The organism is Glutamicibacter sp. BW77 (assembly GCF_002332285.1).
Taxonomy (GTDB): domain Bacteria; phylum Actinomycetota; class Actinomycetes; order Actinomycetales; family Micrococcaceae; genus Glutamicibacter; species Glutamicibacter bergerei.
Map to the genome: position 1 here is coordinate 54,004 of NZ_NRGT01000060.1, position 45,615 is coordinate 99,618.

Sequence of the window (45,615 nt, forward strand, 5' to 3'; positions counted from 1 at the left end):
GCGGGGTGCCCATGAAGCGGGCGAACTTCTCCGTCGCGGAACCAAACATGTCTGGATCCGGATTGAACTTCGGCCAGAAACGACTCCGTGCCGAAAGAGGAGTATCCAGTCCGTTGCTCTTGCGCTGTTCGGCCATGGGGTGAACTCCTTTACTACCGATCGAAAATGCTGAAGATGAGTGGCTTAGTCCGCTGAGCGCCAGTCATCGGGAAGAATGTGGTCCAACACGTCATCGACGGTGATGGCACCAACGAGACGACCTTCATTATTGACCACACCCACCGAGGTGAGGTTATATGTGGCCAAATGGCGGACCACATCGGTGATGCTAGATAAATCAGACATTGGCTCAAGTTCTTTATCAAGAATATCGCCCAGCGGTTCCGGGGGAGCCGCACGCAACAGTGCCTGAATGTGAACTTGGCCTAAGTAACGTCCGGTGGGAGTCTCCAATGGCGGGCGCACCACATACACGGTGGATGCCAACGCGGGGCTCAGTTCTTCCATGCGTACCGAGGCCAGAGCCTCGGCTACCGAGGACTCAGGGGTGAGGATCACCGGAACCGGGGTCATCACCGAGCCGGCGGTACCTTCCGGATAGGCCAGCAGACGACGCACGTCTTCGGCTTCTTCCTCATTCATCAATTCCAACAGTTGGTGTTTGGTATCTTCGGAAACCTCTGCCAACAGGTCGGCCGCGTCATCCGGGTCCATTTCTTCGAGCACATCTGCGGCGCGTTCAAGGCTCAGCGCGGAGAGGATTTCAACCTGTTCACGGTCCGGAAGTTCCTGCAACACATCGGCGAGTCGATCATCTTGCAGGTGGGCTGCGACCTCAAGGCGACGTTTACCGGTCATCTCATGCAGGGCGTCAGCGAAGTCAGCTGCCTTCATTTCATCGTGAGTGGCTACGAAATTATCCGCCGATTGCGGTTCGCTTTGCGCACCGTGACGCACACCTTCCCAAGAAACCAGCACCTTATTGCGTCGTCGGTTACGCAACCCCAACAGTGTGTTGGTGGCTTCGATCCGCTGCACGTAGTACTCGTTGATTTCCCAGTCGCCGCGTCGTGTCTGAGTCAGTCCGACGTCTTCAATGAGTCCTCGGCCCGAGGCGTCCACGAAGGTCACCGTACGGTCGAATATTTCGGCCACGACGAGCATTTCCTGCCCGCGCTGCTGGAAGCGACGCATGTTGACCAGGCCGGAACAGATGATCTGTGTGGATTCCATGGATTGGATTCGTGTCATGGGTACAAAAACGCGACGTTTGCCGGGCACCTCGACGACGACACCAACACAAGCTGGGGCTTTCTGCGGGCCGCGCGAAACGACGACGACGTCACGTAACCTACCTAGACGGTCGCCTAAGGGGTCGAAGACATCCAGCCCGAGTAGCCGGGCGACAAAGATTTTAGACACTTGTGCGCTCACCGTTCTAGCCTAGCGTGCTAAAGGCCGGTTAGTGGTGTGCTGAGCCACGTGAAGGAGACCCAATCTTTCACCCTCAGCGATAGTTAGTGCGCAACTAGGCCCTCTCACAGTAAGAGCGTGCACAATATAGGTATGACCTCGCCGCATGGAGTAAATTCAATCAGCCCCAACGGTTTGCCCCGTGGCGAACTACTTGGGCGCTACACCAGCTACCTGGATGCCCAGAAACTAGTCGATTATCTTGCAGATAATAACTTCCCAGTATCTGCGGTGACCATCGTCGGTAACGACGTGCGCACCGTAGAGCGGGTGACCGCAAAACTGTCCTACCCTAAGGTGGCGTTGGCCGGTGCCGCCCAGGGCGGCATGATGGGTTTGTTTGTGGGATTGTTGCTCTCACTCTTTGGCGGCACAGGAAACGGTTTGTACCAGATCCTCTCAGCTATCGGCCTAGGCATGGCGATCTGGATGATTGCCGGTGTGGTCTCGTACTCCACCCGTCGCGGCAAGCGTGACTTCGCGTCTTCAAGCAAGTTTGTCGCCACGAGCTTCGACGTAGTTGTCGACTTTGAGCACGCTCAGGCCGCACGTCAGATGGCCTCCCAGTTGCCAATGCGCCCACAACAGGCTTCCGCAGCGCAGCAGCCGGTACAACCGGTTCAGCCACCGGTAGCCCCGGCGCAACCGCAGCCTCCGGTCTCTACCGATGGTGTGCAGGCACCGGGCCAAACTCCTGCCGCGCAGCCCGTGCCAACCAGCGTGTTTAATGATCTTCCCGATGGCCGCCCACGTTATGGTGTTCGTGTTGACGAACCAAAGCCGGCAGCCCCGGAGCAGCCGCAGAACGCCGATGTTGCAGCCGCCGAGCCGACGGTAGCGCAGCCTGCGGTGAAGCCTGAAGCGGCCGAGCCACACGCCGAGGCGCCAGCCGAGCCGGAAGGTGAAGCCAAGTCTTCGGAAGAAGAATCAAAACAGCAGTAAACTTCAGCAATGTAAAAGCCCGTCATGAGTGATTTCATGGCGGGCTTTTACGTTGCCAGAATGACTTTGTCCCCGGCGCATGAGCTAAAGAACAACAAAACGATGGGCGGTTCAGNNCTGAACCGCCCATCGTTTTGCTACGTTGCTACGTGCGATTAGCTACGAAGTTTTGCCATCCAAGCTTCAACTTCTTCAGGCTTGCGTGGAAGCGCTGCTGAAAGGTTCACCGCACCGTCGGCGGTAACCAAGATGTCGTCTTCGATGCGTACGCCAAGCCCGCGGTACTCCTCCGGGATCGCGAGGTCTTCGTTCTTGAAGTACAGCCCCGGCTCGATGGTGAAGACCATGCCCTCGACAAGTTCCGCGTCAAGGTAGAGATCCGCGCGTGCCTGAGCACAGTCGTGAACATCCAAGCCAAGGTGGTGGCTGGTGCCGTGTGGCATCCAGCGACGGTGGTGCTGGCCCTCGGGGGACAGTGCCTCCTCCAAGGAAACGGGTAACAGGCCCCAGTCCTGCAGACGTTCGGCCAACACCGTGGTGGCAATGACGTGCAGGTCGCGGAATTTTAGTCCCGGGCGGACCGCTGCGTAGGCGGCATCAGCCGCGTCGAGTACCGCCTGGTAGACCTTGCGCTGCACCTCGGTGTACTTGCCGGAGACCGGCAAGGAACGGGTGATGTCCGCGGTGTACAAGGACTCTGCTTCGACTCCGGCGTCTAACAAGAGTACTTCGCCTTCGCTGACCGAACCGGTGTTGCGGATCCAGTGCAAGATCGTCGCGTTGTTGCCCGAAGCGGCGATGGTGTCGTAGCCCAGTTCATTGCCCTCTAGACGGGCGCGGGCGAAGAAGGTGCCCTCAATGATGCGTTCGCCACGCTGGTGGGCGATGGCCGCGTCTAGGTTGCGAACTACATCTTCGAATCCGGCGATTGTGGCGTCAACCGACTTTTGCAGTTCGGCTACCTCGTACTCGTCCTTGACCAGGCGCAGCTCGGAAACGAATTCGGAGAGTTCGTTATCAAGTGCGTCGCTGGCCTCAAGATCTTGTCCGGTGTTGATCCGGGAGGTATCGACTAACGCTTCCACGTTGAGGTCGACTTCGCGCATCAGACGCAGACGAATGCCGCCTAGCGCCTGTGGACCAGAGTTTTTAGTGAGCGCATTTTCCAGCATGTCCAAGGACTCGGTAGGCATTCCGGTCCGTGCAGACATGGTGGAAAGGGTTGGACGTGGGCCCACCCAGAATTCACCGGCTCGGGAGTCGAGGTAGAAGTCCGAGGAGTCACGGCCTGCCATCGGGGCGAAGTACAGCGTCGCGGCGTGGTTGCCACCCTGATCTCCGGCACCGTCATCGGTAGGCTCCAAAACCAGTACGGCGTCTGGTTCGTGGTCAACGCCCAACCCGGTCAGGTGTGCAAAGGCCGAGTGCGGGCGGAAACGGTAATCCGTGTCATTGGAACGAACCTTGGCTGGGCCTGCAGGAACGATGAGGCGCTCGCCCGGGAACTGTGCGGAAAGCGCGGCACGGCGGGTGGCCGCGAAGCTTGCTGCAGGATCTTCTGCTGGAAGCGGTGAGGTGTCTGGCGCCCAAGCCGAAGCCATGAAAGTTTTGAAAACATCCGAGGTGGGACGCTGGGAACGATTGTTGACACGATCTTCGAGCGGCTGGTCATTGCCCGAAGGCGAAGAAACTTGATTAGTCATACTTCTTAGTGTGTCACCGATTCGGGCCTCCGGGCAAAGTGCCACCGGTCGCGCTAATCTAGTCATATGCGAATTGACCTGCACACCCACTCAAATGTTTCCGATGGGACCCAACGCCCCGAAGAGCTGATCGAGGCTGCGGCGCAGGCGGGCTTGGATGTGGTGGCCCTGACAGACCATGATCAAACCGCCGGTTGGGCCCCAGCACGGGCGACGGCGCAAAAGCTTGGCGTGGGTTTTATCCCTGGCATGGAGATCACCTGTCAGGATCATCAGGGGATCAGCGTGCACCTGCTGTGCTATCTGCAAGACCCGGAATACCTGCCGTTGCTCAACGAACTTGAAATTTCGCGTAATTCACGGGTGATTCGCGCCCAACGTATTGTCGAGCGACTTGCCGAAGATTACCCGGTGAGTTGGGATTTGGTCTCCGCTCATTGCCAGCCGGGTGCCACGGTGGGCCGACCACATATTGCCGACGCCTTGGTCACCGCCGGGGTAGTGGAAAGCCGCAATGATGCTTTTGCAAATATCTTGTCTTCGCGTTCACGCTATTACGTCTCTCACCCGGCCATTGATCCACGCGACGCGGTGCGTTTAGTTCTTGAAGCCGGGGGAGTGCCGATTTTTGCCCACCCCATGGCGAACCTGCGCGGTCGTGTGGTGCCAGAAGAAACTTTCCACGACATGATCGACGCCGGCCTAGCCGGAGTGGAGATTCAGCACCGGGACAACAGCGAAGAAGGAAAGAAATTCCTGACCTCTCTGGCCAAGAAAAATGACCTGATTATCACCGGTTCCTCGGACTATCACGGGGCCGGAAAACTGAACCGGCTCGGTGAGAATCTCACCGAGCCGGACATGTTACAACGAATTCTTGATGCAGGAAGCGGATCTCAGGCTTCGCTGTAGGTGGTGGTTTCCGGTAGTCGGGAACGCATCACCTCGATGGCTTCCGGGTTCTGATCGATCAACACGAAGCGTCGATCCAACTTAGCTGCCACCGCTCCGGTGGTGCCGGAACCTGCAAAGAAGTCCAACACCCAGTCTCCGGGACGGGAGGATGCGGCGATAATCCGACGCAGAATCCCTTCGGGTTTCTGCGTGGGGTAACCGGTCTTCTCCTTGCCCGTGGGCGAAACAATGGTGTGCCACCACACATCGGTGGGAAGTTTGCCCAAGGCGCGCTTCTCGGGGGTGACTAGACCGGGAGCCATATATGGTTCACGGTCCACCTCCGCCGAATCGAAGTGGTACTTTTTCACATTTTTCACGTAGACCAAGATGGTGTCGTGTTTAGCCGGCCACCTGCTCTTAGCCCGTGCACCGTAATCGTAGGCCCAGATCAATTCGTTCAAGAAGTTCTCTCGACCAAAAATCTGGTCCAGCAACACCTTAACGTAGTGCACCTCGCGGTAATCCAAATGCACATACAGCGTGCCGTCTTCGGCAAGCAATCGATACGCCTGCAAAAGCCTGGGCTCGATGAAGCTGAGGTAGTCATCAAAGCTGTCGTGGTACGAGCGGGCAGAACCCAGCTCGGTGTTGTAGGACAAGCCTTTAAAACCTACCCGGTCACCTTCGCCCTCGGCGGCGCGCACCATGGTGCGCTGTGCTCGGGTCTGTTTCCTACCGGTGTTAAACGGCGGGTCAACATAGATCAGGGTGAAAGATTCGTCAGGTAACCCCGACAAAGCCTTCATATTGTCACCATGCAACACGGTGTTCTCCTGAGCCGGCATGCCAGCATTTACTGCTGGCGCACCGGTTTCAGGCAAAGCGGGATTGTGCGGTTGTGCGTGCACCGTTGGTACGCGATCCTTTCGGAAGAAGAAGAGAAACTAAGAACCTATTAGTCCTGCGTTCCACCTTCGGTGCTGCGCGTGCGGCGGCGTGGTCGACGACGTTCGTTAGCCGACTGCTCGGAGCCTGCACCATCGGTCGACGGGCTCTCAGGCTGATTGGTGTGGCGGTGGCGTTCGCCTTCACGAGCCGGGCGGTCTTGCTTGCCCTTGGAATGGCCGTGACGGTTAGCGCCATCTTCTGCCGGCTGCTGACCTTCTACGGTGCGCGTACGGCTGCGGTTACCACTGCTACGACGACGCGGGCTGCGCTCGCTGCTGCGCTCGCTGCTGCGCTCGCCACGGTCACTGCGTTCGCGACGTGGTGAGCCGTCACCCTCTGCTGGTGCGGTCTTCTTGGCACGCTGCAAACGGCCCTTGGTTCCCTTAGGAATATCCAGGTCGGCAAAGAAGTGTGGCGAAGAGGAGTAGGTCTCCACTGGTTCTGGGACGTTCAGGCCCAGCGCCTTGTTGATCAACGACCAGCGAGGTACCGAATCCCAGTCCACGAAGGTGACGGCGATGCCGTCGTTACCGGCACGGCCGGTACGTCCCACGCGGTGCAGGTAGGTCTTCTCATCATCAGGGCACTGCAGGTTGACCACGTGGGTGACGTCATCCACGTCGATGCCGCGGGCTGCGACGTCGGTGGCGACAAGGATTTCTACCTTGCCTGCGCGGAAAGCCTTCAGCGACTGCTCGCGGGCTCCCTGGCCCAGGTCGCCGTGCAATGCACCCGCGTTAAAGCAGCGATCGATCAGTTCGTCGGTGAGCTTCGCAGCCGAACGCTTGGTCTGCGTGAAAATGATCGTCTTGCCGCGGCCTTCGGCCTGCAGCATACGGGCGACCATCTCATCCTTGTCCAGATTGTGTGCGCGGTAGACCAGCTGGCGGATGTTGCGCTTGGTCAGCGAATCATCATCCCCGGGATCGGTGGCACGAATGTGGGTGGGACGCGACATGTAACGCCGTGCCATGGTGATGACGGCGCCGGGCATGGTGGCGGAGAACAGCATTGCCTGGCGTACCGGTGGCAAGGCGGCCAAGATGCGTTCCACATCTGGCAGGAAGCCTAGATCTAGCATCTCGTCGGCCTCGTCGAGGACCACGGTCTTAATCTGCTTGAGGTTCAGCACACGCTGGCGGTTCAGGTCGATGAGCCGACCCGGGGTACCGACGATCACGTCGGTGCCGGCCTTGAGCGCGTTGATCTGCTCTTCATAGGGGCGGCCACCGTAAATGGTGGTGATCGAAATGTTCGAGTGCTTCGAAGCCTGAGCCAAATCGGCGCCGACCTGGATGGCCAACTCGCGGGTTGGAGCAACGATCAGTGCCTGTGGTGCACCGGGGAATGGCAGGTCGGCATAACCCTTGTCGCCTTCGCGGATGACACGCTGCAAAGCTGGAATACCAAAGCCGAGGGTTTTACCGGTACCGGTCTTAGCCTGGCCGATAATGTCGTTGCCGCCGAGGGCTACCGGAAGGGTGAGCGCCTGGATCGGGAATGGATACTCAATACCGGCTTCGAGCAGCGAAGCGACGATGTCGTCGCGGACCTTGAGCTCGGAGAAGGTCTGCTTAGGTAATTCAACCTCGGCGGTATCGATTGGTTCGGGGAGTTCGACCTGTTCGGTCGATAGCGTCGTGTCGGTCACGATGTGTGTGTTCTCGTTTCATTTGTGGCACCGGCATGTGTGTTGCCAGCCCTGAACGTTCAGGGGGCGCTCACCTTACCGGTGCGGTTCCAGCGGAGCCGATCGCGTCATACACGTCATCTGCCATCAAGGGCGGATGTCGGAATGGTGACCGCTGGGAAGTCACCACGAAACTGTTCTCGTCGTTCAGCACGGTGCGACCGGGCATCCTAAATAGTGATAGCCCAAGCATAGCCGGTATACACCGGTTTCCCGTAGGTTGGCGGGTCTAGGGCAGAATGTCGAACATGATCTTGCGTGTGGCCGGATCGGCAAGGCGCAGCACCACGGTCACTAAGGTGCCTGGCTTGGCGCTGCCGGTGAACTGTCCGGTGATCGGTTCGCTGACCAGCTGCAAATTGCCCGGGCGGCTTTTTGCCTCGCCCTGCTCGGGATCGCCATTGTGTGTGCCGGTGGCTTCGCGAAGAACAATTGCCTCAAATTTTTCCCCGATACGGTGCTGCAGTACATACGCTTCGATCAGATCGATGGCCGCGTTGGAGACTCTGTTTGCCGCGATGGAGCTTTCACGCATCAATCCTGGCAGCTGTTCCAAGGCTTCGTTGAGCTCCTCGGGAATTGGGTGATCATTTGCCTGTAAATCACAACACAGCAAGACGAAGCGATCCACTAATCGGCGCAATGGCGCGGTGGTGTGTGCGTAGGGTGCTGCAATTGCTGCCTGCTCCAAGTCCGCTTCGGCTTGGCCGTTGATCACGTCGTAGTCGGCTCCGCGAAATAGTGATGCTGCCCGGTGCATAATGACCAGCTGCCGCGGATCGTTAACGTCTAGGGTGCGCAGGTACTCGCCGTAGCTGAGTTTTTGGTCCCAAGGGCAGCCAAGTAGGCGGGTCTGCTCGGTAAACTCGGCAAGATCTTTTTCATCTGGAGCGGGCATGGTGCGCAAGATTCCGGTGCCGTGATCAAGCATGATGCGTGCGGCGGCAATTCCGGTGAGCAAGGAAATTTGCGCGTTGTAATCTTCCAGCGGCAAGGGGTGACCGCTGACGAGTTTGTAACCGTTGGTCTCCGGTTCGACTTCTTGATCTGGAAGGTTCAATGACGCACCGCCACGCAGGCGTTCCTGTTCGATGCGCAGTGCGCCAATTTCTGCCAGCAGTTCTAACTGCTCGCCGCCCTGGGAATCGTCTAGCTTTTGTTGGGCCGTGTGGTAATCGAGTTGTTCGCGGGATTTGATCATGGTGCGGGTTAGCTGCACGTCGGTTATCGCGCCGCTGCGATCCAAGGTGATGCGCCACAAGAAGGCTCGGCGTACCTGTCCGGCAAGCAACGAACCTTGACCTTCAGAGATCAACGGTGGATGCAGGCTGATCTTGCGGTGCGGTAGGTAAAAAGTCTGGCCGCGTGATCTGGTGACTTCATCGAGTTTGCTGCCCAATTGCACAAACGCCGGAACATCGGCGATAGCGTAGTTCACCACGTAACCTTCGCTGGCGCGTTCAAGGTACATCGCTTGATCCAGATCGGTGGCGCCCTCAGGATCAATGGTGAAAAATGGGAGTGCCGAATCGTCATTAGGCGCAGGAGCTAAGTTGGCCACCGCTTCCTCGGCGGCGGCTAACGCGGCTTGGTCAAAGTGCGCGGGAACTTCGAGTTCCTTTTCCAGTGCGAGCAGTAGCTCGTCCAGGTTAGCGGCGGCATGTTTGCGAGGGCTATGAATCCGTGGATTAGTCACATATCTAGGATTATCACAGATCTGTGATGTGAAGCACGCTTAAACGCCTCGTGGCCGTCCCAAAATATTGGAACGACCACGAAGGGTGAAGCTAAAGATTATCTAGTGGGCGAAACCCACGCGACGGGTCTCTTCGGGACCAACCTCGACATAGGCGATTCCGGCTGCTGGAACTAGCACCTCACGGCCCTTAGGATCCTTCATCGAGAGCACGCTGCCCTCGGAGATCGCCTTGGAGACGAGCTCATTCACTTCGGCGTTGCTCAGCTCGGATTCGAGTACGACTTCACGGGCTACATTCTGAATGCCAATCCGGATTTCCATGATTGTCAATGATCCTCTCGAAAGAATTACGAGTCCCGTCTGGGGGCCTCTAAAACAAATCTAACTAGTTTTCCTTCGGGAACCGTGAAATTCCGCGCCAAGCTAAACGTGAGATCAGATCCACCGCGGTTTCTTGATCAACCGGTTCGTCGCTGGTGGCCCAGTAACGTGCGGAAACCTGTGACAGTCCGGCTAGCGCGCGACCAATCAATAATCCTTCATCTTCATTCAGGTCGGTGTCTTTAACGACGACCTTCGAAATGGAAACAGCCAGAGCGTTATTGAACTCTTCGATACGTGCCGAAATGAGCGGATCTGAAAGTACGTCTGATTCAAAAATGAGCCGATATGCCTGGGACTCACGCTTGATGTACTGGTAATAGGTATTAATAGTCTCGAAGACACGTTGCCGGTTATCGTCGGTTGAGGCGATGGCATCGTCGAGCATCTTCGTGAAATCTGCCAGATGCGAATCCAGGAGGGCTAGGTACAGTTCGCGCTTACCGGGGAAATGCTGGTAAAGAACTGGTTTGGAAACCAGTGCAACTTCGGCAATCTCATCCATTGAGGCTCCATGATAACCATGGGCTACGAAGACTTGATGAGCTGCTTGGAGTAACTGGCGACGGCGCGCTTCGCGTGGCATTCGTTGCGTGCGTGGACTTTTGATTTCCCCAAGTTCCGCCATAATTTTGACCTTTCAACCTGCCGTGTGCCAAAGCCACATGCGAGTTTTCCGCACGTAAAACCAGCTCCTACTAGCAAGTAGTATTCCACGTTGCGAGGAAAAAAGCGCCGGTAAACGCAGGGTGTCTATTGCGCTTATGCGCTTTGTGCGACAGGTACTGCAGGACAGCTGACATCTTCAGCCGCAGGGGATTGCGGTGTAGTGGTGCTGAGCGGGGCGGTATTGCCTAGCGGCTCGCTCAGGTCAAGGCCGTAGAGAGTCTCTAGAGCAGCAACATATTCGTCGGTACGGCCTTGGGCCGCCAACTCCCGTGCACGCATGGTGGGGACATGGAGCAGCTGGCGCATCATCCGACGCATAGCCAATTCAACTTCTTCGGCAGCGGCGGTACAACCGTGCTGGGCACGTACCTTAGCTACCTCGGAGTCGAGAACGGTTTTAGTGTGTGCACGCAAAGCGACGATTGCATGATCGGCTTCGCGTTCGCGCTGGGAGACGGAGAACTCCCTGGCAGCCTGGGTCACAATCCTGGTCGCGTCATGCACGGCCAGTGCCTGTTCGGTCGGCGCGGCCATGCGCACCGATTCGAGGGTGATCAGATCCACGCCGTCGAGCTGAGCCAAGGCCGGGTCAAAGTCGTTGGTGAGCGCCATATCGATGGCGATCAGCGAATGGCCCTTAACGCGCAGTTCGGTCAGTGCCGCACTATCCAAGCGATTTCCGCCACCGGAACAACCGATGATGACATCTGATTCACGCAGGGCCTGTGGCAACTGTTCGTTGCTCAACGGGAAACCGCCACGCTTGTCGGTGAAATCGGCGGCGCGTCCCGAGTGCGAGTAGACGCTAATGCGCTTCACTCCACGTTCCTTGAGCAATGCGATCGTTGCGCCGGCGTAGGAGCCGGTACCGAACAAGACAATGTCTTGGTCTTCCCAGCTACGGTTTTCGTTCATCAATTCTTCGGCTAGGTCTAAAGCGACAGAAACGACCGACTTGCCTTGTGAACCAAGTTGCGTCCGACTTCCAACATCCTTCGCAGCGCGCGTGGCGTTCTGGAATAGTCGGGTGAGGCTGCTGGTGGTGGTTTTTTCTTGCTGCGCCTGGGTCAGGGCACGGCGGACCTGGCCGGCGATTTCGCGTTCTCCGACTACAGCACTATCAAGTCCGGCTCCCACCGAGAAGAGATGGTTGATCACCGGTTCGCCTTCTAGCGCGGTCAGCCGTCGAGTGAGGAAAACTGCGGAGAGTTCGGTATTCGCAGCCAATTCGTTGACTAACTGCTCGGTTGCTTCTTCGACGTTTTCCACGTCGGCGTAAACCTCAAAACGGTTGCACGTCGCCAAGACGACGGCTCCATTAATCACCGCCGACCCATTGGTAGAGGCGGCGGCTAGCCCGTTGGCCGAGGCGCTAAGTTGTGCCACGGTCTCCAAATCGAGCTGTGAATGCGATGCAACAAGAGATAAGAAAACCACAATGTCCCCAGAGTAGGCCGAAATAGGGGCCCAAACAACGCAGGCGAACCTAAGATCACGTATTTTCACGCAGTTATGTTGCTCACCTTCATCTGTCGGTGAACGGAGTAAATGGCCTTTTGCGCTCCAGAGTTGGCATGATTGACACATGACTCTGTCGCAGAACCATCCCTTCGTTGATGGACGTACCTCCGATTCCGCTTTGATCCAGGCTTTGACTGGGCGCACCCCGAGCCACCACCCGGTGTGGTTCATGCGCCAAGCAGGGCGTTCACTGCCTGAATACCTCAAGCTCCGCGAAGGTGTGAGCATGCTCGATTCCTGCCTAGACCCGGCGATGGCCAGCGAAATTACGCTGCAGCCAGTACGCCGCCACAAGGTCGACGCGGGCATCTTCTTCTCCGACATTGTGATTCCCTTGCGCCTTGCAGGCGTTGGCGTGGATATCGTGCCCGGTGTTGGCCCGGTCTTGGACAAGGCAATCCGCACCCCCGAGGACGTAGATAACCTGCCAGAACTCACCGATGAGTCGTTAGACCCAATCCGTGAAGCGGTGGCCTTGACCGTCGCAGAACTGGGCAACACCCCGCTGATCGGCTTCGCCGGCGCCCCATTCACCGTGGCCGCCTACATGGTTGAGGGCAAGCCAAGCCGCGACCACCTAGGTCCACGCACCATGATGCATTCCGAACCAGAAGTCTGGGACAAGCTGATGAACTGGGCCGCAGACGCTTCAGGCAAGTTCCTCCGTGCGCAGGTTGAAGCCGGCGCTTCAGCCGCACAGCTCTTTGACTCGTGGGCCGGTTCCCTGTCCCTGCCTGATTACCAGAAGTTTGTCGCCCCATACTCCTCGCGTGCGTTGGACTTCGTGCGTGACACCGGGGTGCCATTGATTCACTTTGGTACCGGAACCGGTGAATTGCTCACGGCAATGCGTGATTCGGGCGTTGATACCGTCGGTGTGGACTACCGGATTCCTTTGGAAACCGCCATTGAACGCCTAGGCCAGAGCGTCTCGGTTCAGGGAAATATTGACCCTGCGTTGCTCTCTGCTCCTTGGGACGTGCTTGAAGCGCATGTTCGTCAGGTGGTCGCCAGCGGTGCGAAGGCACGTGGCCATGTGGTCAACCTTGGTCACGGTGTGCCGCCGACCACCGACCCGACGGTACTCACTCGTGTGGTTGAACTCATTCATTCGCTCTAACCACGCAGGACTAAGCTAGATGTTATAGACAGATCTCCCTGTTTTCTGACTGCGCCGGTAAACTCGGCGCAGTCAGAAACAAGGCGAACATCGAGGTGAATGTGGAAGGTGCAGCGTATATGACCAGGAATCAGCGCAACTCCCCGGCGTCAGAAAAACCAAGCGAGCGTTCAGCAACTAAGGCACGGCGCGACCTCGCCTCAGACACGGCGGCCCATGCACTGCGGCTACTGGAAAAGGTACGTTCCGCGGCCGAATCCCGCACAGCAAAAGATCGAGTCACCGATCCACAAACACCACACGCCATCGTGGTCGGTGGCGGCATCGCCGGTCTAGTTGCCGCCCGCGAACTACGCCAGACCGGATACCGGGTCACCGTCCTTGAAGCCGCTTCAAGCTTTGGTGGATGTGTGCGCCGAGTAGACGTTGCCGGTTTGGAGATAGATGCAGGCGCCGAGTCCTTCGCGGTGCGCGGTGGCACGGTGGTCTCCTACCTCGACGAGCTAGACCTCGGCGAGAAGATCACGCCAACTACCGGTGTCGGTGCCTGGCTGATTCAGGGCGAAGGTGAGAACCTAGTAGCTAATCCCTTGCCTGCCACTTCATTGATGGGGATCCCAGCACAGGTGCGCAACGACGACGTGCGACGCATCATCGGCCGCGCCGCCACCGTGCGCGCCGCGGCAGATCTAGTCACTCCCATGCCCAAAAAATGGGCCACAGAAAAACTCTCACTGGCCGAGGTCGTCCGCAACCGGATGGGGCAGGGTGTCCTTGATGCCTTAGTCGCCCCAGTGGTCAACGGCGTGTACTCCACGGATCCAGCGCGCATCGACATCGACGCTGCCGCACCTGGGCTCCGCGCCGCCATGCAAGAGACCGGCTCGTTGGCTAAAGCGGTAGCCAAACTCCAAGGTGATGCACCGGCAGGTTCGCGAGTAGCTGGCCTAGACGGTGGCATGTACACGCTGGTCACCACGCTCACCGAACAGCTGACCGCAGCATCAGTGGCGCTGGTAGCGAATTCTCCGGTCACCAAAATCGATCATGATCCCCAAGCACAGCACCCCTACACGGTCCACAGCCTAGGCCAAGAACTAACCGCAGACCGGGTGGTCATCGCTACCGAAGCGCAAGCGGCGCTGAATCTGCTCAACCCGATGTTTGAAGACTCCAAGCGCATCAGCTCCGAGGCAGTGTCGAACTCCGTCGCCTTGGTAGTGCTGGTGGTCGATAAGCCAGAACTTGATGAGGCACCGCGAGGGTCAGGCGCGTTAGTAGCGCAGAACGCGCCTGTTGTCGCCAAGGCGCTGACTCACGCCAGCGCCAAATGGCCTTGGCTCGCCGAACAGTCAGGGCCAGGAACTCATGTGGTTCGCCTGTCCTTTGGGCGTATCGGACAACATGAGCCAATCGTTGAATCAGGCGATACACAAGCATTGCTTGAGCAGGCCATCAAAGATGCTTCAAAGATTTTAGGTGTTCAATTAAACCAGGATGATGTGGTGGGTAGCGCTATTTCGCGTTTCAACGACATGGTCCCGTTGCAGGGCGAGGAAGCTAGCGCACGCCGTGCTCAGCTCCAGGACGCAGTACAAGATTTTGATGGGTTGGATGTGGTGGGCGCATGGCTTGCCGGCACCGGGTTGGCCAGAGTCATCGGCCACACACGCCGCAGCGTTGCCATTAGCGCCCGATAATTTTCGAGATAACCGTTTAAGTTAGATCAGATGATCAAGGAGAAAACCTCAGTGAGCTACGTACCACAGCATAATTCGCCGGTCATGCGAGACCGTGAGGCCGCCGGGGAAAACCCGACCATGTTCTACACCCTGTGGACCGTGTTCAAGCGTTCCGCCAAGGTGGAACTGGGCGCGGCTGAGGCCACCGGGTTTGACTCGCTCATCGCGGAACTCGCCGAGGCCGGTGCGGTCGTTCGCGGCATCTACGATGTATCGATGATGCGCGAAGAAGCCGACATTATGGTCTGGATGCATGGTCCGGCAGCTGAACTGTTGCAGGCATCGATGCGCAAGGTCCGTCGCAGTGCGTTACTTGCTGGCACAGAAATTGTGTACTCCACGATGGCCGTGCACCGTGAAGCCGAATTCTCCAAGGACCACTCGCCGGCCTTCTCCCGCGGTGTGGATCCGAAGGGGTGGATGACCGTTTACCCATTCGTCCGCTCCCACGACTGGTACACCATGGACCCTGCGGCACGCGGCAAGATGCTGCGCGATCACGGCATGCTTGGACGCGAATTCCCTAACGTGCTGGCTAATACCGTGGCAGCGTTCTCCTTCAGCGACTTCGAGTGGCAGATCTGCTTGGAAGCCGATGACATGATCGACCTGGTCGATATGATGCGTCACTTGCGTTACACCGAAGCGCGCCACCACGTCAGCGAAGAGACGCCGTTCTACACCGGACGCCGGATCTCGGCCGCCGAGGCCATCGAGGTCTTGAAGTGACCCAGGATTTCGATCCACGCACCGGCTACGACGCCAACGGTCAAATGGTCCCTAAAGCCTATGACGCGATCCTGCTGTCCTCTTTTGGAGGTCCCGAAGGCCAAGACGATGTGATCCCGTTCCTGCGCAACGTCACCGCAGGCCGTGGGATCCCCGACGAACGCCTGGAAGAAGTCGCGGTGCACTATCGCAAAAACGGTGGGGTTTCGCCGATCAACGGCCAGAACCGTGCATTACTTGCCGCGTTGGAAGCCGAGCTGGCGGCGCGTGATATCAATATTCCGGTGTACTGGGGCAACCGCAACTGGCACCCGTTCGTCAATGACACGCTGAAGAATATAGCAGCCGACGGGCATCGCAAGGTGCTACTGATGGGCACCGGTGCCTATACCGGGTATTCGGCGTGCCGCCAGTACCGCGAAGATTTGGGTATGGGCTTACGCGAGACCGGCCTGGAAGGTGTGCTCGAAGTTGATAAGTTGCGTCAGTTCTTTGATACGCCCGCCTTCGTGCAGCCGTTTATCGAGGGACTAAGCACTTCGTTAGCCGAGGTTCGTGCGCAACTGAGCGCAAAGAACCAAAACGACGCCAAGATCAAGATCGTCTTTGTGACTCACTCGATCCCGATGTCGGACGCTAACGCGGCTGGCCCGGCGCAGTTACGTGCCACGGCGAGCGAGAATCTTTACACCGCGCAGCACCGTGCAGTAGCAGAACATATTTTGGCCAACGTACCCGAAGCACAGGGCCTGGAACACAGCCTGGTGTACCAGTCGCGTTCCGGTGCACCACACGTGCCTTGGCTAGAACCAGACATTAATGATGCACTTCAAGCCGATGCGGACGCCGGAGTAGCAGGCGTTGTGGTGGTGCCCATTGGGTTCATTTCCGATCACATGGAAGTGCTCTGGGACTTAGACACTGAAGCGAAGGACAGCTGTGCACAGCTTGGCCTTGCCTTTAGTCGGGCTGCGACTCCTGGCACGCACCATGCCTTCGTTTCTGGGCTGGTGGATCTGGTCGAGGAGCGTTTGGCCGATGCCAACGGCGAAGCTTTGCGCGACGGACGGATTAGCGTGGTGGCGGGCGGACCATGGTTTGATGTGTGCCGTCCGAATTGTTGTGAAAAGCGCGCGCTGGATGGAGCCTTGCGTCCTACCATCGCAGGTGTCGATTCAGAAGTGGGGGTGCCTGCGCCATGAGCGAGACATTTCGTGTAGGAACGCGCGGAAGCGCGCTTGCGACTACACAAACCGGTTGGGCAGCTAAACGATTGGCACAGTCTTCCGGGCTAGAGGTTGAAACCATTTTGGTGAAGACCGAAGGAGACGTGATCACTGGCCCACTGTCACAACTGGGCGGAACCGGAGTCTTCGCTGCCGCACTGCGTCAGCATCTGCTAGATTCCGGATGCGATTTGGCAGTGCATTCCTTGAAGGATCTGCCCACCAAGCAGCCTGAAGGATTGGTGTTGGCGGCCATTCCAGAACGTGAAGACGTGCGTGACGCACTATGCGCCCGTGATGGTCTGAAACTTTCCGAGCTGCCCGAAGGGGCAAAAATCGGTACTGGGTCACCACGCCGTGCGGCCCAGCTCTTGGCTTTCCGTCAAGACTTCCAAATCGTTGATATTCGTGGCAACGTCCCCACCCGACTTGGGCGGGTCAAGGGGATCGGAGATACCCATGATGATGGCAGTGTAGGGCGAAGTGTGCAGGGCGATCTGGACGCGGTGATTTTGGCTGCGGCCGGGATGCGCCGGTTGGGTTTGGACAAGCACATCACCGAATATCTGGACCCGCAGATCATGTTGCCAGCCCCGGGGCAAGGTGCGCTCGCCTTAGAAGTGCGCAGCACCGGTTCGGACCATCCAGCCTTGGATCAGGCACTGGCGGATTTGGACCACCTGCCAACACGTATGCAGGTCGAAGCCGAACGCGCACTGTTGGCTGCCTTGGAGGCAGGGTGCGCAGCGCCGATTGGTGCACTGGCTCGGGTGGAGGGACAGACACTGATCTTGGAAGCTGTCGCCTGTAACCCGGACGGTTCCGAAACCATGCGCCGTAGCGCTCAAAGCAACGGGCTTTCAGTGCAAGCCGCCCAAGAACTTGGACGTAGCCTCGCCGAATCGATGATCGCCGACGGCGCCGCGGTTGTCGCGGGTTTGGTCTAAGCGGTCACATGAGCCACCAGGCACTCATCTTGCGCGAGGCGGCGCGAGCCGCCGCCACCGTGCGGGAATTCGAGAAGCTGGGCATTGAATGTTTCTCTGCCCAGCTGATCGAAACCGTCTGGCCGCAGGATCTGAGCGAATTGCGTCGCTCGATTCAATCGTTAGTCGCCGGGGAGTATCAGTGGCTGGTGCTCACTTCGGTGAATACTGTTGAAGTCATCGCTACGATCCTCGACGGAGAAGCACTTCCAGACGGGCTGAAGGTTGCGTCGGTTGGAACAAAAACCGCTGCGGTAGCCAAAGAGCGTATGGGCGTTGTCTCCGATTTTGTGCCCACGGATCAATCTGCGGCCGGCATGGTGGAGCAATGGCACTTGGACCCAGGACAGAAAATCTTCTATCCACATGGAGATCTTGCCAGCTCAACTCTTGCGACAGGGCTGACCGGCCATCGGCTCGATGAGGTTGTGGCCTACCAGACCGTTGACGCACCGAGTGGAGCAGTCCCATTACGCAGCAGCGAGGTGCCAGCCGCAGCGCAAGTGCTTGCACCATGGGAGATCGCCGGGAATCTCGACCGATTTGACCTAGTGGTTTTCAGCGCACCAAGTATCGTGCGGCGTTTTGTTGAACTGACCGGTGACACGCTGGTCGAACGGGTGCAAAACATTGCCATTGGCCAGCCAACCGCGCAGGCCCTGCGACAAGCAGGGTTACCAGTGGACGCGATTGCTAGTGAACCAACACCCACGGGTCTGGCCTTAGCGGCCCAAGAACTAATCAAAAAGTGAATCATCAATTCTAGAAAGAAGTGACATGGGTTTCCCTCAGCACCGACCTCGCCGACTCCGGCAGAATCCTGCAGTTCGTCGACTCGTGGCAGAATTTGAGCTCTCCTCGCGACAGCTGATCCTGCCTGCCTTTGTCCGTGAGGGACTCACCGAGCCGAACCCGATCACCTCCATGCCTGGCGTCATGCAACACACCATGGATTCGCTCAAGGCTACCGCGGCGGATGCAGCGCAGCGTGGCTTGGGCGGCATAATGCTCTTTGGTATCCCAGAGCATCGGGACGAGACCGGCAGCGCCGGGATCGATCCGAAAGGAATTTTGAATAGGGGCATCGCCGCTGTTCGCGAAGAAGTTGGCGACGAATTAGTGATCATGTCTGATGTCTGTTTGGACGAATTTACCTCTCATGGACACTGCGGCGTGCTTGATGAGAAGGGCGCAGTGGACAATGACCGCACCCTAGAAATCTATGCCGAAATGGCAGTGATGCAGGCTGAAGCCGGCGCGCATATCCTCGGCCCATCGGGAATGATGGACGGGCAGATCGCCGTCATCCGCGAGGCTCTAGACCAGGCCGGCAAACAAGATGTTGCGGTACTCGCTTACGCGGCAAAATACGCTAGCGCCTTCTACGGACCGTTCCGTGAAGCCGTCGATTCGCAGTTGCAAGGCGATCGCCGTACCTACCAGATGGACGCATCGAACCGCCGCGAGGCACTGCTGGAGGTCGAGCTGGACCTCGCCGAAGGCGCAGATATGGTCATGGTGAAACCAGCCATGAGCTACCTAGATATCGTCTCTGACATCGCACAGATGTCGCCGGTACCGGTCTCCGCTTACCAGATCTCCGGGGAATACGCGATGATCGAAGCTGCCGCGGCCAATGGTTGGATTGACCGCAAGGCCTCCGTGATGGAGTCGTTGCTGTCGATTCGTCGTGCGGGCGCCGAACAGATCTTGACCTATTACGCAGCCGAAGTTGCCGGCTGGTTGAACGAAGGAAAGAAATAAATGTCGAATTCCGAGAGGCTTTTCGCCGAGGCCCAAGAAGTAATGCCCGGTGGCGTGAACTCGCCAGTTCGCGCCTTCGGCTCCGTTGGCGGCGTACCACCATTTATGGTCGGCGCTAAGGGTGCTTACCTGACCGACGCAGACGGCAAGGAATATGTTGACCTAGTCTGCTCCTGGGGTCCAGCGTTGTTGGGTCACGCTCACCCCGAGATTCAGTCGGCGGTTCACGCAGCCGTTGACCGCGGGCTGTCCTTTGGCGCATCAACCCCGGATGAGGCGAAGCTTGGCAAGCTGATCAAGGATCGAGTGGGAGGTGTAGACCGGGTACGTATGGTCTCCACCGGTACCGAAGCGACCATGACCGCGGTGCGTTTGGCACGCGGCTTCACCGGCCGCGAACTGATCATCAAGTTTGCTGGTTGCTACCACGGCCACCTCGATAGCCTGTTGGCCGATGCCGGCTCAGGCGTTGCAACCTTGGCGCTGCCAGGTTCCGCCGGAGTCACCGCGGCCACCGCTGCCGAAACCCTCGTGTTGCCATACAACGACCGCGCAGCGGTTGAAGCCGCATTCGCCGAGCACGGGGCAAATATTGCCGCCGTGATCACCGAATCAGCACCGTGCAACATGGGCGTCGTCACTCCGGACGCGGGTTATAACAAGTTCCTCAAGGAAACTACCGCCAAGTACGGCGCACTGCTGATCCTTGACGAAGTCCTCACCGGCTTCCGCGCATCATCCTCCGGTTACTGGGGTCTGAGCGGCAAGGACGAAGGCTGGAATGCGGACCTATACACCTTCGGTAAAGTCATCGGCGGCGGCCTTCCGACCGCTGCCTTAGGTGGTCGCTCCGACGTCATGGATTATCTAGCCCCGTTGGGCCCGGTATATCAGGCTGGCACGCTCTCGGGTAACCCGGTAGCAATGGCTGCCGGCATCGCTCAGCTAACCCACGCCACCGATGAGGTCTACGCTCACATTCTTAAGCAGTCCACCGCTCTGCAGGCGAAGCTCAGCGAAGCTTTCAACGAGGCAGGGGTGGATCACTCGATCCAGCGCGCAGGTTCGTTGTTCTCGGTAGCGTTTGGCACCTCGGCCAAGGGCGTACATAACTACGCAGATGCACAGGCTCAGGAAGCGTTCCGCTACGCACCGTTCTTCCACTCGATGCTTGACTCAGGTGTTTACCTGCCACCAAGTGTGTTCGAAGCTTGGTTCCTCTCAGCAGCGCATGATGATGAGGCAATGGAGAAGGTCTTCGCAGCACTTCCAGCGGCTGCGCGGGCCGCCGCTGCTGCCAAGGCATAACCCCCTAATTACCGAGGTACTAGCTCTCCACAATGTGGAAGCTGGTATCTCGGTTTTATGCCCTGGAGAATTCACGGAGGACTTGTAGAGCCGAACTTGATAGCTTGGCTAGAACATCAATGGTTGCAAGAAACATGAGGAACGGTTTATGACGGACGCGGTCTCGGAGCATCTGGTGCCAAAAACGGATCAACAGATCCCCGAATTTTTGGATTATCTCGGTATTCCAGGCCTCGCCGATATCCACGTGCATTTCCTCCCAGAACCAATGTTGCAAAAAGTCTGGGCGTACTTTGATCAGGCAGAACAAAGTTATGGCCGCCCGTGGCCCATTACGTATCGAATGGACGAAGAGTCGCGCATTAAGCGGCTTCGCGAGATCGGGGTAGTAGCTATTCCCGCGTTGTCCTACGCGCATAAGGCAGGCATGGCGAGGTGGCTCAATGAATGGGCACAAGACTTCAGCAGTCGCGTCTCCGGGGCCTTGCACTGTGCGACTTTCTACCCGGAACCCGGAGTTGGCAACTACGTCCAAGAAGCCATCGACGCTGGTGCACAACTATTTAAGCTCCACATTCAGGTCGGCGGCTTCACACCGAATGATGTGCAACTGGATGAAGCGTGGAGAGCGCTTGAACACGAGCAAATCCCGGTCGTAATCCACGCCGGCTCTGCACCGCTCGACGGTAGTTTCACCGGACCGCAACATGTCCGCCGGCTCTTGGAGAAATTCCCCGAATTGGTGCTGGTGATTGCGCATATGGGCATGCCCGAGTATCACGAGTTTGCGGATTTAGCCGAGGAATTTGTGGGCGTACATTTAGATACCACCATGGTGGGTACCGACTTCACAAATGGATTTGCGCCGATGCCAGATAGCTATATCAACCGTTTACCGGCCTTGCAGGACAAGATCATTCTCGGCTCAGACTACCCGAATATTCCGTATGCCTATGCCCACCAAATCGAGGCTCTAGCCCGACTAGGGCTTGGGCGAACCTGGCTCAGAGCGGTGCTTTGGGAGAACGGAGCCAGACTCCTTGGTTTGTCTGGGGAGGCAGCTTCTTCAACAGATTCTTGAGATTAAACGACGTAGCGCTCCTCTGCCCGCTGGGCAAAGGAGCGCTACGTTAGGTCTTTGGAGTCCTTATGAAGCTGGGATAACGCTTCCGTCGGTCCAGGTCTTCTTGATGAATGCGGCTACTTCTTCGGAGTGCAGCAGCTCGTCAAGCTTGGCAATGGCTGGAGTTTCCTCGCCTGCACGCCAGGTCAGGAAGTTCGAGTTCGGGTTGTCCTGTGATGATTCTTGCGCAAGTACTTCATCCAGATTCAGCTTCGCCTGAACGATGTAGTTTCCGTTGATCACTGCCAGTCCGATGTTGTCATCTTCGGCGTAGAACTTTGGAACCTGTTCCGAGTTCACTTCATTGAAAGTTAGCTTCTTCGGGTTCTTGGTATCGTCGCCGTCAAGCGTCAGGGCTGAATCATCGTCGGTAAGTCCCGAAAGCAGTCCCGCGCTTTCCAGCACGCGCAGCCCGCGAAGCTGGTTCACCGGGTCGTTATTCAACAGCACCAATGAGCCGTCGGCGACGTCTTCAGGCTTATCGAACTTCTTCGAGAAAATGGTCAGTGGCTCCAAGTGGACGCCCTTACCGTGTTCGAATTCGTAACCCTTGTCAGCAACCTGCTGTGCTAGGTACGCCTCGGTCTGGAAGTAGTTAGCATCGATGGTGCCATCGGCCAGAGCAATATTTGGTGTCTGGTAGTCATCAATTTCCTGAATTTCCAGGTCGATACCGGCGTCCTTAGCCAAGTTCTCATCAATGAATTCGAGAATCTGGGAGTGCGGGACCGGGCTAGCGCCGACCTTGACGACGACAGGGTTTGCTGGGTCGAGGCTTGGTGCCGCCGAGGGTTCGGTGGATCCGGTGCTACCGCAGGCGGTCACCGCAAAGAGAGTAGCGACACCAGTGATGGCAAGTGCGAGCTTTGTACGCATTGTGAGTGTTTTCCTTTGAGTACGAACCGTTGCCGGTAACGAAAGGGGAGGTTAGGTATGGCAGTTCTGCCGACCAAGCCCGTCGGGTGACCGACGGAAAATTATCTAACGGTGATCGATCTTGCGAGCGACGATGTCGCCAACAATCTGTACGATCTGGACCATGATGAGGATGATGACCATGGTGACCAACATGATTCCCATGTCGTAGCGCTGGAAGCCGTAGTTGTAAGCCAGGCGCCCCAGGCCACCGCCACCGACTAGTCCGGCCATCGCTGAGTAACCGATGAGCGTGACCACGGTGGTAGTCAGTGCGGCGATAAGACCTGGCATCGCTTCGGGTACTAAGACTTTGCGGATAACCTGCATCTTGGTGGATCCCATCACCAATGCCGCATCAACCTTGCCGGATGAAACATCACGCAACGCAGTTTCAACAAGCCGAGCGAAGAAGGGAACCGTGCCGATGGTCAATGACACGGAGGCTGCCACCGGGCCGAGAGACTCGCCGGTGATGGCCTTGGCTACGGGAATCAGAGCCACCATCAAGATGGCGAACGGAATCGAACGGGTGATGTTGACGATGATGCCGGAGAGCACCACGTTCAGCCAACGGATGGGTAGCAGTCCACCTTTGCCGGTGTTATGCAACAGAATTCCCAGTGGTAAACCGATGACAATGGTGAATGCTGTGGCAATCAGTACCATCTGCAGCGTTTCCACGGTGGCCGGCCACATAGCCCTGGTGATACCTGGGTTGTTCAAGAGTTCAGTGAAGAAATCCATAACTTACTTGGCCTCCTTCACGGTTACTGCGATTCCAGCGGACTTCAGATATTCGACGATTGCGCCAAGGTCTGCATCAGGGGCAAACTGCACGCGTAAGTGTGCAAACTGCTGATCGCCTAGGTGTTCAACGGAGCCTGCTAATACGTTGACGTCGGTGTTGAACTTACGCGCAATTCCTGAGATGACTGGCTCGGTGGCCTGATCTCCGGTGTAGAGCAGATCTACCACCGGTCCGGCACCATCGACCTGTGGAGCGTCGCCTGGAAGTGGAAGTAGCGTTGAAGCCAAACGTCCTGAAGGGTTGGTAATGACCGCTTCAATGTCGCCGTGTTCAACGATCTTGCCGGCTTCTAGAAGAGACACCGAATCACAGGCCTGCTTCACGACGTGCATCTCGTGGGTAATGATCAACACGGTGATGTTTAGACGGTTGCGTAGTTCCTTGACAAGTTCAAGAATTTCATTGGTGGTCTGCGGATCCAACGCGCTGGTCGGCTCGTCACAGAGCAACACATCGGGGTCGGTGGCCAATGCGCGGGCAATGCCTACGCGTTGGCGCTGACCGCCGGAAAGCTGCGAGGGGTAGCCTTTGGCGAACTGTGTCAGGCCCACGAGCTCAAGAAGTTCCGAAACTTTTTTCGCAACGTCTTTCTTGGGAGTACCTACCAGTTCTAGTGGGTAGGCAATATTTTGTTCGGTGGTACGTGAATCGAACAAGTTCGCATGCTGGAAGACCATACCGATACGACGACGGGCATTACGCAGCTCATCGTCGCTGACGTTAGTTAGCTCTTTGCCGTTGACAGCAACGGTGCCGGAGGTCGGCTGGTCAAGCAAAGTTAGGCATCGCACGAGCGTGGATTTACCAGCTCCGGAGTGTCCAACAATGCCGTGAATTTTCCCGGTGGGGACTTCAAGGCTCACGCCGTCGAGGGCAACAACGTCATTGTTGCCTTGGCGGTAGACCTTACGCAGGTCACTAATTGTGATCACTAGGCGCGTTCCTTCAATTCTCAAGGGGTATAGAGAGTACCCTCCATTGAATCATCATCGAACAATATCGCCCTAACGCCCCTTGGAATAAGGTAACTATTCTTAATTTCGGGTGTAATTGACGGTGTTGTCGAAGAAGATTCGCTGAATTGTGACTGAAGATGAACGATTGACTTACCCGGCAATTCGGGGGAGTCGCTTTGAGGGTTGTGAAGTGAGTAACAGTTAGTGGAAAATCAGGCCATTAGCTGTCTTTGATTGGCCAAGCACCGTCAACGACAGCCTGAGGATCACGCTTTCGTAGGTATTCTTGAAAGCTTGCGGCTTGATCCCGAGCCCAGCCAATCTGCCAACCATGCAAGTCTTGTGGGTCCACCTGAAGTTGAGGATATTTCTGCGCAATGGCGCGAGCCACGCCAACGCATGCAACTGAGTCGGCAAACGAGGTGTGCGCATTTTCGAGCACTACGCCGTAATGTTCACAGGCTGCGGCAAGCGTGCGCTTTCCCTTGCGAAACTTGTCCACTTGCTTGTCGATGATGAACGGATCAATCACGTTTCCGGGAATGAGCGGTACTAAACCATAACGCAACGCCTCGGCATGCAGAACCGAGAAATCGTAGGACGCGTTAAACGCCACAATGGGAGATTGTTTGGCAGCAAACTGAAGCAAATTGAGGATCTCGTCGACGCCTTGTGCCGCAGGCATTCCCTCGGCCCGTGCCTTTTCGGTGGAAACACCGTGGACAGCGGTTGCTGCCTCGGGGATCTCGACTCCAGGATCAACGAGCCACTCGCGCTGATTCACTACCTGCCCTTGGGCATCGAGAAGAACCACTGACGCGGTGACGATGCGAGCGGTGTTGGTATCGACGCCTGTGGTTTCCAAGTCAAAGCCAACGACAAGGCCCTTATGCCATTCATTCATGAAAACAACGCTACCCGTTCGTTCCTACAACTTTTCCACTGACGCTCCGGTTGTGGATGGGGATCTGGAAGTTGGCACAATGGTGACATGAGCACCGTACCCACACCCGCAAGTCTCGAATATGCCGAAGCCGTTCACCGGCTCGCGGCATTAGTTCCGCCAGGCGCGGTCCTTAGCTATGGTGACGTTGCAGAACTCTTAGGTAGCGGTGGCCCAAGACAAGCAGGAAAGGCTATGACTTCTTCACCGTCAGCAACGCCTTGGTGGCGGATTATCCGAGCCGATGGCACACTGCCACCGGACCTTGCTGAGCAAGGCAATACCGCATGGAAAACCGAAGGTACCCCACGCAAGGGCCAACGCGTTGATATGAGCCAAGCACGGTGGCAACCAGATGATGCCCAGTGGGAACAAATTCAATCTTTGAAAGCGGCGTTGCAAGCAAGCTACTTGTCGCCAACGGATGATCAACTATGAACATGGAAGAATCGTCCGACTCGGCACCATTAGATACCGCTTCATTGCTTGAGCAATTATCAGTGGTAGAAAAACCGACGCTAGTCACTGGAGCCCCTGGCACCGGAAAAACTACAGCCCTTATTGACCTGGCTGTTGGGCACCTTGGCGCTGGCTTAGATCCGCTACAGCTGTTGATCATTGCTCCAACTCGTCTTACGGCCGCCGGAATTCGAGATGAACTTAGTCGCCGAGCAGATCAAACCTTTACCGAACCGGTGGTTCGAACCTGGTCAGCGTACGCATTCGACCTGATCCGCCGGGCACGGCTAGAAGGTTTATTGCCTACCTTAGAACGCGCACCACGACTTTTATCGGGACCAGAACAAGACACACTTATCGGCAACCTGCTTGACGGGCACCGGCAAGGTCTTACCGAAAGCCCGGGATGGCCCGCAGATCTGGATCTGGCCGTAGAGACTCGAGGGTTTAGAAAAGAACTGCGTGAATTTTTTGACCGGGTCTCGGAACTTGGTCTTGAACCGGTGGATATCGCCGAACTAGGTGAACAAACTAAACGTAGCGAATGGGTTGCCGCGGCACGTTTTTACCAGGAATATCGAGACCTGCTCGATTTGGGCAGTGCCGAAGCCTTTGACCCTGCGGGACTGATGACACGCGCCGCACAAATTCTTGAGCAAAATCCAGATTTTCTGAACGACGAGCACGAAAAACTGCAACTAATTTTAGTGGACGATCTTCAAGAAGCGACGTTGTCCCAACACCGGCTCCTGCGCATGATTGGACGTGACCGCTCCATAGTTGCTTTTGCTGCTCCAGACAATGTTGTTCAAGGATTCCGTGGTGCCCGTGCAGACGAACTGAGTCGTTTCACGCAGTCCTACAGTGCAAATGGCGATATTCAGTTTTTCGAATTAACTAGCAGCTTCCGCATGGCCCCCGCCATCATGGAGGCTTGGCAGCGCGTGGTGCGCCGCATCCCTTTGGCAGCAGGCCAACGTGGCCGCGCCTTGCACGCACTTCCCGACATCGAAGATGGCGAAGTTCTGGCGCTGTGTTTCGAAAACTCCACTCTGGAAGAACGCTATATTGCCCAACGCATAGTGCAAATGGACCTCTATGAAGGGTTCCCGCTTTCAGATATTGCCATTGTGGTCCGTAACGGTTCGCAGGTGCGTTCGCTCAGTCGTTTCCTCGAAGGTCAGGGGATTGCGGTACAGGTCCCACCTGCAGAAATCCCGTTGAAGGATGAAGGAGCTGTCCGGCCGTTATTGGATCTGGTCCAGCTTGCCTTAGCAGACGGTGTCAGTGATGATCCGTTACTCATGCAAAACTTATTGCTCTCGCGTTATGGCATGAGCACCGCTTTGGAGATTCGTCGCCTGCGTCAGATGTTGCGCCAACGCGAAAGCTCACAAGGTGGGCGACGCTCCAGCCAAGAACTTCTCGAAGCCACCCTTCACGAACCAGAGTTGACCGAAACCTTGGGCCCTGTGGCCTTCGGACTTAACCGCTTGCTGACCATGTTTGCTGCGTTACGTACGGAACTAGCCACCGGACAAGCGACACCAGAAACCGCCTTATGGGCTTTGTGGGAAGCCTCGGGGCGCGCCAACGTTTGGCGTAAAGAAGCGTTGGGAACGGGGAATGTCGCGCGCAGGGCCGACCATGATCTGGACGCAGTGCTCTCGCTATTCCAAGCAGCAGAGCGGTTCGTGGACCAGCTGCCTGGTGCCAGCGTGGAGCTTTTCCTAGACCATATTTTGCATCAAGACCTGCCTATGGACTCGCTGGCGTCTAGAGCTACCGGTACCCAAACGGTGACGGTACTAACTACCGCTGCAGCGGCAGGGAAACAATGGCCGGTGGTGTTCATCCCAGGCTTGCAAGAAGGTAGCTGGCCGAATCTACGCCTCCGTGGGGAACTGCTGGGTTCCAATGCGCTGGCTGACGCGGTTGAGCATGGAATCTCCTTCTTAAGCACTCGAACCCCGACACAACTGATGCGTGGAATTCGTAGTGATGAAACCCGAAGTTTCAGCAACGCAGTTTCGCGCGCGTCAAAAATGCTGATCTGTACTGCGGTCGACAACGAAGACTCGCAACCATCCTCGTTCTTGGACCTTGTAGATCCACACGACGCGGTAGCCCGAGAACTCACCGAGGTCCCTCGTATCAGGGCATTATCAACCTTGGTGGCGGAACTACGTTTAATGGCCGAACGGGCCAAGGCTGCGCAACTCGGAGCCATTCCAGAACCGGTGAACGGCTCAGCTCAAGAGATCTATCACGACGCCACCTCGGTCCTTAACCGATTGGCACGAAATGACTATCCGGTGCGGGGTGCCCATCCACAGAGCTGGTGGGGGCTGAAACCATTGAGTACAAATGCTCCCGTGGTTCCTGAAGACCAGCCACTTCGAGTTTCGCCGTCCAAGGTGGAAACCCTGGTGAAGTCACCGCTGAACTGGTTTGTCCAAAGCGCCGGCGGGCAAGCAGCCCATGACTTTGCCGCCTCCTTAGGTACCCTGATCCACTCAATCGCCGAGGAACACCCCGAAGCCAGTGGCAACGAATACGCACAGATCTTGGAGCAGCGCTGGCCAGAGTTGGAAAAGCTTCCCAATTGGGAAGGACAACGAGATTTTGACCGAGCCGAAGAGATGCTCAAAAAACTGGCACAGTATTCCATCACCATGCGTACTTCTGGACGAACATTGGCTGCGATCGAGTTACCGTTCCAAGTCGATGTCCCAAACGAAGGGAAAAGCATTCAACTGCGCGGCGTTATTGACCGCATTGAGGCGGACGAAAACGGCAGGGTTACCGTGGTGGATCTGAAGACCGGTGGCACCGCACCCTCGGCGAAGCTCACCGAAACTAATCCGCAGCTTGCGGTCTATCAAACGGCAATCCAACTCGGCGCACTGCAGGAGCAAGATGAAACCGCGCAACTATCCTCCGAACCGGCAGGCGCCTCACTGGTATATGTCGGCACCTCGACGAAGTCGGCTTCGCTTAGGGACCAGCCAGCCTTGGGCGAGGACACCTGGGCCCGTGAGCTGATTCTGCAGGCCGCGCAACTGATGGGCGAGAGCGAATTCATTACCCGCCACACGGTTGGTTCAGAGGGGCTCCGAGGCTCTTGTATGCTGCCCGAAATCTGCCCATTGTGCGAAGAAGGACGACAGGTCACCGAACCATGAGCAATATTAGATTCTCCCCACTAGAACTCTCCGAAGCTTTGGGGGAGCAGTTTCCACCCACCGCGCAACAAGCGGAGATCATTTCTGCGCCATTAGAACCAATGTTGGTGATTGCCGGCGCTGGGTCGGGTAAAACCAAAACTATGGCCGATAAAGTGGTCTGGCTTGTTGCCAATGGGTTGGTTCGTCCCGAAGAAATTCTTGGTGTAACCTTTACCCGTAAGGCTGCCGGAGAGCTCTCGGTGCGTATCCGTGCGAAGATTGCGCAGCTTGTCGCTACGGGGTTGTTGAGTGAGGAAGACACCCGTGACTTCCTTGACCCAGCCGTCTCTACTTATCATTCCTATGCAAATACCTTGGTCCAGGATTATGGACTACGGCTGGGCATTGAAGAAGACACGGTGCTACTAGGAGCTGCCCAATCCTGGCAAATAGCTCATCAGGTCTTGGAGAGCTACACCGGAAGTTACAAACACCTAGGTTCGGCGACCAGCACTTTGATCGATGCGATCGTATCTTTTAGTTCCGAGTCCTCAGAACATCTGGTCTCACCACCGCAGGCCCAACAATGGCTTGATAACCTCATCGAAGAACTCAACGTTCTCCCAATGCAGGCTGACAAGGAAAAGAACCGAACCGCGCCTGCTCAAAAGTTACTAGACAAGCTTGCGTCTCGGGCCACTATTGCTGAATTAGCTCAAGAATATGCGCTGTCGAAGCAAAAACTGGGTGTGATGGATTACGGTGATCTAGTCTCCCACGCGGCACATATTGCCCAGCAGGTTCCGGCGGCGGCGCTCGCCGAACGAACCAACCATAAGGTGGTTTTGCTCGACGAATTCCAAGATACTTCGCATGCCCAAATGGTGTTGTTCTCTGAACTGTATGGACACGGTCATCCAGTAACCGCAGTCGGAGACCCGAATCAGTCCATTTACGGTTTTCGCGGAGCCAGTGCCGGGCAGCTCTTCAGATTTCCAGAAGAGTTTCCTATCGTGCGTGAGTCTGGCAGGGAAGTTGCCCACGTCAAACACCTCACGGTCGCCTGGAGAAATACCGTCAACGTTTTGGAAGCGGCAAACCAGATCACCGCTGGTGGGCAGGAACCAGTTAGCGGACCGGTGTCGGTCAAACCTCTGGAACCCTCTGCTTTTGCGCAGCAGGGACGGGTAGTGCTCAACCGTTGCGCCACAGTGCGCGACGAAGCTGAGAAAATTGCAGATCTTATCGTGGCGCAGAACAAGCCAGGTACCGATACTGTGCTCAAGACCAGCGCGGTGCTCAGCCGTAACCGAGCGAATTTATCGGTGATGGGGGAGGTGCTTGGTGAAAGAGGAATCCCGTACCAGCTTGTAGGGCTGTCCGGATTACTGAGCACCCCCGAACTAACCGACTTGGTGTCTTGTTTGCAGGTGCTTGTTGATCCGTTACGTTCAGATAAATTGATGCGGCTACTGGCTGGAGCACGATGGAGGCTTGGAGCGGCAGATCTAGCGGCATTTGCCGACTGGTCACGTTCGCTGGCCCGTCGCCGGCAAAAGGGACTGAACCCAGAACTAGATTCTGCCGAAGCGCTGACCGAACAGCAAAGTGGGCAGGAAGCGGCCCGCGCCGAGTTAAACGATGCGGCCAGCCTTGTTGAAGCGCTCGATTACCTGCCACCGGCGAAATGGACCAGTTCTGATGGACGCAGTATCTCTGATATTGGTTTTGAACGTCTCGAAGCCTTGCGCGCAGAATTACGTCAGCTACGCCTGATCGCCAATGATGATCTGGAAGCGTTAATCCGTGAGGTCGAAAGAGCGATGAATTTGGACATTGAGGTGGCGTCACGACCATGGATTGCCACGGATAAATATCGCGTCAACCTCGATGCTTTTGCCGATGTGGTGCGCGAATATTGCCGCAATGCCCCACGGGTTGAGCTGGCCGGATTCTTAATGTGGCTTGAACAAGCCGCAGAGAAAGAGAAAGGCTTGCCACTACCTTCGGAAGACGCAGACCCGCAGGCAGTTCAGCTGCTCACGATTCACGCCTCAAAGGGACTGGAATGGGACACCGTCGCGGTGATGTCATTAAACGAGGGAGTGTTCCCGGGCGCCAAATCAGATCGCTGGACCAGCGGAGATAAAGCACTGCCGTGGCCCTTACGCGGGGACAGCGGCGATTTGCCACAGTGGGATACCGACCAGCCGGCGCTCAAGGAATTGATCGAAGCCGAGTCCATTTTTAAAGATCGTGTGGATGACCACCATATTGCCGAGGAACGCAGGCTGGCTTATGTTGCCGTGACCAGGGCGAAGTCGCTACTGATCTGTTCTAGCAGCGTCTGGTCGGGCTCGCGGACCAAACCCTGTGAGCCTTCGGTTTTTATGAATGCACTACTTCCGTTGGTGAATCAAGAGAACCCACACGCCGAGATCGGGACGTGGGTGGAAAATGAGCAAGCCCCGGAAGAGAACCCGGTACGTTCCCAACCATTAGAAGCCGTCTGGCCTTATGACCCGTTGGAAGGTCCGGTGATTACCGGTGCCGTGCAAAAAACACCACATCCATACTCGCGCAGAGAAGTCCTACACATTTTGGCCGATGACGTAATTGCGGACAAAGACAACCCTCAAATGCTCACCAGCTTTGGTGAACATTGGAACGACGAAGCGAACCGACTGTTGGCACAACGCGAGTTCCTCAACAATCGTGAACGTGTCATTGAAGCGCCCGAACATGTGCGAGCCTCGCTCTTTGTGGAGCTTGCCGAGGACCCGGTAGAAGTACTGGAAAATCTTCGCCGTCCCATCCCTCGCCGCCCCGGTTTAGCCGCACGGCGAGGTACCGCGTTCCATGCGTGGATTGAAGAGTTTTACGAACAAACCCAAATGCTGGACTTGGGGGAGATCGTGGAACCAGCGGATCGTTATATTGACGATGTGCTGGATCTTGAATCAATGAAGGAAGCGTTCCTCGCTAGCGAATGGGCTGATCGACAGCCGGCATATGTGGAGGTGCCACTTGAAACACGTGTGGGGCTGGTTGCGGTACGTGGCCGTATCGACGCGGTATTTCATCTCGAAGATGGCACCTGGTTGATGCTCGACTGGAAAACCGGCCGAGTGCCAAGCGGAAAAGACTTGAAGAGCAAATTGGTTCAGTTAGCTGTGTACCGCTTGGGCTGGTCACGACTACATGGGATTCCGTTGGAACAGATCCAAGCAGCGTTCTACTATGTCAGCGCAGGCATCACAATTCACGCAGAATCTTTGGCTTCCGAGGAAGAACTTGAATCAATGATTGCCAACGCCTTTGAAACCCTGACAGACCAGGAAACAAAAGGATCTACGAGCTAGTTTCTTCCTTTGGCTCGGTGTCCTTCGCTGGCACCGAGTCCTCGGATTTAACGGCTGCTACAGGTTCCGGCGTTGCATCAGCAGACTCGTCGCTGGTTTGTGGAACCTGCTCTTGGCTGACTGACTTTTGCCGTGCCTGTTCAGCCGAAGCTTCAGCATCCTCGGGTGATGGCAGAGGCTCTGGATCATCATCGACTGCCAGCTGGGTGACCTTCGAAGTGTTGATTGCGGGAGCGCTGGCCTTCTGCGGCTCGCTTGGAACTTCCGGTGCAAGTACCGGGGCGGGGGCGGCCAATGGGCGTGGGGCTTCGACCACCGACAGCGGCTGTCCGCCGTATTCGGAAATATTGGTATCTAGTTCCTGCAGCATTTCTTCGGCATCGGCGATACGTTCTGCGTCTTTGCTGTCCAAGGATTTCACCAGCCATTGGGCCAGCGCGAATTCTGCGGCCAAGGCGGCACGGCGCATAATATGCGGGTCAGCGGATTTACCGCGTGCCTCAACATAGGCGGCAAATACGCGTTCGCTGAAGCCATGGTCATCGATGGCTGAAAGCCAGGCAAAGTCGTCGGCAGGATCTCCCACATGCAGATCGGTCCAGCCCTTGACCGCGGTAATGCTCGAATGTGAAACCTGAAGTTGTTCTTCGTCAAAGTCACCATGAACTACGGTGGCGTTAAAACGCCAAAGAGAGACGTCCTCCATGGCATGTTCCCAGCGACGAAGTAAACCGCTCGGCACCCGACCGGTAGCGGCCGCGGTATCTAATTCGTTGAGTTTTCGCTGGCGCACCTCATCGGCGGTGTAGGTTGGCAAACCAGCAACCTCAACGGATTCGTCGGGAATCTGATGAATCGCTGCCATGCACTGGCCTAAAGCCACTGCAAGTTTGCTTCCTTCCTCGACCAATTCTTCGAGGGTAGGAACCCTTCCGGGCAGATCTTTGTATACGAAGGTACGCAATGGCCCTTGGCGTACGGTGCCAGCCACCGAAGGAAGCGAGAACGGCAAAGCCGCCCGGACCTTCGCTGAGAATGCGCGTAAGGCTGAGAGCTCGGCTTCCAAGCGCATACTTGCTTCATCATGGCGCGGTGAGCGTACACGCCAGCGGTGTTTTTGAGCGTCCACGATGAGTGCTGAATCGAAGTCTTCTGCATCATCGGACAACGCGGCGAACCCGACCGGGGTTAATCCCGGTACGGCGGCGGTGGCAATTGCGGCGAGTTCCATGGCAGAGCGTTTCACACCCTCCACCGTATGCGAGATTGGCAGTATCTTTCGTGAATGACGCACGGTAGATTGCTTGTTTCGGCGCTCAATCGGGCAGATGCGATTGAGATCATTGTCAATTGTTTCCACAGGGGCTCCAAACCAAGCTGTTGCTCAGCGAATTGCACTAGGTTAGGAGTATGTCGTTGGCAGAAAAATATCGTTTACCACTTACCTCTCTGAGCTTTGCGCGATCGGTGTATGAGCGTCCGGTTACCGAACACGATCAACCGGAGCTCTTGCCACAAGTTATGGCCAACCCGCTGAGCCGGGTCATGCTGATATCTGCGCGTGGAGCCGCTCTTCGAGGTGAATCGTTGATGTTTACGCCTGGTCCGGAATATCAAAGTTCGGGCACCGAGCAGTTCGTTTATCTGGGACGCGATCAGCAACACCCCTACGTGTTGGCCATTGTTGATGAATCGGTGCTGGAGAATGTCGCCGATGCCTCATGGATTACTCTTCGCGAGGCTTTTAGCACCCTCAGCGAAGCACAGGCCGAATTATTTGTTGAAGCCCAAGCGATCACAAATTGGCGGCGCAATGAAGTATTCTGCCCACGCTGTGGTTCCGAGCTTCGCGCGTCAACCTCAGGTTGGGTGCAACGCTGCGTTGCCAATAACCATGAGCTCTTCCCGCGGACCGACCCTGCCATTATCGCGGCCATTATCGATTCCGAAGACCGGCTGTTACTCGGTGCTAACAGCACTTTTAAATCCAAAATGTATTCAGTTCTTGCCGGTTTTGTTGAGGCAGGGGAATCATTGGAATCTGCGGTACGCCGGGAAATCTTTGAAGAGTCCGGGGTGCACGTCGGCGACGTGGCCTATCTCGGTTCCCAACCTTGGCCCTTGCCACGCTCTTTGATGCTTGGCTTTACCGGTGAAGCGCTGAGCACGAAGCTCATTCCTGATGGTACCGAAATCCTTGACTTGCGTTGGTTTACTAGAGAAGAGCTCGGTGCCGAACTACGCGCCGGAAGCCTTCAAATTCCCCGCGGAGTGTCGATTTCGCATGCATTAATCCGTAATTGGTACGGAGAACCCCTTCCGGAGGCCCCAAACAAGTGAGCGAGCAAGAAAACTTTCAGGCCCCAGATCTTCTTTCTGGTCTTGATGTGGAACAGCGTCTCGCAGCAGAATCTCTTCGTGGCCCGCTATGTATCCTTGCCGGAGCCGGCACGGGTAAGACCCGAGCGATTACGCACAGGATCGCGCACGGAGTGCACACTGGTGTTTACAACCCCACCAGCGTCTTGGCGTTGACCTTTACTACGCGGGCCGCCTCAGAAATGCGAACGCGGCTTCGTCTACTGGGCGCTCCGGGAGTTCAAACTAGAACTTTCCATGCCGCCGCGCTACGACAGTTGCAGTACTTCTGGCCGCAGTCAATCGGTGGAACCTTGCCAAACTTGGTGGAGCATAAAGCACCACTAATTGCCGAGTCTGCTCGCCGGCTGAGGATATCAAGTGACCGCGCGATGGTGCGTGATCTTGCCTCAGAAATTGAGTGGGCTAAGGTCTCGATGCATTCTCCGGAGAGTTACGCCAAAGTCGCTTCCAGCCGGGATCTGCCCAATGGGCTCGAAGCAGTCAGCATGGCCCGGATTTTCCAAACTTATGAGGAGCTCAAAGACGACCGTAGCGTTATCGACTTTGAAGATGTCTTGCTACTGACTAGTGCAATTCTGGAAGACAACGAAAAAGTTGCGGCAAATGTACGGTCACAGTATCGGCACTTCGTCGTGGACGAGTATCAGGACGTTTCGCCGCTGCAACAGCGGCTCCTTGATCTGTGGCTCGGTGGGCGAGACGAATTATGCGTGGTTGGTGATGCATCCCAGACCATTTATTCGTTTACCGGGGCGAAACCGGATTATTTGCTGAACTTCGGTGCAAAATACCCGGAGGCGACGGTCGTCAAACTCGTGCGTGACTACAGATCCACGCCAGAAGTAGTTAACCTAGCCAATAAGGTGCTTTCCACTCGTCGGATTGAAACGTCAATGCCGGATCCAACGGTGACTTGGCCCGAACCACTTGAACTTATCGCGCAGCGTGACCATGGGCCAAGCCCAGAATTTTTTGAGGCCGCAGATGACGAACAAGAAGCCGCCGAAGTGGCCCAGCGGATCAAAGCACTGCTCAAAAATGGTCAAGACGTTTCTGAAATCGCGGTCCTTTATCGTACTAACGGACAGTCACAGGCTTTTGAGCAGGCGCTAACAGCTCGAGGAATTTCCTACGTGATGCGAGGTGCCGAACGTTTCTTCTCGAGAAGAGAAGTCAAAGAAGGCATGCTAGCGCTACGTGCCGCGCTGAACGTCGCCGGGGACCAGCCTGTTTCACAGTTGGTGCGCGATGTCCTCGCTTCCCACGGTTATGCGCCAGAGGCGCCAACGGGCAGTACCGGTGCCGTGCGTCAACGCTGGGAATCACTCTCAGCATTGGTGCGCCTAGCAGATGATTTAGTCGCCAGCAGGGGAGCGCAAGGCGATCAAGTTACCTTGCGCGATGTGGTGAAGGAACTTGAAGATCGCGCTGCCACGCAGCACGCGCCCACCCTGGATGGTGTCACCTTAGCGTCATTCCACGCAGCCAAGGGGCTGGAATGGGACGTAGTGTTCTTGGCGGGACTCAGCGACGGACTCGTTCCAATTACCTATGCCAAGGACCAAGCTGGATATGACGAAGAACGACGGCTACTTTATGTCGGAATCACCAGAGCGAGAATCCATCTATACCTTTCATGGTCTTTGGCTCGCACTCCCGGCGGAAGAGCACACCGTTACCCGTCCAGATTCTTAGATGGAATCAAATCAGTACGTCAAGCAAGCAGCCGACAGCAAGCTCCGGTACGTCGCAAGCCACAGAAACTGACACCGTTGGTGTGCGCCGGCTGTGGTTCCTTCTTGACCACGGCTAAAGAGCGAAAGCTCAAACGCTGTTCTTCCTGCCCGGCCGCATACGACGAAGCGCTTTTTGAATCGTTGCGCAGTTGGAGGGCCGCAGTGGCACAGAGCAATTCAGTACCTGCATTCGTCATATTCACCGATGCAACGCTGATGGCTATTGCCGAACATCGACCCTCTACGCTTCCGCAATTGGCTAAGATTTCAGGAGTGGGGCGTAGCAAGATCGAACGCTATGGAGAGGCCATGTTGGCTGTCTTGGCCGAGTACGCGGGTTAGTTATCTACAGTTGGCGAGGCGTGAATGCTGCGCCGTTAGTGCGCTATCTAAGCTAATTGGATAACCAAGTAACCGCCGTGTACGTGCGAAGGATAGAAGTGGAGGCACCCGATGCCGAATTTCCCACAGACCGTAGAATTTATTGCGGCTGATGACATTCCTGTCCGTATCGTACGGTCAAATAAGCGCAAGAAAACCATCTCCTCGCAGTGGCGGGATAATCGGCTAGTAGTGCAGGTGCCAGCGGCACTAAACGAGAGTACCGAGCGAGTGTTTGTCGATGAGATGCTCAAAAAGTATCGGCAGCGTAAAAACCGCGAGTCGGCGTTATCCACCGAAGACTCCTTGATGGATCGAGCCAAAGCGCTGGATACAAAGTACCTGGGCGGAATCGCTAATCCTTTATCGGTACGGTGGGTCAATAACCAGAACAAACGTTGGGGTTCGGCTACGCCATACCATCGTAGTATTCGGTTATCGGCGAAGCTGAAATACGTGCCGATTTGGGTTCAAAATTATGTGTTGGTCCACGAGCTTGTGCATTTGGCAACCCCCGGTCAGGGACATGGGAAAGAATTTCAGCAGCTGTTGGATCGCTTTGAGAGGCGTGTGGAGGCCGATCAATTCTTAGCAGGGTTTAGCGCTGGATTCAACGCATATGCCAAAGAAAATGGTCAGACCGAGCTTGAAGCCGGTGGCTTCGACGACCTGGACGACAATTGATCTGCGCGTAATGCAGCTTTAAAGCACAAAAGTAGCTAAACAGCTAAAGCTGCCTAGCTACTTTTGCCTAGCGGACTAGATTTTAGTTCTTCGGGTCTTCGTTTTCTTCATCCGGTTTGTCACCTTCCGGGGCGACATCGTCAAAACCGCCGTCTAGAAGCTTGCCTAACGCGGCATCAAACTCGTCATACTCTGAGGCAGCTGATTCTCGACGTTTAGTGAATCCGGCTGGATCACTAAGGTCTTCAGCTGTAGGCATGAGGTCTGGGTGGTCCCAGATCGCGTCTCGGCCTTCGGTGCCACGTTCTTCATGGAGGTGTTCCCACAGCGCTGCAGCTTCCCGGAGCTTACGTGGGCGCAGTTCCAACCCGACCAATGAGGCAAAAGCCGACTCGGCTGGGCCGCCCGAAGCGCGGCGACGACGCATGGTCTCGCGGAGGTGAGCGGCGAACGGCAAGTTCGCTGCTGCGAGGGAAACCACGTGGTCAACCCAGCCTTCGATGAGCGCAAGGGTCAGTTCAAGATTTTCTAGAGCCTTTTCCTGCTCGCCGGTGCGCTGTGGGGTGAAAAGCCCCTCACCGAGAAGTTCCTGCAGGTTCTCTGGATTGGACGGATCAATTCCGCGTACGGCCTCTTCAACCCGGGACATATCGATATGAATGCCACGGGAGTAGGACTCAACTGCGCCAATCAGCTTCGAGGAGAGCCAAGGAACCCGGTTGAACAGGCGTGTGTGCGCATTTTCTCGAAGAATGACGTAGAGCAGCACTTCTTGTTCGGGGATTTCCAGCCCTTCACCAAAGTTTGCGACGTTGGTCGACACCAAGCCTGGCGTCGTGCCAGCCAGCGGAAGTCCAATGTCGGTACCGCCGAGAACATCTTTGGCCAGGCCGCCTAACGCGGTTCCTAGCTGCATGCCGAACATGCTCGATCCGAGATTGTGGAACATGGCATCGGAGTTGCCGAGCATGCCCTTCATCTCTTCAGGAATCTGGTCCTTCATAGCGCTGGTGATCGCTCGGGTCACCGATTCGGCTACTGGCTCGGTCACCTTTTTCCAGACGCTTAAGGTTTTGTCGTACCAGCGTTTGCGGGTCCATACTTCCGTGGCTTCGCCATTGGATTCAAAAACAGTGGCGTTGTTCAGCCACAGGTCTGCCAGGTAGGAAGCATCAACGATTGCACCTTGCCGAGATTCGGAGGGTTTCGGATCTTCACCCGCGTAAGCCTGCAGAGCAGTGTCTGATGCTAGCTTCCAATTGACTGGACCGTCGGAGGAATTATTTTGCATCATTGCGGACATCATCGCTTGCGCTTGCTGCATCATTTGCTGCATAGCGGCAGGATCTTGGGAGCCCATGGCTTCCCGTAGCTGAGGCGGAAGGTCATTTGGATCGAAACCGTTACCGAAGAGCTGAGAGAACATTGCGGACATCGGATCCTGCGGATTGTTTTCTTCGTCGTCACCGTCAGGTCGGTTATTCGGAGGGTTCTGTGCCATGTACTTAAAGTACCCTCTGAGGCTGAGAGTTCACATCAATGAGCACCAGAGTTCGCTTTCGGCACATCGAATACTCCTTATAGCTGATGAAGATCGGGGCGGGCCTTCAGTAGGCTAGGAGGGTAGCGTTTGTGAAAACGCTCCTGAAATAATTTTAAGCGGTAGGAGCAAGGCCAGTGCACGAACAGGAACCATCATCCACGAAGGATGCCGCCCCGACACTCGGTGCGTCAGTTCCTAGTTCCAAGCCCGTGAAAACCACGATTGCCGGAACCCTAGCTCTCCTTTTAGTTGGTTTGATTCTCTTTTTGCCCACCAACTTTGTGGTGCGCACGCCTGGACCGGTATTGAACACGTTGGGCGAGTACAACGACAAAGAACTCATCACTATCAGTGGAGAAAAGAGTTATCAGTCCGACAGCATCTTGGACATGACAACCATCTACGTCCAAGGTGGTGGGCAGAACCGTGTCTCGACGCCTGTCATTCTCGAAGCGCTTTTTAATCCCAACAAAGATATTGTTCCGGAAGAGACGATGATTCCACGCGGGGTGACCAGCGAGGAACGTGGCCAGGCCAATGACTCGATGATGGTTTCGTCCCAGGAACTATCGATTGCTGCGGCAATGAACGAGCTCGGACACGAATATAAAACCTGGCTGGAAGTTGCCGATTTTTCCACGGATACGAACAAAGACTCGTTGAAGCCCGGGGACAGGTTACTCGCTTTCGAGGGGAAACCAGTCACGAGTCTAGAGGAACTCAAAACTCAGTTAGATGATCGTGGCGATAAAACCAGCACGATGGCGGTCCAACGTTCCTCCGGGAAGGACTCAACTAAGAAAGTTGATGTGAAGGTTTCCACCGCTCCAGGTGCTGAAGGAACCCGACAGCTTGGAGTTTTTCTGAGTACTTCGTTTGACTTCCCGATTGACGTTAAGTTCGGAGTTGAGGAAGTTGGTGGCCCGAGCGCCGGAACGATGTTTGCGCTGGCCATTATCGACCGGCTGACCGAGGGTTCCCTGGCCGGTGACCACCACATCGCCGGAACCGGAGAGATTACCGCCGATGGGGAAGTCGGAGCAATCGGCGGAATCGCTCAGAAGATGGTCGCCGCTAAGGCAGATGGTGTCACGGTCTTCCTGGCTCCGGCAGATAACTGTTCCGATGTCGCCGGGCGAGTCCCCAAAGGACTAAACGTCGTCAAGATTGCAACGTTGCATGAAGCACGACAGGCACTAGAGCAGATTGCTCAAGGCACGGACCCGGCCACGCTGGAGTCCTGTTCATAGATTCGCGAGGCATCGTTCATAGAACTTGGTGTCTGCAGCTTAGTAAGTACAGTGATAGTCATACGAGTTCTGGCGTTAGTAAAGGCGTGCGGAACATCTAGGTAAGGAATAAATAGTGTCATACGGATCGGATAGTCCGTTCGGGGGCCCACCGCGGCCCCAAGGGCCGCGACAACCTTCCAAACCAGCAAATAAGAAAGCGTCACCTCTGACGCTGACGGTATTTGCTGTGGTCATATTGGTGGCTGTGTTTGTTTTCCTCTCAAACTTCTATGCAGACATCCTCTGGTTCAACCAGCTAGGGTTCTCGGATGTTTATTGGACCGAGCGAATAGCTAAACTCATCATCTTCGTCATCGCGCTAGTCGTGATGGCTGTTCCGATGTGGCTTTCCATGCGAAGTGCTTATAAGCACCGCCCGGTCTACGCGCCGGAAGGCAACCGCCAGGACTCCATGTCGCGCTATCAAGCGCAGCTGGAACCAATTCGTCGGTTCCTAATGATCGGTATCCCAGCGGTGGTCGGAATCTTCTCCGCTATCGCGGTAGCCGGACAATGGCAGACTATCTTGTTGTTCATCAATCGGGTGCCTTTCGGTACCAACGATCCACAGTTCAATATGGATCTTGGATTCTTCGTTTTCACCTTGCCGTTTATTGGGCTAATCGTCGGATTCTTGATTTCCGTGGTTCTGCTTGGCGGTGTGGCAGGACTGCTTACCCATTACCTCTATGGTGGTATTCGCGTTGAAGAACGCGGCGGCATCACGGTGGGCAAGGCCGCTCGCGTGCATACCGCGATAGTTGTCGCAGTCTTCTTGCTATTGCAGGCAGTGAACTTCTGGATTTCCCAGTACGAAACTTTGAATAACCAGTCCGGACGAGTTGCCGGTGCGTTGTACAAGGACGTGCACGCGGTCATTCCTGCACGGATGATCCTAGCTATCGTTGCGATTCTGATCGCTATTACCTTTATCATTGCTGCGATCAACGGACGCTGGCGCCTGCCGCTGATTGGCACCGCGATGCTCGTGGTGACCATGATCGTTGCCGGCGGCGTTTACCCCTACCTGGTGCAGCAATTCCAGGTCGTTCCATCGCAGCGTGCTTTGGAAAGCGAGTATATCGATCGAAACATTGAGATGACTCGTCAAGCGTTCGGGCTGAGCGACATTGAGGTCACTCCCTATGACGCGAAGGTGAGCACCGAGAAGAACGCGCTGGCCAAGGAAACTGAAACCACCGCCAATATTCGTCTGCTGGATCCCAACTTGGTATCCGCTGCTTTCGCACAGTTGCAGCAGTTCCGTGGTTACTACACGTTCCCCGAGAACCTCAACGTTGACCGTTACGAGATTGATGGAAAAATCGAGGATACGGTGATCGCTGCCCGTGAAGTGAGCGTCAACCCTAATGACACCTGGGTCAACCAGCACGTAACCTATACCCACGGTTATGGACTGGTTGCCGCTTACGGTAACCGCGTTTCTGCTGGCGGACGCCCTGACTTCATGCTCGGTGGCATCCCGTCCACCGGTGACTTGATCACTGAAGCTGATTACGAGCCTCGTATTTACTTCGGTGAAACTTCACCAGACTATTCGGTGGTTGGCGGTCCAGAAGGTTGGACGGACCAGGAGCTGGACCGCCCAAGCGCTGGCGGTGAGGGTGAAGATACCCGTTACACCTTCGAGGGTGATGGTGGTCCAAACGTTGGTAACCTGTTCAACCGCGTCGTTTACGCGTTGAAGTTTGCCTCGACTGACCTGTTGCTATCGAATGCGGTCAACGAGGAATCGCAGATTCTTTATGACCGTAATCCACGCGATCGCGTGAGCAAGGTTGCCCCGTATCTAACCCTTGATTCCAATGCCTACCCGGCAATTATTGATGGTCGAGTGAAATGGATCATTGATGGCTACACCACCTCGAACGATTTCCCGTATGCGCAGCAACAGCAGATTGAATCGGCTGTTTCTGACTCCCTGACCAATGCGTCAGACTTTGACCGTCTGTCAGGTCGCGTGAACTACATGCGCAACTCGGTCAAGGCTACGGTGGATGCATACGACGGCAAGGTTGATCTTTACGCCTGGGATTCCGAGGATCCGATTCTGAAGGCATGGCAGAAGGTCTTCCCTACTGCAGTGCAGCCACTGGACAAGATCTCTGGTGAATTGATGGAACACGTCCGTTACCCAGAAGATATGTTCAAGGTTCAGCGCGAGGTTCTCACGACCTATCACGTTGACGATGCCGGTGCATTCTACGAATCAAACGATGCGTGGGCAGTGCCAGATGATCCGACCTCATCGACCAAGGGAGTGAAGCAGCCTCCATACTTCCTCTCCTTGAAGATGCCAACCCAGGATGCTGCGTCGTTCTCATTGACTTCAACATTCATCCCGCAGGCAGCCGCTAACGGCCAACAGCGTAACGTGCTGTTCGGCTTCCTCTCGGCAGATGCAGATGCGGGTAGTGACGCGGGTGTGAAGAGCGATCAGTACGGCAAGCTGCGCTTGCTCGAACTTCCACGCGATACTGCTGTACCTGGTCCAGGCCAAGCCCAGCAGAACTTCGATACCAACCCTAGGGTGACCACGGAGCTGAACCTGTTGCGACAGGGTGCTTCCGAAGTGAAGAACGGTAACTTGCTGTCGCTGCCTGTCGGTGGCGGTATCCTCTACGTCCAGCCTGTGTATGTGCAGTCATCAGGCCAGACAAGTTACCCGACCTTGCGTAAGGTATTGGTCGCCTTCGGTGATCAGGTCGGCTTCGCCGATACTCTGGCCGAAGCTCTTGACGAAGTCTTTGGCGGCGACTCCGGTGCCGTAACAGGTGAAACCGGGGACGGGACTAAGCCGAAGGATGAGCCAGGTGAGAGCGATGCTCCTACTCAGTCTGAGACGCAGAAGCTAACTTCAGCATTGGACGCGGCAAATGAAGCGATCAAGAAATCTGATGACGCTTTGAAGGCTGGCGACTTTGCTGCCTACGGTAAGGCACAGACTGAGCTGCAGAATGCCTTGTCTCGGGCACTGGAAGCCGATGCAACTATCAACGGTGAAGCCGCTCCGGAGGGCGAAGTACAGACAAACTCCGAAGCACCCGCCGCACCGACTGAGTCGACGCAGCCAACCGATGGGAACAACGGATAGCCGTCCGCTTGCGTCCGATTTGCATTCTGCCCCGCGATGATGAAGAATAGTCTAGTCATCGCGGGGTGGAGCAGTTCGGTAGCTCGCCGGGCTCATAACCCGGAGGTCAGAGGTTCAAATCCTCTCCCCGCCACTTATGGGACAAGTCGAGAATAATTCGGCGGTGACCAAAATGAAATCCTCTCAGTCTTTTGACTGGGAGGATTTCTTTTTGTCGTACGTGGAATCTGAAATTCTGGCTCTTCGGGGCTATACCCGAAGTTGCTCGCAAACGACTGCAGGCGCAATCGAAACGACCTGTGACTAAGGACATGTCAGCTCGATTAGCCATGAAGTTTACTAGTTGGTAATGTTGTATTTACCGACGCGGGGTGGAGCAGTTCGGTAGCTCGCCGGGCTCATAACCCGGAGGTCAGAGGTTCAAATCCTCTCCCCGCCACAGAGAAAAAGTGGAGATCCAATTGGATCTCCACTTTTGGTTTAAGTCGTGGTCCAGCGGCATCAAGCGTGTCACCGACGTGTGCCACCATAAGTCTGCGCCGGCTATTGGTTCCGAAATGCTTGTCGAATGAAATTCCCCTGCCTTAGGGGTCAACTAGTTTCTGGTTTCCATGGCTGCGGAGGCCAAGATGGTTCGCACGTGAGTGCATAACCTCTTGGTTTCGTTAGTTGGCCACGCCGCAGGAGATCGAGTGCTCTTTGATGAGCAGGCCGGGGGAGCGGCCGCGCTATTTACAAGATTCGATGAGCGCGTCATTCACGGTATTCAGGGGCTCAGAGATCCCTTCACGGCAGATCACGCAATGATCAGCATGCGTGGACAGGGGATCGGAGCCGAGACTATGGGGCGCCGCAAGCTTGGCTTGCAACCTGGACCATGGCCTAAGGATGGATAGATGGAATGGCTGGTGGGGAGATGCCCACCCTTTTTAACCCCGGTTTTTATCTTGACTCGTTACCCTCGAGAAACACTCAAATTTACTAACGGCACAAGTTTCCATTTTGTCGATACCGCACCGGGTGATGCGCTACGCATGGCACAGGAAGCGGCAGGCGGGTTAGACGTTCGCATCGGCGGCGGGCCATCGACCGTCAATGAATTTCTCCGCGCGGACTTGATTGACTTCCTGCATCTGGCGATTGTCCCCATGTTGGTGGGCTCTGGTGTGCAAATCTGGGATCAACTATTAGGTATGGAAGATCGATTCGAGACCGAATCAATTGGCACTGGCGGCGGACTGACACATCAGCTGTGGAACAGATGAGCCCGTACATAATTAATACCCAATTTCCCATTGCATTGTGTAGGGGAGCTGGAGAATGTTCTAGGTTATCTTTTGACCGAACCTAGGATCTGTAAAACCGAGGCGGTGGACGTGCGTGCGCTCCTACCGCTCGCTGCTAAACGACAACGGCTGCGGCCAGTTAGCGAAGTCGATGCAGATTCCTTGTGCGCTGTCGTAGGCAACGTTCACGCTGTGCTCTGCTTAGGCTCGCCCCTGTGGACCTGCAATGTCGCAACCGTACGAATCCTTAGCCGGCTGTCTATAGGTGCTGAGGAGGGCAGTGGAATGCTCCTGGCCCCTGAACGATTCCCCGATAAAACGTAAATTGTCTCGTGCACGTGGAATAGCTGGAATCCAGGTTTTTGGAAAGCTTCGATGGGCTTTGGGTACACACGTGCTGAACCGTGACTCGATCGAGGCTGACATGCGCGACATCGACTCGGGCGGGTGTTGGAGAAGATGCTGTTATTCGCGCGAGATCATCTCGTGAGGACGGCCATACTGACGGGGCATCAACGAATTCTTGGGTGTACGCGATCTGGCATCGCGAGTGGGAGTACATTCCGCCTCACACCCCCAATCTGACCCAAGATTAGGGGTGTGATGCAAGACATGGCCTTTCGATTCGCCATGGAGTTTATGAGTTGGTAATGTTGTATTTA

36 protein-coding genes and 2 tRNA genes (1 of these 38 only partly in view) are annotated in these 45,615 nt (G+C 56.1%); 23 read left to right on the forward strand and 15 right to left on the reverse strand.

From position 1 onward, the window contains the following. Positions 1-136: the 5' end (the start) of a DUF1003 domain-containing protein gene (locus tag CIK74_RS09765; RefSeq protein WP_096255985.1), read on the reverse strand. The gene continues 470 nt to the left of window position 1, outside the view; the window shows 136 of its 606 coding nt (coding positions 1-136); the start codon lies at positions 134-136; the stop codon falls past the left edge of the window. Positions 137-183: 47 nt separating this feature from the next. Next, the gene (locus tag CIK74_RS09770; protein WP_096255986.1) at positions 184-1,434 is read right to left on the reverse strand and encodes a CBS domain-containing protein; all 1,251 of its coding nucleotides are present in this window, start codon (positions 1,432-1,434) and stop codon (positions 184-186) included. A gap of 132 nt (positions 1,435-1,566) precedes the next feature. Between CIK74_RS09770 and CIK74_RS09775 the strand changes: the two genes are divergently transcribed. Continuing rightward, positions 1,567-2,415, forward strand: a complete 849-nt coding sequence (locus tag CIK74_RS09775) for a general stress protein (RefSeq protein WP_205738270.1) — start codon at positions 1,567-1,569, stop codon at positions 2,413-2,415. Positions 2,416-2,570: 155 nt separating this feature from the next. Here the strand turns inward: CIK74_RS09775 and CIK74_RS09780 are convergent, their stop codons facing one another. Further along, positions 2,571-4,118 carry an aminopeptidase P family protein gene (locus tag CIK74_RS09780; protein ID WP_096255988.1) on the reverse strand — a complete coding sequence of 516 codons (1,548 nt, stop codon included), beginning with the start codon at positions 4,116-4,118 and terminating at the stop codon, positions 2,571-2,573. 66 nt (positions 4,119-4,184) lie between these two features. Here CIK74_RS09780 and CIK74_RS09785 point away from each other — a divergent pair, with 66 nt between their 5' ends. Beyond that, entirely contained in the window at positions 4,185-5,030 is an 846-nt protein-coding gene (locus CIK74_RS09785; protein ID WP_096255989.1) for a PHP domain-containing protein, read from the forward strand. Here the strand turns inward: CIK74_RS09785 and CIK74_RS09790 are convergent. The 6 genes from CIK74_RS09790 to CIK74_RS09815 form a co-directional block, all read right to left on the reverse strand. Further along, complete coding sequence (locus tag CIK74_RS09790; RefSeq protein WP_096256042.1) at positions 5,015-5,860, reverse strand: site-specific DNA-methyltransferase; 846 nt, start codon at positions 5,858-5,860, stop codon at positions 5,015-5,017. The two genes, CIK74_RS09785 and CIK74_RS09790, sit on opposite strands and share 16 nt — an antisense overlap. 110 nt (positions 5,861-5,970) lie before the next feature. Further along, complete coding sequence (locus CIK74_RS09795; RefSeq protein ID WP_096255990.1) at positions 5,971-7,614, reverse strand: DEAD/DEAH box helicase; 1,644 nt, start codon at positions 7,612-7,614, stop codon at positions 5,971-5,973. Between the two features lie 268 nt (positions 7,615-7,882). After that, positions 7,883-9,349: an RNB domain-containing ribonuclease gene (locus CIK74_RS09800; protein ID WP_170947827.1), complete on the reverse strand. Its 1,467-nt coding sequence runs from the start codon at positions 9,347-9,349 to the stop codon at positions 7,883-7,885. A gap of 102 nt (positions 9,350-9,451) precedes the next feature. Continuing rightward, positions 9,452-9,673: a DUF3107 domain-containing protein gene (locus CIK74_RS09805; RefSeq protein WP_096255993.1), complete on the reverse strand. Its 222-nt coding sequence runs from the start codon at positions 9,671-9,673 to the stop codon at positions 9,452-9,454. Between the two features lie 64 nt (positions 9,674-9,737). Next, positions 9,738-10,361: a TetR/AcrR family transcriptional regulator gene (locus CIK74_RS09810; protein ID WP_096255995.1), complete on the reverse strand. Its 624-nt coding sequence runs from the start codon at positions 10,359-10,361 to the stop codon at positions 9,738-9,740. A 134-nt stretch (positions 10,362-10,495) separates the two neighbouring features. Next, positions 10,496-11,839 carry a glutamyl-tRNA reductase gene (locus tag CIK74_RS09815; protein ID WP_096256044.1) on the reverse strand — a complete coding sequence of 448 codons (1,344 nt, stop codon included), beginning with the start codon at positions 11,837-11,839 and terminating at the stop codon, positions 10,496-10,498. A 148-nt stretch (positions 11,840-11,987) separates the two neighbouring features. On the opposite strand from CIK74_RS09815, the gene hemE reads away from it, so the two are divergent. The 9 genes from hemE (at position 11,988) to CIK74_RS09860 (ending at position 21,879) form a co-directional block, all read left to right on the forward strand. Continuing rightward, the gene (gene hemE / locus CIK74_RS09820) at positions 11,988-13,043 is read left to right on the forward strand and encodes a uroporphyrinogen decarboxylase (protein WP_096255996.1); all 1,056 of its coding nucleotides are present in this window, start codon (positions 11,988-11,990) and stop codon (positions 13,041-13,043) included. 119 nt (positions 13,044-13,162) lie between these two features. After that, positions 13,163-14,743, forward strand: coding sequence for a protoporphyrinogen oxidase (gene hemG / locus CIK74_RS09825; protein ID WP_096255998.1), 1,581 nt, complete (start codon positions 13,163-13,165; stop codon positions 14,741-14,743). 84 nt (positions 14,744-14,827) lie between these two features. Further along, positions 14,828-15,514: a hydrogen peroxide-dependent heme synthase gene (gene hemQ, locus CIK74_RS09830; protein ID WP_096256045.1), complete on the forward strand. Its 687-nt coding sequence runs from the start codon at positions 14,828-14,830 to the stop codon at positions 15,512-15,514. Further along, a complete protein-coding gene (locus tag CIK74_RS09835; RefSeq protein WP_096255999.1) occupies positions 15,511-16,716 on the forward strand; it encodes a ferrochelatase in 1,206 nt (401 codons plus the stop codon). The genes hemQ and CIK74_RS09835 overlap by 4 nt, the downstream gene beginning before the upstream one ends. Next, positions 16,713-17,687 (forward strand): hydroxymethylbilane synthase, encoded by a 975-nt coding sequence (hemC, locus tag CIK74_RS09840; RefSeq protein WP_096256001.1) that lies wholly within the window; start codon positions 16,713-16,715, stop codon positions 17,685-17,687. Before CIK74_RS09835 ends, hemC begins: the two co-directional genes overlap by 4 nt. A gap of 8 nt (positions 17,688-17,695) precedes the next feature. Continuing rightward, a complete protein-coding gene (locus tag CIK74_RS09845) occupies positions 17,696-18,478 on the forward strand; it encodes a uroporphyrinogen-III synthase (protein WP_096256003.1) in 783 nt (260 codons plus the stop codon). Positions 18,479-18,503: 25 nt separating this feature from the next. Next, positions 18,504-19,490, forward strand: a complete 987-nt coding sequence (hemB, locus tag CIK74_RS09850; protein WP_096256004.1) for a porphobilinogen synthase — start codon at positions 18,504-18,506, stop codon at positions 19,488-19,490. Beyond that, the gene (hemL, locus tag CIK74_RS09855) at positions 19,491-20,798 is read left to right on the forward strand and encodes a glutamate-1-semialdehyde 2,1-aminomutase (protein WP_096256006.1); all 1,308 of its coding nucleotides are present in this window, start codon (positions 19,491-19,493) and stop codon (positions 20,796-20,798) included. 148 nt (positions 20,799-20,946) lie between these two features. Beyond that, positions 20,947-21,879: an amidohydrolase family protein gene (locus CIK74_RS09860; protein WP_096256008.1), complete on the forward strand. Its 933-nt coding sequence runs from the start codon at positions 20,947-20,949 to the stop codon at positions 21,877-21,879. A 66-nt stretch (positions 21,880-21,945) separates the two neighbouring features. Here the strand turns inward: CIK74_RS09860 and CIK74_RS09865 are convergent, their stop codons facing one another. The 4 genes from CIK74_RS09865 to CIK74_RS09880 all read right to left on the reverse strand — a co-directional run bounded on the left by CIK74_RS09865 (position 21,946) and on the right by CIK74_RS09880 (position 25,507). Continuing rightward, positions 21,946-22,797 (reverse strand): MetQ/NlpA family ABC transporter substrate-binding protein, encoded by an 852-nt coding sequence (locus tag CIK74_RS09865; RefSeq protein WP_096256010.1) that lies wholly within the window; start codon positions 22,795-22,797, stop codon positions 21,946-21,948. A gap of 105 nt (positions 22,798-22,902) precedes the next feature. After that, the gene (locus CIK74_RS09870; protein ID WP_096256011.1) at positions 22,903-23,583 is read right to left on the reverse strand and encodes a methionine ABC transporter permease; all 681 of its coding nucleotides are present in this window, start codon (positions 23,581-23,583) and stop codon (positions 22,903-22,905) included. Between the two features lie 3 nt (positions 23,584-23,586). Beyond that, complete coding sequence (locus tag CIK74_RS09875) at positions 23,587-24,579, reverse strand: ATP-binding cassette domain-containing protein (RefSeq protein ID WP_096256013.1); 993 nt, start codon at positions 24,577-24,579, stop codon at positions 23,587-23,589. Between the two features lie 244 nt (positions 24,580-24,823). Then, complete coding sequence (locus tag CIK74_RS09880) at positions 24,824-25,507, reverse strand: 3'-5' exonuclease (RefSeq protein WP_096256015.1); 684 nt, start codon at positions 25,505-25,507, stop codon at positions 24,824-24,826. A gap of 87 nt (positions 25,508-25,594) precedes the next feature. Between CIK74_RS09880 and CIK74_RS09885 the strand changes: the two genes are divergently transcribed. Genes CIK74_RS09885 through CIK74_RS09895 form a run of 3 tightly spaced genes read left to right on the forward strand, consistent with a single transcriptional unit; the run spans position 25,595 to position 32,534 of the window. Further along, entirely contained in the window at positions 25,595-25,984 is a 390-nt protein-coding gene (locus tag CIK74_RS09885; protein WP_096256017.1) for an MGMT family protein, read from the forward strand. Beyond that, positions 25,981-29,190 (forward strand): ATP-dependent DNA helicase, encoded by a 3,210-nt coding sequence (locus tag CIK74_RS09890; RefSeq protein WP_096256018.1) that lies wholly within the window; start codon positions 25,981-25,983, stop codon positions 29,188-29,190. The genes CIK74_RS09885 and CIK74_RS09890 overlap by 4 nt, the downstream gene beginning before the upstream one ends. Next, the gene (locus tag CIK74_RS09895; protein WP_096256020.1) at positions 29,187-32,534 is read left to right on the forward strand and encodes an ATP-dependent DNA helicase; all 3,348 of its coding nucleotides are present in this window, start codon (positions 29,187-29,189) and stop codon (positions 32,532-32,534) included. The genes CIK74_RS09890 and CIK74_RS09895 overlap by 4 nt, the downstream gene beginning before the upstream one ends. On the opposite strand, the gene CIK74_RS09900 is transcribed toward CIK74_RS09895, so the two are convergent. Further along, the gene (locus CIK74_RS09900; RefSeq protein ID WP_240520514.1) at positions 32,524-33,828 is read right to left on the reverse strand and encodes a phosphotransferase; all 1,305 of its coding nucleotides are present in this window, start codon (positions 33,826-33,828) and stop codon (positions 32,524-32,526) included. The genes CIK74_RS09895 and CIK74_RS09900 overlap by 11 nt on opposite strands. 116 nt (positions 33,829-33,944) lie before the next feature. Between CIK74_RS09900 and nudC the strand changes: the two genes are divergently transcribed. The 3 genes from nudC (at position 33,945) to CIK74_RS09915 (ending at position 37,717) form a co-directional block, all read left to right on the forward strand. Continuing rightward, a complete protein-coding gene (nudC, locus tag CIK74_RS09905) occupies positions 33,945-34,874 on the forward strand; it encodes an NAD(+) diphosphatase (RefSeq protein WP_096256022.1) in 930 nt (309 codons plus the stop codon). Further along, positions 34,871-36,994 (forward strand): ATP-dependent DNA helicase UvrD2, encoded by a 2,124-nt coding sequence (locus CIK74_RS09910; protein ID WP_096256024.1) that lies wholly within the window; start codon positions 34,871-34,873, stop codon positions 36,992-36,994. The genes nudC and CIK74_RS09910 overlap by 4 nt, the downstream gene beginning before the upstream one ends. A gap of 111 nt (positions 36,995-37,105) precedes the next feature. Further along, a complete protein-coding gene (locus CIK74_RS09915; RefSeq protein WP_096256026.1) occupies positions 37,106-37,717 on the forward strand; it encodes a SprT-like domain-containing protein in 612 nt (203 codons plus the stop codon). An 82-nt stretch (positions 37,718-37,799) separates the two neighbouring features. On the opposite strand, the gene CIK74_RS09920 is transcribed toward CIK74_RS09915, so the two are convergent. Then, entirely contained in the window at positions 37,800-39,218 is a 1,419-nt protein-coding gene (locus tag CIK74_RS09920) for a zinc-dependent metalloprotease (RefSeq protein WP_096256027.1), read from the reverse strand. Between the two features lie 176 nt (positions 39,219-39,394). Here CIK74_RS09920 and CIK74_RS09925 point away from each other — a divergent pair, with 176 nt between their 5' ends. The 6 genes from CIK74_RS09925 to CIK74_RS19050 all read left to right on the forward strand — a co-directional run bounded on the left by CIK74_RS09925 (position 39,395) and on the right by CIK74_RS19050 (position 44,932). Then, positions 39,395-40,510, forward strand: a complete 1,116-nt coding sequence (locus tag CIK74_RS09925) for a S16 family serine protease (protein WP_096256028.1) — start codon at positions 39,395-39,397, stop codon at positions 40,508-40,510. 115 nt (positions 40,511-40,625) lie between these two features. Further along, positions 40,626-43,667: a UPF0182 family protein gene (locus CIK74_RS09930; protein ID WP_096256030.1), complete on the forward strand. Its 3,042-nt coding sequence runs from the start codon at positions 40,626-40,628 to the stop codon at positions 43,665-43,667. A gap of 59 nt (positions 43,668-43,726) precedes the next feature. Continuing rightward, positions 43,727-43,800: transfer RNA gene (locus CIK74_RS09935), tRNA-Met, on the forward strand. Positions 43,801-44,032: 232 nt separating this feature from the next. Further along, positions 44,033-44,106, forward strand: a tRNA-Met gene (locus CIK74_RS09940). A 205-nt stretch (positions 44,107-44,311) separates the two neighbouring features. After that, positions 44,312-44,563: a hypothetical protein gene (locus CIK74_RS19045; RefSeq protein ID WP_229677102.1), complete on the forward strand. Its 252-nt coding sequence runs from the start codon at positions 44,312-44,314 to the stop codon at positions 44,561-44,563. Further along, positions 44,564-44,932 carry a dihydrofolate reductase family protein gene (locus CIK74_RS19050; RefSeq protein WP_240520516.1) on the forward strand — a complete coding sequence of 123 codons (369 nt, stop codon included), beginning with the start codon at positions 44,564-44,566 and terminating at the stop codon, positions 44,930-44,932. It abuts the gene before it with no gap. Positions 44,933-45,615 lie beyond the last annotated feature (683 nt).

Excerpts from the sequence above, each read along its gene's own strand:
- CIK74_RS09810 (WP_096255995.1), bottom strand. The coding sequence starts at position 10,361 with ATGGCGGAACTTGGGGAAATCAAAAGTCCACGCACGCAACGAATGCCA.
- CIK74_RS09805 (WP_096255993.1), bottom strand. The coding sequence starts at position 9,673 with ATGGAAATCCGGATTGGCATTCAGAATGTAGCCCGTGAAGTCGTACTC.
- hemG (WP_096255998.1), top strand. The coding sequence starts at position 13,163 with ATGACCAGGAATCAGCGCAACTCCCCGGCGTCAGAAAAACCAAGCGAG.
- CIK74_RS19050 (WP_240520516.1), top strand. The coding sequence starts at position 44,564 with ATGGAATGGCTGGTGGGGAGATGCCCACCCTTTTTAACCCCGGTTTTT.
- CIK74_RS09920 (WP_096256027.1), bottom strand. The coding sequence starts at position 39,218 with ATGGCACAGAACCCTCCGAATAACCGACCTGACGGTGACGACGAAGAA.
- hemL (WP_096256006.1), top strand. The coding sequence starts at position 19,491 with ATGTCGAATTCCGAGAGGCTTTTCGCCGAGGCCCAAGAAGTAATGCCC.
- CIK74_RS09890 (WP_096256018.1), top strand. The coding sequence starts at position 25,981 with ATGAACATGGAAGAATCGTCCGACTCGGCACCATTAGATACCGCTTCA.
- CIK74_RS09860 (WP_096256008.1), top strand. The coding sequence starts at position 20,947 with ATGACGGACGCGGTCTCGGAGCATCTGGTGCCAAAAACGGATCAACAG.
- CIK74_RS09870 (WP_096256011.1), bottom strand. The coding sequence starts at position 23,583 with ATGGATTTCTTCACTGAACTCTTGAACAACCCAGGTATCACCAGGGCT.
- hemE (WP_096255996.1), top strand. The coding sequence starts at position 11,988 with ATGACTCTGTCGCAGAACCATCCCTTCGTTGATGGACGTACCTCCGAT.
- CIK74_RS09845 (WP_096256003.1), top strand. The coding sequence starts at position 17,696 with ATGAGCCACCAGGCACTCATCTTGCGCGAGGCGGCGCGAGCCGCCGCC.
- hemQ (WP_096256045.1), top strand. The coding sequence starts at position 14,828 with ATGCGAGACCGTGAGGCCGCCGGGGAAAACCCGACCATGTTCTACACC.
- CIK74_RS09885 (WP_096256017.1), top strand. The coding sequence starts at position 25,595 with ATGAGCACCGTACCCACACCCGCAAGTCTCGAATATGCCGAAGCCGTT.
- CIK74_RS09775 (WP_205738270.1), top strand. The coding sequence starts at position 1,567 with ATGACCTCGCCGCATGGAGTAAATTCAATCAGCCCCAACGGTTTGCCC.
- CIK74_RS09865 (WP_096256010.1), bottom strand. The coding sequence starts at position 22,797 with ATGCGTACAAAGCTCGCACTTGCCATCACTGGTGTCGCTACTCTCTTT.
- CIK74_RS09915 (WP_096256026.1), top strand. The coding sequence starts at position 37,106 with ATGCCGAATTTCCCACAGACCGTAGAATTTATTGCGGCTGATGACATT.
- nudC (WP_096256022.1), top strand. The coding sequence starts at position 33,945 with ATGTCGTTGGCAGAAAAATATCGTTTACCACTTACCTCTCTGAGCTTT.
- CIK74_RS09880 (WP_096256015.1), bottom strand. The coding sequence starts at position 25,507 with ATGAATGAATGGCATAAGGGCCTTGTCGTTGGCTTTGACTTGGAAACC.
- hemC (WP_096256001.1), top strand. The coding sequence starts at position 16,713 with ATGAGCGAGACATTTCGTGTAGGAACGCGCGGAAGCGCGCTTGCGACT.
- CIK74_RS09780 (WP_096255988.1), bottom strand. The coding sequence starts at position 4,118 with ATGACTAATCAAGTTTCTTCGCCTTCGGGCAATGACCAGCCGCTCGAA.
- hemB (WP_096256004.1), top strand. The coding sequence starts at position 18,504 with ATGGGTTTCCCTCAGCACCGACCTCGCCGACTCCGGCAGAATCCTGCA.
- CIK74_RS09895 (WP_096256020.1), top strand. The coding sequence starts at position 29,187 with ATGAGCAATATTAGATTCTCCCCACTAGAACTCTCCGAAGCTTTGGGG.
- CIK74_RS09790 (WP_096256042.1), bottom strand. The coding sequence starts at position 5,860 with ATGCCGGCTCAGGAGAACACCGTGTTGCATGGTGACAATATGAAGGCT.
- CIK74_RS09785 (WP_096255989.1), top strand. The coding sequence starts at position 4,185 with ATGCGAATTGACCTGCACACCCACTCAAATGTTTCCGATGGGACCCAA.